Annotated in this window: 39 protein-coding genes, 1 tRNA gene and 2 pseudogenes (1 of these 42 running past the window's edge); 20 read left to right on the top strand and 22 right to left on the bottom strand. The window is 68.8% G+C overall.

Translation table 11 applies throughout. The features are described from left to right. From ACH4YL_RS34410 to ACH4YL_RS34400, 3 genes are all read right to left on the bottom strand, one after another. Positions 1–41, bottom strand: partial view of a hypothetical protein gene (locus ACH4YL_RS34410; protein WP_398511440.1) — the start only. 922 nt of this gene lie to the left of the window's left edge; only the first 41 of its 963 coding nucleotides appear in the window; it begins with the start codon at positions 39–41; its stop codon lies beyond the left edge, outside the window. Beyond that, the gene (locus ACH4YL_RS34405) at positions 26–6,853 is read right to left on the bottom strand and encodes a polymorphic toxin-type HINT domain-containing protein (protein ID WP_398511439.1); all 6,828 of its coding nucleotides are present in this window, start codon (positions 6,851–6,853) and stop codon (positions 26–28) included. Before ACH4YL_RS34405 ends, ACH4YL_RS34410 begins: the two co-directional genes overlap by 16 nt. Before the next feature lie 208 nt (positions 6,854–7,061). Next, entirely contained in the window at positions 7,062–10,712 is a 3,651-nt protein-coding gene (locus ACH4YL_RS34400; protein ID WP_398511438.1) for a LamG domain-containing protein, read from the bottom strand. Between the two features lie 504 nt (positions 10,713–11,216). On the opposite strand from ACH4YL_RS34400, the gene ACH4YL_RS34395 reads away from it, so the two are divergent. The 13 genes from ACH4YL_RS34395 (at position 11,217) to ACH4YL_RS34335 (ending at position 28,838) form a co-directional block, all read left to right on the top strand. Next, positions 11,217–12,377 (top strand): ROK family transcriptional regulator, encoded by a 1,161-nt coding sequence (locus ACH4YL_RS34395; protein ID WP_398511437.1) that lies wholly within the window; start codon positions 11,217–11,219, stop codon positions 12,375–12,377. A 49-nt stretch (positions 12,378–12,426) separates the two neighbouring features. Beyond that, a complete protein-coding gene (locus tag ACH4YL_RS34390) occupies positions 12,427–13,764 on the top strand; it encodes an ABC transporter substrate-binding protein (RefSeq protein WP_398511436.1) in 1,338 nt (445 codons plus the stop codon). Between the two features lie 17 nt (positions 13,765–13,781). Then, positions 13,782–14,723, top strand: coding sequence for a carbohydrate ABC transporter permease (locus ACH4YL_RS34385; RefSeq protein WP_398511435.1), 942 nt, complete (start codon positions 13,782–13,784; stop codon positions 14,721–14,723). 5 nt (positions 14,724–14,728) lie between these two features. Continuing rightward, complete coding sequence (locus ACH4YL_RS34380; RefSeq protein WP_398511434.1) at positions 14,729–15,622, top strand: carbohydrate ABC transporter permease; 894 nt, start codon at positions 14,729–14,731, stop codon at positions 15,620–15,622. Between the two features lie 7 nt (positions 15,623–15,629). Continuing rightward, complete coding sequence (locus ACH4YL_RS34375) at positions 15,630–16,895, top strand: 6-phospho-beta-glucosidase (protein WP_398511433.1); 1,266 nt, start codon at positions 15,630–15,632, stop codon at positions 16,893–16,895. After that, complete coding sequence (locus ACH4YL_RS34370) at positions 16,886–17,869, top strand: N-acetylglucosamine kinase (protein ID WP_398511432.1); 984 nt, start codon at positions 16,886–16,888, stop codon at positions 17,867–17,869. The genes ACH4YL_RS34375 and ACH4YL_RS34370 overlap by 10 nt, the downstream gene beginning before the upstream one ends. Positions 17,870–18,132: 263 nt before the next feature. After that, positions 18,133–19,563, top strand: a complete 1,431-nt coding sequence (locus tag ACH4YL_RS34365; RefSeq protein WP_398511431.1) for a hypothetical protein — start codon at positions 18,133–18,135, stop codon at positions 19,561–19,563. A gap of 11 nt (positions 19,564–19,574) precedes the next feature. Continuing rightward, positions 19,575–20,627, top strand: coding sequence for a glutamate ABC transporter substrate-binding protein (locus tag ACH4YL_RS34360; RefSeq protein WP_398511430.1), 1,053 nt, complete (start codon positions 19,575–19,577; stop codon positions 20,625–20,627). A 58-nt stretch (positions 20,628–20,685) separates the two neighbouring features. Further along, positions 20,686–22,026, top strand: a complete 1,341-nt coding sequence (locus tag ACH4YL_RS34355; protein WP_398511429.1) for a hypothetical protein — start codon at positions 20,686–20,688, stop codon at positions 22,024–22,026. Between the two features lie 50 nt (positions 22,027–22,076). After that, positions 22,077–24,623, top strand: a complete 2,547-nt coding sequence (locus ACH4YL_RS34350; protein ID WP_398511492.1) for a tetratricopeptide repeat protein — start codon at positions 22,077–22,079, stop codon at positions 24,621–24,623. A 3-nt stretch (positions 24,624–24,626) separates the two neighbouring features. Beyond that, the gene (locus ACH4YL_RS34345) at positions 24,627–26,018 is read left to right on the top strand and encodes a PP2C family serine/threonine-protein phosphatase (protein WP_398511428.1); all 1,392 of its coding nucleotides are present in this window, start codon (positions 24,627–24,629) and stop codon (positions 26,016–26,018) included. 111 nt (positions 26,019–26,129) lie between these two features. Further along, on the top strand, positions 26,130–27,488 hold the full coding sequence (locus tag ACH4YL_RS34340; RefSeq protein WP_398511427.1) for a VWA domain-containing protein: 1,359 nt from the start codon (positions 26,130–26,132) through the stop codon (positions 27,486–27,488). A gap of 93 nt (positions 27,489–27,581) precedes the next feature. Next, positions 27,582–28,838 (top strand): FHA domain-containing protein, encoded by a 1,257-nt coding sequence (locus ACH4YL_RS34335; RefSeq protein ID WP_398511426.1) that lies wholly within the window; start codon positions 27,582–27,584, stop codon positions 28,836–28,838. A gap of 67 nt (positions 28,839–28,905) precedes the next feature. Here ACH4YL_RS34335 and ACH4YL_RS34330 read toward each other — a convergent pair whose 3' ends face one another. Then, complete coding sequence (locus tag ACH4YL_RS34330) at positions 28,906–29,892, bottom strand: methyltransferase domain-containing protein (RefSeq protein ID WP_398511425.1); 987 nt, start codon at positions 29,890–29,892, stop codon at positions 28,906–28,908. Between the two features lie 130 nt (positions 29,893–30,022). Between ACH4YL_RS34330 and ACH4YL_RS34325 the strand changes: the two genes are divergently transcribed. Next, the gene (locus ACH4YL_RS34325) at positions 30,023–30,427 is read left to right on the top strand and encodes a globin (protein ID WP_398511424.1); all 405 of its coding nucleotides are present in this window, start codon (positions 30,023–30,025) and stop codon (positions 30,425–30,427) included. A gap of 21 nt (positions 30,428–30,448) precedes the next feature. On the opposite strand, the pseudogene ACH4YL_RS34320 reads toward ACH4YL_RS34325, so the two are convergent. The 11 genes and pseudogenes from ACH4YL_RS34320 to ACH4YL_RS34270 all read right to left on the bottom strand — a co-directional run. Further along, a pseudogene (locus ACH4YL_RS34320) lies at positions 30,449–30,975 on the bottom strand (SRPBCC family protein); the annotation flags it as partial. Between the two features lie 9 nt (positions 30,976–30,984). Further along, entirely contained in the window at positions 30,985–31,650 is a 666-nt protein-coding gene (locus ACH4YL_RS34315) for a hypothetical protein (RefSeq protein ID WP_398511423.1), read from the bottom strand. Then, positions 31,647–32,138: an acyl-CoA thioesterase gene (locus ACH4YL_RS34310; RefSeq protein ID WP_398511422.1), complete on the bottom strand. Its 492-nt coding sequence runs from the start codon at positions 32,136–32,138 to the stop codon at positions 31,647–31,649. The genes ACH4YL_RS34315 and ACH4YL_RS34310 overlap by 4 nt, the downstream gene beginning before the upstream one ends. Positions 32,139–32,147: 9 nt before the next feature. Continuing rightward, a complete protein-coding gene (gene ettA, locus ACH4YL_RS34305) occupies positions 32,148–33,812 on the bottom strand; it encodes an energy-dependent translational throttle protein EttA (RefSeq protein WP_398511421.1) in 1,665 nt (554 codons plus the stop codon). Between the two features lie 246 nt (positions 33,813–34,058). Beyond that, positions 34,059–34,313: a hypothetical protein gene (locus tag ACH4YL_RS34300; RefSeq protein ID WP_398511420.1), complete on the bottom strand. Its 255-nt coding sequence runs from the start codon at positions 34,311–34,313 to the stop codon at positions 34,059–34,061. 282 nt (positions 34,314–34,595) lie between these two features. After that, the gene (locus ACH4YL_RS34295) at positions 34,596–35,000 is read right to left on the bottom strand and encodes a DUF6221 family protein (RefSeq protein WP_398511419.1); all 405 of its coding nucleotides are present in this window, start codon (positions 34,998–35,000) and stop codon (positions 34,596–34,598) included. 324 nt (positions 35,001–35,324) lie between these two features. Further along, complete coding sequence (locus ACH4YL_RS34290) at positions 35,325–36,941, bottom strand: MFS transporter (RefSeq protein ID WP_398511491.1); 1,617 nt, start codon at positions 36,939–36,941, stop codon at positions 35,325–35,327. A 580-nt stretch (positions 36,942–37,521) separates the two neighbouring features. Beyond that, complete coding sequence (locus tag ACH4YL_RS34285) at positions 37,522–38,865, bottom strand: Cys-Gln thioester bond-forming surface protein (RefSeq protein WP_398511418.1); 1,344 nt, start codon at positions 38,863–38,865, stop codon at positions 37,522–37,524. Positions 38,866–39,172: 307 nt separating this feature from the next. Beyond that, positions 39,173–39,712 carry a single-stranded DNA-binding protein gene (locus ACH4YL_RS34280; RefSeq protein WP_398511417.1) on the bottom strand — a complete coding sequence of 180 codons (540 nt, stop codon included), beginning with the start codon at positions 39,710–39,712 and terminating at the stop codon, positions 39,173–39,175. Positions 39,713–39,805: 93 nt separating this feature from the next. Further along, positions 39,806–41,659: a GTP-binding protein gene (locus ACH4YL_RS34275; protein ID WP_398511490.1), complete on the bottom strand. Its 1,854-nt coding sequence runs from the start codon at positions 41,657–41,659 to the stop codon at positions 39,806–39,808. 140 nt (positions 41,660–41,799) lie between these two features. Beyond that, positions 41,800–43,401: a dynamin family protein gene (locus ACH4YL_RS34270; protein WP_398511489.1), complete on the bottom strand. Its 1,602-nt coding sequence runs from the start codon at positions 43,399–43,401 to the stop codon at positions 41,800–41,802. A gap of 309 nt (positions 43,402–43,710) precedes the next feature. Between ACH4YL_RS34270 and ACH4YL_RS34265 the strand changes: the two genes are divergently transcribed. Further along, positions 43,711–43,783, top strand: a tRNA-Arg gene (locus tag ACH4YL_RS34265). A gap of 238 nt (positions 43,784–44,021) precedes the next feature. On the opposite strand, the gene ACH4YL_RS34260 is transcribed toward ACH4YL_RS34265, so the two are convergent. After that, complete coding sequence (locus tag ACH4YL_RS34260; protein WP_398511416.1) at positions 44,022–44,999, bottom strand: DUF5937 family protein; 978 nt, start codon at positions 44,997–44,999, stop codon at positions 44,022–44,024. Between the two features lie 126 nt (positions 45,000–45,125). Between ACH4YL_RS34260 and ACH4YL_RS34255 the strand changes: the two genes are divergently transcribed. Both ACH4YL_RS34255 and ACH4YL_RS34250 read left to right on the top strand, forming a co-directional pair. Continuing rightward, positions 45,126–46,268: an MFS transporter gene (locus ACH4YL_RS34255; RefSeq protein WP_398511415.1), complete on the top strand. Its 1,143-nt coding sequence runs from the start codon at positions 45,126–45,128 to the stop codon at positions 46,266–46,268. 52 nt (positions 46,269–46,320) lie between these two features. Then, entirely contained in the window at positions 46,321–46,968 is a 648-nt protein-coding gene (locus ACH4YL_RS34250) for an isochorismatase family protein (RefSeq protein ID WP_398511414.1), read from the top strand. A 114-nt stretch (positions 46,969–47,082) separates the two neighbouring features. Here ACH4YL_RS34250 and ACH4YL_RS34245 read toward each other — a convergent pair whose 3' ends face one another. Both ACH4YL_RS34245 and ACH4YL_RS34240 read right to left on the bottom strand, forming a co-directional pair. Next, positions 47,083–48,546: an MFS transporter gene (locus ACH4YL_RS34245; RefSeq protein WP_398511413.1), complete on the bottom strand. Its 1,464-nt coding sequence runs from the start codon at positions 48,544–48,546 to the stop codon at positions 47,083–47,085. A gap of 324 nt (positions 48,547–48,870) precedes the next feature. Then, a complete protein-coding gene (locus ACH4YL_RS34240) occupies positions 48,871–50,877 on the bottom strand; it encodes a phosphocholine-specific phospholipase C (RefSeq protein WP_398511412.1) in 2,007 nt (668 codons plus the stop codon). A gap of 363 nt (positions 50,878–51,240) precedes the next feature. Here ACH4YL_RS34240 and ACH4YL_RS34235 point away from each other — a divergent pair, with 363 nt between their 5' ends. Next, positions 51,241–52,113 carry an LLM class flavin-dependent oxidoreductase gene (locus tag ACH4YL_RS34235; RefSeq protein ID WP_398511411.1) on the top strand — a complete coding sequence of 291 codons (873 nt, stop codon included), beginning with the start codon at positions 51,241–51,243 and terminating at the stop codon, positions 52,111–52,113. 95 nt (positions 52,114–52,208) lie between these two features. Here the strand turns inward: ACH4YL_RS34235 and ACH4YL_RS34230 are convergent, their stop codons facing one another. Continuing rightward, a complete protein-coding gene (locus tag ACH4YL_RS34230) occupies positions 52,209–53,201 on the bottom strand; it encodes a YbhN family protein (protein ID WP_398511410.1) in 993 nt (330 codons plus the stop codon). A gap of 235 nt (positions 53,202–53,436) precedes the next feature. Between ACH4YL_RS34230 and ACH4YL_RS34225 the strand changes: the two genes are divergently transcribed. Next, the gene (locus ACH4YL_RS34225) at positions 53,437–54,318 is read left to right on the top strand and encodes a class I SAM-dependent methyltransferase family protein (protein ID WP_398511409.1); all 882 of its coding nucleotides are present in this window, start codon (positions 53,437–53,439) and stop codon (positions 54,316–54,318) included. Between the two features lie 30 nt (positions 54,319–54,348). On the opposite strand, the gene ACH4YL_RS34220 is transcribed toward ACH4YL_RS34225, so the two are convergent. Continuing rightward, positions 54,349–54,819, bottom strand: coding sequence for a DUF1772 domain-containing protein (locus ACH4YL_RS34220; RefSeq protein ID WP_398511408.1), 471 nt, complete (start codon positions 54,817–54,819; stop codon positions 54,349–54,351). A gap of 136 nt (positions 54,820–54,955) precedes the next feature. Continuing rightward, the gene (locus tag ACH4YL_RS34215) at positions 54,956–56,554 is read right to left on the bottom strand and encodes a von Willebrand factor type A domain-containing protein (RefSeq protein WP_398511407.1); all 1,599 of its coding nucleotides are present in this window, start codon (positions 56,552–56,554) and stop codon (positions 54,956–54,958) included. A 359-nt stretch (positions 56,555–56,913) separates the two neighbouring features. Between ACH4YL_RS34215 and ACH4YL_RS34210 the strand changes: the two genes are divergently transcribed. Then, positions 56,914–57,552: a DNA-binding response regulator gene (locus ACH4YL_RS34210; protein WP_398511406.1), complete on the top strand. Its 639-nt coding sequence runs from the start codon at positions 56,914–56,916 to the stop codon at positions 57,550–57,552. A 19-nt stretch (positions 57,553–57,571) separates the two neighbouring features. Here ACH4YL_RS34210 and ACH4YL_RS34205 read toward each other — a convergent pair. Then, positions 57,572–57,671: pseudogene (locus ACH4YL_RS34205) on the bottom strand (IS481 family transposase); the annotation flags it as partial.

Here is a 57,671-nt window from a genome sequence, read left to right as displayed (position 1 = left end):
TATTTGGAGACAAGGAAACAAAGGGTCATGGGCGAAGCCATTTCAGTCCACCGAACTCATCTAGCTCGTACGAACCGCTCCGGAGCGTACTCCTGGTTGTCTGGAGCGACTCAACGGAAGGCCCGGCCTTGAAAAGGCCACCACCGTGTCCAGTCATATCTTGAGTTACAAACCTCTCCGACGCCGGCGCCTTCTTGTTCTCCCAAATCTTCGCCGCCCCTCGACCTGCCGACTTATTCTTGGTCTCCTTGTAACCGAGGCGCTCAAGAACCTGGTTGGACTGAGCCTTGGCTAGAATCGGCCCTTCACAGCTGCTGTTGTGAACGAGTACAGGTGTCTCGCCCGCCAGCACATAGTACGTGTGCAGGTCATCGACAGTGAGGTTGTAGGTGCGGGCGTGCTTGCTGTAAGCGCGGTTCGCCTGAACAATGGCGCGCGATCCATCGACCGTCAACAGCTCCACGCCCGGTCGAAGCTGACCGGCTTCTACCCACTTCCCCTCGGAAGGGGACCAGAACGGGTGCTCGTGGGTGGCTGTGAGCTTCTCAAGCCCCCGGTCTGTCTCGATGGTGAGTTCGTTGAAGTGCTTGTCGTCCTCGGTGACGATGAGGCGCGTGACCTTGCGTTTGCCGGTCTCGCCAGTCTCGGGATCGGTAGCCAGGACCTCGTCACCCAGCTTGACTTCCTCGATGTTCTTGGTCGATCCGTCGGCCATCAAGACGTCAGTGCCGGCCAGGAAGCACTTGAGACACGGTCGCCCCATCCGCACTCCATACGCTGCGGCGAGGAGTTCCGGAATCGCGTCGATAAATTCTTTGGTTGTTTCGTAGTCGTCGGCTTCATGCCCACAGCGTTCCCGATGAGCGATGCAGTAGGTCGCTGCAATTCTCTTGGCAGCCGCAACGTCACCGGTGTTCAGAAGGTGCCGATATGCCTCGCGGCATCCAGCGCGCCCGAAGCACGCCATCGCGGTTCTGTCACCGTCCCCGACACTGGACTGCCAGTAGTTTCCTCCGTCGACTCGGGTGTACTGCATCCACATTTGAGTCAGCTGCGACTTATCGTTGGTTCGCGGGAGGAGACTGAGGAGCGTGTCCTCAGCACTGCCGCCACTGGCAGTGCCGCCGGTGTCACCGCCGCCTCCTGAATCTGGCTCACTCAGGATGGTCTTTTCGACCCACTTCTTTTCCTCTGCGCAATGGTTGGTGCACCTGCTGCCAACGTCAGCGTTCATGAGGCCGGTAGGGTCGGAGAAGGTGGTCGGGTTGTTGTTGGCGTAGGCGTATCCGTTGAGCGACTGGTGCTGGTCGAGGACCAGAACCGGGTCGACACTGATGAACTGGCCGATGCCTGGGTCGTATTCGCGGGCACCGATGTGAGTGAGGCCGGTGGTGGTGTCGGCCGGCTTGCCGAGGAATGCCTTGTCGTCAGGCCACGCCGTGGGGTTCGTGCCGCGAGGTGCGCCGAACGGCGTCGCGTAGCGCTTCGTAACCGCCAGAGTGGTCGCGTCGATCGCCAGGCTGGAGGTGCCGTGGTGGTCGCCGGCAAGCAGGTTGAGCTTCGTGCCAGTAATCCCCACCGTTGCCGTGCGGACGGCGATGGTCTGGCCCGCCGCCGAGTAGTAGCGGGTACCAGAGAGCGTCTTGGTCGTGCCCTTCGTGGTGAGGCGGACCTCGTTGCCGCCGAGGTACAGGACCGTGTCACCGTCGCCGGTGGTGTTGCGGCGGATCAGGAGTTCGCCACTGGCGTCGTACAGATAACTCGTGCCCGTGGCAGGCTTGGTCTGAGCTGCGGGTTCGGCCGTGCCGACGAGCTTTCCTTCGGTGCTCCAGGTCAGGGTCTGCTGAGCCTGTGTACCGGGGCGGCTGACCGTGTTGCCCGTCTTGTCGTACGCGTAGCTGTTGGTCTTGGCACCCACGACCGTCTTGGCGAGCGGATGTGGCTGATTGTCGGCAGTGCCGTACGTGTAAGCAGCCGTGGTGTCGCCCGACGTCGTGTGCTGGGTCTCGGACGCGCGCTGGCCTGCTGCGGTGTACGTGTAGCTGGACCAGTACGGTGCCGCCCCACCCAGGTTGGCCGTCGTGCGACCGGTCGCCGCACAATCAGCCGTCTTCGGAGTCCATGCCTCAGTCAGTCGGCGGTGGCCGTCGTAGACGAAGCACTGTGAGTCCAACTTGCCAGTGCCGCCAAGGTCCGTCTTGTCGAAGATCGAGGTGACGTTCCCTGCATCGTCCTGACTGAAGTAAAGGTCCTGCAGCCGGTAGGCACGCTGGGGATCGTTGACCCAGGAGTGCGTGAGCCGACCCGTGCCGTCCTCGTACTCGTAGTCGAGGTTGATCACCTTCGAGATGTCGGTGCCGATCGCGAGCCGGTAGGTCTCACCAAGTGGCGAGTAGGAAGCACCCACTTGGTACCCACTAGTACCCGTCATGGTGCGCTGAAGGCCCACGCCCCTGAAGTCATAGCCGTAAGAGACGGATTCACTGGCGAGTCCCGCGACGGCAGGGTGGGCCGTGTGCTTGGGCGTGCCGTCGACGTAGTAGCTGCCTGAGAAGGACAAGGTCTGGGGGACGCCGGCGTCAACCAGCGGCTCCTTGGTCCTATCAGGAAGGATCAGCTGACTGCCAATGGCCTTGTACATCGCGTCATAGGCCGTGACCTTGCTGGTGTACGCCTTGCCAGTGGTACCAGCGCCGTCCACGTAGCGAACGGCGGTGTCCTGCTGCCCCTTCGCGAGTGTGTCGAAGGTCCAGGCCGCCAACTTCGTGGAGTCGGTCTTCGTACCGTCCCACAGGCCGGTCTTGCGGCCCAGGACGTCGTACTCGGAAACCAGGGACTTGTTGCGGGCGTCGATTGAGCTGACGGGCTGGTCGAGTTCGTCGTACGAGGTGGAACTGGTGCCCTTGTCCGGATCGGCGGCGCTGGTCTGCCGACCGAACAGGTCATAGCCGTATGTCCACTTGGCCTGGTCGGGTCCAGTGACGGACTTCTGCTGACCACCCGGTGTGTAGGTGTACGAGGTTTTGGTGAAATCGGTTCCGGTCGGCTCCGGCCCGCCGTACTCACGGCGTTCCGTGGTCTGGCCCAAGGCGTTGGTGACCTCGGCGGTGGCCTGGCCTCCGGCCGGGGCACTGGTGGTCACGGTGTCGCCGGCGTAGGTGGTGTTGATGGTCCAGCGGTCGGTGTTTCGAACCTTGGTAACCGCCGTCACGGCACGAGCCGCACCGTCGTACGTGGTGGTGGTCTGCAGGGGCGGCTGCCCGCCGTCAATCTCGACCAGCGTCCCCGACGGAGTGGTGTCGTGGTCCCAGATGTCGGCCTGGGAAATGGTCGCCAGGCCGCGCTCGTCGTACACGGTCTGGGCGACCGTCATACCGCCCGAGGGAGAGGCCGTCTGAACCTGCCGGAGGCGGAGCAAAGGGTCGTAGATCTCGTACGTGGTGTTGTAGCCCGAGCCGTCGCCCTTGAGGGTGTCCGTGGACACCCAGGGTAGAGCCGAATTGGTGAGGCTGTACTTGTAGACGTAATTGGCCGGGTTTTCGTCCGCCCGGAGGCTATTGGGCAGCCAGACCTCGGTGACTCGGCCGAGAGCGTCGTATTTGGACTCGGTCACCCTGCCGTTGGGGTCGGTGATCTTCTTGGCCGCCCCAGTGCCGAAGTCGAAGAGTGTGGTCGTGGTGTGGCCCTTGGCGTTGGCGGCCGTGGAGGAAGTCAGCGGCCCGGTGCCCGCCGGCGTGTACGTGCTGGTAGTGATGGCGGTGTCGTTGGCGTCCTTCACTGTCAGCGGGCGGCCGAGAGCGTCGTACGTGATCGTGCTCGTCTTCTGCCAGCTGGGCTGGTCATCGAGCCCGTAGCCCTTCGCACGGCCCGTCCAACGAGCCTCGCCCACCTGCGGTTCCTGCGAGGCCGACCACGTGGTGGAGTCGTAAGCCGTGGCGGTGTCGGAGATGACATCGCCGGGGCTGGTGGAGTCGATGGGCAGGTCCAGCATCGTGTCGGCAAGGCACGGACCGGCCGTGGTGCGAGAGCGAGAGACCAAGGAGTTGATGCCGACGGAGTTGTTCCGCGCGTACCAGGTGAGGGTGCACTTCTCGTCATTGGGCAGGCCGTCGTCGCCCTTGTCCTCGACTTGGTAGGCCATGCCGTAGGCGTCGTGCAGCGTCTCCGTCGTGTGGACTCGGTCCCTCGGGGTGCCGGCGCTGGTGATGTTGGTACGGGAGTGCGTTGCCCCCGTGCGGACGAAGTGAGCCTCGGTGTCGGCGTAGGACTTGTGCTGTGTCGCTGTCCGCTTGGACCAAGGGTCGTTGACGGTTCCGGAGACTTCCTGAGAGCCGTTGTAAGTGACCGATTCACGGGTGAAACCGGCGTACTGCTCGGTGTCGGTGAGTGCCGGGGCCTTGATACCGGTGACCGTGGCCGACTTGCGCTGGTCCGGGTCGGGAGTCTTCCCATCGCTGCCCACGACACGGTCGCCGTTCATGCCCCGCATGTAGACGGTGACGGTCTTGGACTGGGTCCTGTCAGGCAGGCCTGTGAGATGGGTGACCTTTTCGAAGCCTCGCCAGATCGACCAGGTGCGCTCCTTGGCAGGAGTCATCGGGTCGTCGTTGTAGTGCCAGGCTCCGCCACCCGCGTAGGAGTAGGTGTGCTGGACGGCTTCCGAGCCACTGTTCGGAGCAGTGGTGCGGACTGCCTCAACCGGATACTTGTGGAACCAGTCCAGCGTCGGTTCGCTGGCACCGTTGGGAGACCAGTAGACGGGGTAGCAACGGCGAGTGTTCGTGTCGGCCTTGGGCTTCGCCTGGCCTGCCAGACAATCAGCCTGCATGTAGTTGACGATCGTCTGGGCTCCGGCCTCGGACGTGATCGTGTACAGGCGTGGCTTGTTGAGGGGCAGGATGTTGTCGCTTGCGCCGTCGACGCGGTTGGGCCGGTACTCGTGGCCGAAGGTCACAGGCGGCAGAGTGATGGCGGTGCCACGCTGCCCGGTGTGGCGGATCTCGGTGAGCCACAGGGACTGGTCGGTCGAGTCACCGGTGTCGCCGGGGTCGAGGTAGGTCTGCTTCAACTGCCAGGAGTCCACCGGAGCGTACGCCGGGCTTGTAGCGGCAGCATTCCACGCCTGGGTGTTGATGCCGGTCATGCGCTTGCGAGTGTAGAAGCTGGGGCCGACGTTGCCGGTGCACTTCAGGTCGGCCTTGCACTCTGCGTCGAAGGGCACATCGGGCCAGTTGTCCCGGGTGTCCTCGGTCAGCGAGTCACAGCCTGTACCGGACGCCACGCAACGCTCGGCGTAGTCGAAGAGCACACGATTGGACCCGGCCGGGGACGCGAACAAGGTGTCCTTGCGCTGGCCGTAGCGGATCTCCTTGAGGATGCCGCCGCGTACGTATTCCGTGCCATTGGTGTCGTCGCCGAGCATGTCGTAGTGGTTGGGCTCGACCCCGTACCAGTAGGACGAGGCGTTGCCGTGGGTGTCCTCGACGTAGTCGAGGTTCCACCGCCAGGCCTGCTTTTCAGCGCGGCCGGCGAAGCTGCCGCTCTGGGTGTAGCCGGGCTCGCCCGAGTCGTCGCCGAAGACCGGGACGGTCCACACCGACTGGGTGGCCTCGGTGGTGGAGCCCGGCAGCTTGTTCAGGCCGAAGTGGTACTTGGTGCCGTCGCCGGTGATGACGGTCCAGTACTCCTTGTTGTCGTCCCCGTTGTCGGCGCCGTCGGCGTCGGAGCGGTGGATGACAGTGGAGGCGTCGTCGTTCTTGAGCCGCCACTGGCCGCTGGTGTCGTCCTTGACCAGCTCGGTGGCCTTGCCGTTCAAGACCAGGGACGCGTTCTCGTACTTCCAGCACAGGTCGAACTTGTCCGTCTGACCGTCGTCGTCACACGAACCGTACTTGCGCTCAACGTACGACGAGGTGATGTCGAAGCCCTCACCGATCGCCGTGCCCTGGTTGTTCGTGGACGCGGTGCGACCGTCGACGCTGCCGGAGTCGTACGAGATCTTCAGGTCAGGCTTCGGGCCTGCCGCGGCCGGGGGCGTGCGCAACGGATACGACCATGTGAAGGTGCCCGACGATCCACCGGCCTCCCAGGTCGATGAGGCTGCGAGCGGGGTGGCCTTGTAGTCGCCGGAGCCGGACTTGGTACCCGCCGCAAGGGCAAGCACCATCTCCTGACCGCCGGCCGTCGATGGGCTGAAGGCAACCTGCGTGAGCAGGCGCTGCTCGGAGCGTTCGTTGGTGAAGTTCAACGGGGTGCGCGTGCGGCACTTGGGCTGGTCAGGTGTGGTCAACGCGCAAGCCGGCAGTTGGAGCACTTGCAGGCGCCCAGCCCAGTCACCGCCGTAAGCCGAGGCAAACTTGCCGTAGCCGATGCCGAGTTGCGCACTGCCGCCACTAACCGGTCCCGTGGCGTTGAGTACTACGCCCTTCACTCCGAGACCGGCCGCCGCCTTCTGGTCCAGGACACGGACCTTCACTGAGCGGGCTTCGGCGGGCTGGGACTTGGCCCCCTTGGCGGTGACCGGCTGGCCGAGCGTGAGGGGCAGTGCGCCAGGTGCTGCAGTGGCTGTTCCCTTTGCCGGAAGCGTCAGTTCGGCAGCGCCGGCTGAGGGCCAGCTGACGTCTCTGCCACGGTCGGTCCCGGCCCGCTTAGCATCCCGGCGGTGCGCCTCGGCGGCACGTCGCAATGAGGCCACGGCCTGCTTGTCGGGCTTCGGAGAAACCGGTCGGACGTTGTCCTTACGGTGCGAGGGCGGCTTGGACACACCAAGGGGCTGCGCGTCGGCGACATAAGTGACGGGCGTCAACAGACCTGGCACCAGGATGAATCCGGTAAGCGTCGCGACGCGCTGCATCCAACGCTTGCTGCCCGGTCTCGCACGACCTGCGCGCCGAGGCGTCCCCTGCTGGTTCATTTCCGCTCCCATTGGCCGCGGTCTCGGCCGCGGCTCACCGCCCCGAATCCGACGGGGGTCGCCATCTGTGAAAGTTCTCGAATCCGCCGGTACTGCCCGGCGGGCCAGCCGAGCGGTGATCCACGCACCGCTCGGCGATGAAGCCTCGCTACGTACCGGCACCGATCGCGGAAGCGACCCCGTCCGCGGTCAGAGCACCACTCCAGATACGCAATTGATCAAGGCTTCCGGGGAAGTAGTGGCCAGTCGTCCCCGCCCGCGCACCCCTGCCCGCAGCGAGTTCACCCGTCCCCTGCACCGACGCGGTCAGACCTGCGTTGGGATTCGCGTTCTGTGGCGTGGCACCGATGTACAGCCGAAGCTTGCCGGGCGGGCTGTTCGGGTCGGCCGGGTCAGTCTGAGCGGCATCAAATACAGCCGTCACATCTGCTGGAACGTCGAATCCATCGGACAGGAGGCCTGCGTCCGCCTTTGCTTCCGCCGTCACCGTGCCCGTCCCGTCTACCGCCGTGCGCTCGAAACGCCATAGGTAGGAAGCGGTACCGTCGTCGTCCGGGTCGGTCTTGGTGAGCCACAGTGCCCAGGACGACTCGCCTGCGTTCTTCTGGCCCGCCACCATTCCGCGGTAACCGATGGGCTTGGCCTCCCATTTGGCGCGGTCGACCCGAACGCGTGCGGAGACACTGAAGGAGCCGGTCTCGTCCACAACCGGACCGGTAGTGGACGCGTACCCCTTCTCCCCATCCAGGAGCAAGGTGGTGCCCTCAGCTGCGCTTGCGCTCAGCTGGGCCCCTTCGACTGACAGCTTGAGACCGGACCGCTCGTATTCGGTTTGTTCCTGGATCTCGTTTCCAGTGGCCAATTCGGCATTCCAGTCCGCAACAAGCTCGGTCGCCGGCACGCCGCCCTCCTTCTGCTCTGACTCGTCCCGGATTTGGTTCGGGAGGAGAGCACGTTGCCACACCGTAATTTCGTCCAACTGACCGCGGAAATGCTGCTGGAAGGTGCCAGTGGCCTTCATCCGGCCGAACTGCAGGCCGCTGGTGGACTGCCAGGGTTCGTAGGCTGCCGCAGCGCCAGTGAGCCGCACGGGGCTGCCCTGCGGACGGCCGTTTACGAAGAGCTGGATGGTGTCATCCGTCTTGTCCTCGTTGTTCTGCCTGTCGAACACGCCAGCCAAGTGCGTCCACACCCCCACCGGGGGATTCGCCGCATCGCTGTACGAGACGACATGGGCTGTGCCGGACTTGTCCTGGGCTCCCCGGTTGAACGCCCACTTCTTGTCGTCGGAGTCGTAGTAGAGCGTGAACGCCGAGTCCTGTGTTCCCGGTGCGGAGAGCACGACCCGGTTAGATGTCGCATCTGACAAGAACGCCCAAGCAGAGACCGTGAAGGAATATCGGGTGTCAACTACCGGTGCCGTCCCGGTGGACGCGTACGCCTGCTGCTCGGCAGGGTCCGTACTGTTCAGCGCGAGCGAGTAGTCGGCCTGGCCTCCCCTGGCGCGACTGGACCATCTCGCACCGCCGGTCAGCGCAGCATTGTGGCGTGCGCCTTCCGTTCCGCTGTCCGACGACACGAAGCCGCTCCACAGCTCCGGGGTCTCGGCGAACCGCCAGCGGCCCACCTCGCCCGGACCCGGCTTCACCTTGAACTTGAACGCGGTGGTGTCGCCCCATCGTTCGCGCACGTCCTTGGCCTGCACGAACAACCGATCTTCTCCGGCGACCGTCGGGGTGAACGAGACCTCTTCCGCCTCGGCAACGCTGACTTCCTTGACTTCTGGCTGCGAAAGAGAGGAATAGCGGTAGCCAGTTACGTCAGTGTCAGCCGCATTGGGCTTGAACGTGAACGTTCCGGGCTCGCCTGGACCGCCCTCGCCCACGCACGTGGTGGTACAGCCTGTGTAGGGACTGCCCGGGATTACTTGCGGTAGCTTCGGGGCCAAGAAATCGGTCTTGAAGTAGCACCATGGCGTGTAGGCCGAAGCCATGCTCGAAGTCGTGCCTTCATGCGTCCAGTACGACTGCGTGCGCATCCTGACCCGATACAGGATGTTGTCCGCCCGGTACGTCGTCCTCACCGACTCCAACGTCCCGTCCGGGTCGAATCCGGTGCTGGGTGAGGTGGCTTCCCAGGTATGGATCCATGCCTTCGTTACCGGGTCCTGTCGCTCAGCGTCGAAATAGACCCGCAGAGATCCCTTGAACGCGGTGGACGTGGGCTGCACCAGCGCCTGGGCCCCGGCTTCGATCATGGGATCTGAACGCGTGACCGTCAGCGGGTCGTAGTCCGGGTTGCAGTGCCGGGAGGCTCCGTAACCGGGAATCACCCCGTACGGGCTGGGCAAGCCCGGCTTGGGCACATAATTGATCTGCAGCTCGGCATTGTCGTCGAACCGCTTCCACGCATCCGGATTCGTCTCGTCCTGCGCCCGCAGCATCAACGTCAGCCGCGAGAACTTCCCATCGGCGAACGACCGCACCGTAGACGTCAGGTTCTCGTCGCTCTCCGACGGGTTGTCGTTGAACTCCACCCAGCTGTCCGGCTGTTCGGGAGTGCAGTTGGTGCCCCGTCCCGCCGACACATTGACGTCGCCCATCTTGTCCAGATGTGCAGGCCCCGGCCAGCTGCTGCCCTCGGAGATGTTGTTCGTGCGCCACAGGTCCACCTGATGCGCACTGCAGGAGAACGACCAGGTCTCGTACGCCCGGAAGTCCGCGTCAACCACGTATTTGCCCGCCAGGTTGGTCGGGGCGAACTCGAAGTACATCCGGTTCGTGTGGTCCTTGTCGCAGTACCACGGGCCCACGCGGTGACAGCGGCCCACGCCCTCGTCGCCGTCGAAGTCCCAGAACCGGTCCCCGTCCGACGAGAGCACCGTGCGCTCCTGCAGTGCTGCGCCCATCGGCGGGTCGATGAAGACCGGGTAGACCGTCTCCTCACCCCGGAGCAGCTCCAGATCCGGCTTCACCGCAACCGCGCTGCCATCCACCTGCACCGGCAGTTCCGCGCTGGCGTCGCCCTCGCCCGGACGGTTCGGGTCCTCCGCCGGCTCCGGCTCCTCCGCAACGGCCGTCGAACGCATCAGCTGCGACTGGGCACCAGCATCGCCTGCCGAGTCCCACATGACCCCGGCCGGTCCCACGAAGGCCGCGTTGCCGTCCGCGTCGATTGCGCGCAAGCCGCCGCCCGCGCCCGCCGCGATGTTCAGCCCATCGCCCTTGGCCGTCAGTTTGATCTGCTCCAGCGCCGGATTGGCCGCCGCTTCCGCCGACTTGACCACCAGCACCTCGCGGTAGCCCTCGGCCGTCGCCGTAAGCTTCAGGTCCACGCCCTTGAAGACCTCGGGATACGTGGCGGTGGCTCCTGCGAGCTCCGGTTCCGGCAGGGATCCCGGCCAGTCCAGCGACAGCGAGCCGCGCTTGCTGCCCAGGCTGATCATGGGGTCGGTGTTGCCGCCGCCGGAGAATGCGAGGTCGACCACCGAGGACTTGGGGCCGACCGTGCCGTCGGCCCGGCGCTCCAGGGTGATGTCGATGCCGCGCCACGAGCCGTCCTTGGTCCGGGCTCGCTGCGGCCGCGTCGACTGCGTCAGTGTGAACGTGCCGTCCGGGTTCGCCATCGTGGTCGAGTACTCGGTGCGCTCTTCGACCACCTCGACGGGCTCACCGGACGCCGCCGCCCGCGCAGACTCAGAAGCCTGATCGGTGGCAGCCGGCATCTGCGCGGGCGATGCCGCGAACGCGGGCGCCGACGTCAAGCCGGCCAACAGCCCGCAGGCCAACGTCACGATCACCGAGCGTCTGCCGCCCAGAGCACGCCAAGACATAGCTCTCCCCACCCCAGGGCCTCCCCAGGCCCATCACAAAAGTGCTGATCACGTGAGGATCAGCCGGGGCACCATAAGCATGTCTACGTGTCCACGACAATCAAATTCGGCTGGCAGCTTCAGGTCAGGTAAGAGCCTGACCCCCTCATAGACCTGCGCAAACCGGCGAGAAACCCGCCAAGGGCCGCACGGGCACACCTCGGCCCGCACCGCCGCATGTAACGCTTTGGTTGCCTAGCCCGCGCCGCCCATTGACGCCCACCCGACCTGCGGCTTACTTTCCTCTCTACCGAATAGGAAACTTTCCTAACAGTCCATCCCCGAGGACACTCGTAGGGGACAGCGGACATCGGCAGCCGAAGGGCAGGTGCACCCCCCGTGGCCAGTACGACACCCGGTACTCCGGGAGCCGCACCCGGTACACCCGGTACTCCCGGGACCACACCCGGTACCCCCCGCGTCCTGCGCGCCATGAACGATCGCGCCGCGCTCGATCTGCTGCTGGCGCACGGGCCCCTGTCGCGCACCAAGATAGGGAAGCTGACCGGGCTCTCCAAGCCCACCGCCTCCCAGCTGCTCGCGCGGCTCGAGGCCGCCGGGCTTGTCGTCGCCACCGGGACCACCGAAGGGCGGCCGGGGCCCAACGCCCAGTTGTACACGGTCAATTCGCGGGCCGCCTTCGCCGCCGGGCTCGATGTCACGCCGCAGCGCATCCGTGCCGCCGTCGCCGATGTCACCGGGGCCACCGTCGGAGAGTTCGAGCTCCAGACGCCCGGGCGGCGTGCCGCGAGTGTCGTCAAACAGGTCACCGAGGCGCTCGACGGGGCCGTGAAGGCCGCCGGGCTCACCAGGAGCGATGTGCACCGGCTCGTCATCGGGACGCCGGGAGCCTTCGATCCGTCCACCGGGCGGCTGCGGTACGCCTCCCATCTGCCCGGGTGGCACGCACCGACCCTCCTCGACGAGCTCGCGGCCGTCCTGCCGATGCCCGTCGAGTACGAGAACGACGTCAACCTGGTCGCCGTTGCCGAGCAGCGTCTCGGTGCAGCGCATGGGCACGAGAACTTCATGCTGCTGTGGAACGAGGAGGGCCTCGGCGCCGCGCTCGTCATCGGTGGGCGGCTGCATCGCGGGTTCACCGGCGGTGCGGGCGAGGTCGGCTTTCTGCCCGTGCCCGGTACCCCGCTCGTACGGCAGGTGACCAAGGCGAACAGCGGCGGCTTCCAGGAGCTGGCGGGCGCGCAGGCGCTGCCCCGGCTGGCGCGGGAGCTCGGGATCGAGGATGTGCGGCACGGGCCCCACACCCAGGTCGCCACCGAGCTCGTGGCCCGGGCCACCGCCGCGGACGAAGGGCCGTACCGGCAGCTGCTCGACGCGTACGCGACCGGGCTCGCCACCGGTCTTGCCTCCATGGTCGCCGTCCTCGACCCCGAACTCGTCGTCCTGTCCGGCGAGGTCATCGCCGCCGGCGGCGAACCGCTGCGCGAACGCGTGCAGGCGGAGCTCACCGAACTCGCCGCGTCCAGGCCCCGCCTGGTACTCGGCGCCGTACGCGAACACCCCGTCCTGCGCGGTGCGTTGGAGAGCGCACTCGCCACCACCCGCGACGAGGTTTTCGACACCTCGCGATAAGTCACCACGAAAGCCCGAGCCCCTCGACCCGTCACAGGGAGACCCCGCCATGTCCACACGCACCCGGAAGACGGCCTCCGCGCTCGCCGCGACCGCCGCCATATCCCTGTTCGCCTCGGCCTGTACGGGATCGAGCGACAGCGCCGCCAACGACGACCCCAACGCCAAGACCACCATCACCTTCTGGCACGGCTGGTCCGCGCCCAGCGAGGTCAAGGCGATCCAGGAGAACGTCAAGCGCTTCGAGGCCGCGCACTCGAACATCAAGGTCAAGATCGTCGGCAATATGACCGACGACAAGATCAACCAGGCGCTGCGGGCAGGCGGGTCGAACGCGCCCGACGTGGTGTCGTCGTTCACCACCGACAGCGTGGGGAAGTTCTGCACCTCCGGGGCCTTCGTCGACCTGAAGCCCTTCCTGGACAAGTCGAAGATCGACCCGGCGAAGGTGTTCCACAAGCCGCTGCTGGACTACACGCAGTTCGACGGCAACCAGTGCTCCCTGCCGCTGCTCAATGACGCGTACGGGCTCTACTACAACAAGGACGCCTTCAAGGCCGCCGGGATCACCGCGCCGCCGAAGACCTGGAGCGAGTTCGAGAAGGTCGCCGAGAAGCTGACCAAGTCCAAGGGCGACAGCTACCAGCAGCTCGGCTTCATGCCCAACTACCACGGCTACGAGACGACTCCGATGCACTACGCGTCGCAGTGGTCCCCGACCTACTTCGACGCCGACGGCAAGTCGAACATCGTCAAGGACCCGGCGTTCTCGAAGATGCTGAACTTCCAGAAGGGTCTGGTCGACAAGCTCGGCGGCTTCGCCAAGCTGGAGAAGTACCGCAACACCTTCGGTGACGAGTGGGGCGCCAAGCACCCCTTCCACACCGGTCAGGTCGCCATGCAGATGGACGGCGAGTGGCGGCTCGGCATGGCCAAGGACGCGGGTGTGAAGTTCGAGATCGGCACCGCCCCGCTGCCCGTCGCCGACGACCAGGCCGCCGACTACGGCAAGGGCTACCTGTCCGGCACGATCATGGGCATCGCCTCCACCAGCAAGAAGCAGAACGCCGCGTGGGAGCTGGTGAAGTACATGACCACGGACACCGACGCGGTCGTCGCCTTCTCCAACGGCATCCACAACGTGCCGTCCACCATCGAGGCGCTCAAGTCGCCGAAGCTGGAGATCGACCCGGCGTTCAAGACCTTCATCGACATCGCGCAGCACCCGAAGTCCAGCACCACGCCGGCCAATGTCGACGGCGGCGCGTACCAGGTGACCTTCCAGGACTTCGGCTACCAGTACGAGGCGGGCAAGGTGAAGGACCTGAAGGCCGGTCTGGAGAAGACGGCCAAGCAGATCGACACCGATATCGCGAAGCAGAAGTAAGGCCCGGGTCGAAGACGGTGAGTACGCACACCCTGCGGTCGAAGCGCCGGCGTTCGGCGCTTCGTACCGCGGCCTTCATGTCGCCCTGGCTCATCGGGTTCAGCGTGTTCTTCGCGTATCCGCTGATCTCGACCGTGTACTTCTCGTTCATGAAGTACGACGGCTTCCGGCCGCCCACGCCCAACGGGCTGGACAACTGGACGTATGTCTTCAGCGAGTACCCGATGTTCTGGCCGGCCCTGCGCAACACCCTGTGGCTGGTGCTGGTGATGGTCAGCTGCCGGGTCGTCTTCGGCCTCGGCGTCGGCATGCTCATCACCAAGATCAGAACTGGTGCCGGGGTCTTCCGCACCCTGTTCTATCTGCCGTATCTCGCGCCGCCGGTCGCGGCCACGCTGGCCTTCGTCTTTCTGCTCAACCCCGGTACGGGACCGGTCAATTCGATCCTCGACTCGATCGGTCTGCCCACGCCCGGCTGGTTCACCGACCCCAGCTGGTCCAAGCCGGCGCTGACCGCGCTCGCGCTGTGGGGCATCGGCGATCTGATGGTGATCTTCATGGCGGCGCTGCTCGATGTGCCGAAGGAGCAGTACGAGGCGGCCGAGCTGGACGGCGCGAGCTCCTGGCAGCAGTTCCGCTTCGTCACCCTGCCGAACATCTCGCCCATCGTGATGTTCGCCGTGGTGACCGGAGTGATCCAGACGATGCAGTACTACACACAGCCACTGGTCGCGGGAAAGGTCGCGTCCGGGATCATCGGCGGCAGCGGACAGCAGTTCGAGCCCGGCTATCCCGAGAAGTCCACGCTGACGCTGCCGCAGCTGGTCTACAACATCGGCTTCCAGCGCTTCGACTACGGCGCGGCGGCGGTCATCGCGCTCGTCCTGTTCGTGCTCTCCATGGTCTTCACCGCCTTCCTGATGCGCAGGCGCGGTGGGCTCGTAACGGTGGGTGACTGACTGCCATGACCCAGATCCTCGACAAGCCCGTAGCCGCACAACAGCTGTTCGTGGAGGCCGAGCGGACCGCCCGCCGCAAGCAGCTGCTGCACTGGATCGCCGTGCACTCGCTGGGCATCGCGGCCGCGCTCTTCTTCGTGCTGCCGTTCGTCTTCGTGGTGCTCACCTCGCTGATGAGCGACCAGCAGGCGCTGACCCGCGAACTGATCCCGAAGACCTGGGAGTGGGGCAACTACTCCAAGGTGCTGGACACTCCGGGCTTTCTGACCTGGTGGAAGAACACCCTGCTGTACGCGGGTCTGGGGACCGTCCTCACGGTCGTGTCCTCGATCCCGGTGGCGTACGCGCTCGCCAAGTTCCGCTTCCGCGGCCAGCGGTTGGCCCTGATGCTGGTCATCTCGATGATGATGCTGCCGCCTCAGGTGGTCATCATTCCGATGTACCTGTTCTGGGCGAAGGAACTGGATCTGGCGGGCACGCTGTGGCCGCTGATCATCCCGATGGCCTTCGGCGACGCGTTCTCGATCTTCCTGCTGCGACAGTTCCTGCTCACCATCCCGAACGAGTATCTGGACGCGGCGAAGGTCGACGGCTGCAGTGAGTTCCGTACGCTGATCAAGGTTGTGCTGCCGATGGCCAAGCCCGGCATCGCGGCCGTGGCGCTGTTCCAGTTCTTCTACGCCTGGAACGACTACTTCGGGCCGCAGATCTACGCCTCCGAGAATCCGGCCGCCTGGACGCTGAGTTACGGACTCGAATCGTTCAAGGGTGCGCACCACACCGACTGGAATCTGACCATGGCCGCGACCGTGCTGGTCATGGCCCCTGTGATCCTCGTCTTCTTCTTCGCCCAAAAGGCATTTGTCGAGGGCGTCACACTGACCGGAGTGAAGGGCTGATGCACATATGAAGCTCGCAGTCGTGGGTGGCGGATCCACCTACACACCCGAGTTGATCGACGGCTTCGCCCGGCTGAGGGACATCCTCCCGATCACTGAACTGGTGCTCATCGACCCGGCGGCCGACCGGCTCGAGCTCGTCGGCGGACTGGCGCGGCGGATCTTCGCCAAGCAGGGCCACGACGGAAAAATCGTCACCACCTCCGACCTGGACGCCGGAGTCGCGGACGCCGACGCGGTGCTGCTGCAGCTGCGCGTCGGCGGGCAGGCGGCCCGCAACCAGGACGAGACCTGGCCGCTGGAGTGCGGCTGCGTCGGTCAGGAGACGACCGGCGCCGGCGGTCTCGCCAAGGCGCTGCGCACCGTCCCGGTCGTGCTCGACATCGCCGAGCGGGTCCGGCGTACGAACCCGAACGCCTGGATCATCGACTTCACCAACCCCGTCGGCATCGTGACCCGCGCGCTGCTGCAGGCCGGGCACAAGGCCGTCGGTCTGTGCAATGTCGCCATCGGGTTCCAGCGCAAGTTCGCGAGGTTCCTCGATGTCGCTCCGTCCGAGGTGCATCTCGACCATGTGGGCCTCAACCACCTCACCTGGGAGACGGGTGTGCGGATCGGCGGTCCGGACGGCGCGGACGTGCTGCCGAAGCTGCTGGCCGAGCACGGCGACGCGATCGCCGGTGACCTGCGGCTGCCGCGCGAGATCCTCGACCGGCTCGGCGTCGTGCCCTCGTACTATCTGCGCTACTTCTACGCCCACGACGAGGTCGTACGGGAGCTGAGGACCAAGCCGTCGCGGGCCGCCGAGGTCGCGGAGATGGAGAAGCAGCTGCTCGCGATGTACGGCGACCCGGCGCTGGACGAGAAGCCGGAGCTGCTCGCCAAGCGCGGCGGGGCCTTCTACTCGGAGGCGGCCGTGGATCTGGCGGCCTCGCTGCTCGGCGGTGGCGGCAGTTCGGTGCAGGTGGTGAACACGTACAACAACGGCACGCTGCCGTTCCTGCCGGACGACGCGGTGATCGAGGTGCAGGCGCGGGTCGACGGCAGCGGCACCACGCCGCTGGCCGTGCCCGAACTCGACCCGCTGTACGCCGGGTTGATCGCCCATGCGACGACGTACGAGGACCTGGCGCTGGAGGCTGCCCTGCGCGGCGGCCGTGACCGGGTGTTCAAGGCGCTGCTCGCAAATCCGCTGGTCGGGCAGTACGAGTACGCCGAGGCGCTGACGGACAAGCTGATCGCACACAACCAGGAGCATCTCGCGTGGGCGTGAATGCCGCAGTTCTCGCCATCGACGCGGGCAACAGCAAGACCGACGTGGCCTTTGTCGGCGGCGACGGGTCCGTGCTCGTGTCGGCTCGCGGGCCGGGCTTCCAGCCGCCGAAGGTCGGCATCGGGGCGGCACTCGACGTGCTCGCGTCGACGGTCGGCGAGGCGATGGCGAAGGCGCGGGCCGACGGAGGTCCGATCGACGGCGTCGACCATGTGTCGGCGTGTCTCGCCAACGCCGATCTTCCGGTGGAGGAGCGGGAGTTGACGGCCGCGCTGCACGCCCGGTCGTGGGGGCGTACGACGGAGGTGCGCAACGACACCTTCGCGATCCTGCGCGCCGGGGTCGACGAGCCGCGCGGCGTGGCCGTGGTGTGCGGCGCGGGCATCAACTGTGTGGGCATGCTGCCGGACGGCCGTACGGCCCGCTTCCCGGCGATCGGCAAGATCTCCGGCGACTGGGGCGGCGGCTCCGGGCTCGCCGAGGAGGCGCTGTGGTTCGCGGCGCGCGCGGAGGACGGGCGCGGCGGGGCGACGGCGCTGGCCGCCACGCTGCCCGCGCACTTCGGCCTGGACTCCATGTACGCGCTGATCGAGGCGCTGCATCTGGGCCACATTCCCGGTGCGCGCAAGCACGAGCTGACACCGGTCCTCTTCGCCACCAGCGCCGACGGCGACCCGGTGGCGCGCTCGCTGGTGCACCGGCTGGCCGAGGAGGTCGTCGCCATGTCCACGGTGGCGCTGGCCCGGCTCGATCTGCTCGACGAGGAGGTGCCGGTGCTGCTGGGCGGCAGCGTGCTTGCGGCACGGCACCCCGAACTGGACGAGCACATCGGCGAACTGCTGGCCGCGAAGGCGCCCAAGGCGGTGATCGAGGTGGTGACGGCACCGCCGGTGCTGGGGGCGGCGCTGCTGGGTCTCGACCACACGGGGGCGCCGCCGGAGGCCCGTGCGAAGCTGCGCGCGCACTACGCGTAGAGCAGCCGCAGCCACCCCGCGTCCCAGGAGCAGCCGCACCGCGGATCGTGGTGCGGCTGCTCCTCGTCGAGGGCTCTCGAGGGAACCGATCAAGGTCCTGAAGCGTATTCATGGTGGGGAGACGGACGCTGAATTGCTGCGGTGAGAACAAGATCCAGTCAATGATGCTGTGATTGTCAGTCACTGCGGCCATACTGCTCATCGGGGACTTCCCCCGACCCGCCGGGGGGCGGGCCGACGTCAGCGACCGAGGGGGAGGTCACGTGACATACCCGCCGAGTGCGCACACCGCGCCACCGCAGGCTCCTGCACCCGGGACCGTTCCCGGGTCGGCTCCGCCGACCGTGCCTGCGCCCGCACAGCCGCCGGGCGGGCCGACCGCGCACCGCGGCGCGCTGACCGAGGCCAAGAACCGGCTGCGGACGGCCGCGACGACCGAACCCGGACGGCTGCAGATCATCGGTGCCGTACTGGCCGCGCTGGTGGTCGCGTTCGGCGCGGTGACCGCCTTCGAGATCTCCGACCGGGCCGCCGCCGCCGACGACGTGGTGAGCCGCAGCCAGCCGCTGAGCGCGGACGCCGCGTCCGTCTACCGCTCGCTGGCCGACGCGGACACGGCGGCCTCCAGCGGTTTCCTCGCCGGGGCCGAGAAGGAACCCGTGGCGGTCCGCGAGCGGTACCAGAAGGACATCGCCCTCGCCTCCAGTCTGCTGATCAAGGCCGCGACGAACACCGACAGTTCGAGCGAGTCCGGACGCCAGATCGCGACGCTGAACGAGGAACTTCCCGTGTACGCGGGCCTGATCGAGACGGCCAGGGCCAACAACCGCCAGGGCCTCCCGCTCGGCGGCGCGTATCTGCGCTTCGCCAACGAGAAGATGACCAAGGTGCTGCTGCCCGCGGCGCAGAAGCTGTACGACGCGGAGACGGCCCGGCTCGACCAGGACGACGACGACGCCCGCTTCTGGCCGGTCTTCTCGCTCGCGGTCGGCGTGGTGGTGCTGGCCGGCCTGGTCTGGGTCCAGCGGCGCAACTACCGGCGTACGAACCGGGTGTTCAACCAAGGTCTGCTCGCGGCCACCGCCGCCTCGACCGTCGTCCTGCTGTGGCTGGCCGTCGGTCACTCGGTGGCCCGCGCCGAGCTGAACGACGCGAGGGTGCACGGCCAGAAGTCCCTCAAAATCCTCAACGACGCGCGGATCGACTCCCTGAAGGCCCGCGCCAATGAGAACCTCACCCTTGTCGCACGCGGCGCCGTCCTCACGGCCGACGGCAAGAGCGACAAGTACGAGACGGACTACACCGCCGGCATGGACCGGCTCGGCGACGGGCTGAGCGCGGCGCAGAAGCTCGCCGACGACAAGGAGGGCCGCGATCCGGTGGCGGCCGCCGCGACGAGCGTGTCCGAGTGGAAGAACCGGCACAAGAGCGCCAGCACGACCGACAAGTCCGGTGACTACGAAGGCGCGCTGGCCAAGGTCATCGGTCCGAAGGACTCCACCGGCGAGACCTTCGACCAGGTGGACGCGGCGCTGGCGAAGGCGCTGGCGCACGAGCAGACCGAGTTCACGCAGGCCGCCGAGGACGGACGGGGCGCGCTGAGCGGGCTGCCGATCGGCGCGGCGGTGCTGGCGGTGCTGGGTGCGGCGGGCGCCGTCCTGGGTGTCAACCGCAGGCTTTCGGAGTACCGGTGAGAGGGGGCGCGATGACGGACACAAGGACGAGGACCGGGACCGGGCTCAGAGACGGGTTCAGGACCAGGTTCAGGTTCCGCGGCTGGGGCGGAGTCGCCGGCATGGCCGCCGCCTGTGCGCTGACCGCCGCCGTCACGCTGCTTCCGCTGTCCCACGGCGGCGCGGACGTCATCGGCTCCGGCCAGTCGGGCGCGACCGCGTCCGTGGTGACGCCCGCGAAGGCGGACGACTGCACCGACCCGGAGGCGTCACTGCCCGTGTCGTCGGCGGACGGGCCGAACATCACGGCGATCAAGCAGCGCGGCAAGCTGATCGTCGGCGTCGACCAGAACAGCTACCGCTGGGGCTACCGCAATCCGGCGACCGGTGGCCTCGAAGGCTTCGACATCGACCTGGCCCGCGCCATCGCCGCCGACATCCTCGGCAAGCCCGACGCCATCATCTTCCGCGCCATCCCCACCAATCAGCGCATCCCGGCGCTGAACAACGGCACGGTCGACATCGTGGTGCGCACGATGACGATCAACTGCGCCCGGATCAAGCAGGTCGCGTTCTCCACCGCGTACTTCCAGTCCGGCCAGCAGGTGCTCGCCTCGAAGGCCTCGCCCATCACCGGCTACAACGCGTCGCTCGCCGGGAAGAAGGTCTGCTCGGCGGAGGGCTCGACGGCGTACGAGGCACTGGAGAAGAACTCCTTCGGAGCCAAGTTCAAGGACGCGCACGACGGGCAGCCGCAGGACGAGGACATCCTCACCGTGTCCAACCAGTTGGACTGTCTGGTCCGGCTCCAGTTGGGCCTGGTCGACGCGATCGTCACGGACAACGCGCTGGGCGCGGGCCAGGCGGCCCAGGACCCAGCCATCGAACTGAAAGGCGGCAAGCCCTTCACCACCGAGTACTACGGCGTGGCCACCAAGCTCGGCAAGGACGATCTGGTGCGCCGGGTGAACAAGGTCCTGGAGGAGTACCGCCGCAGCGCCTGGACCCAGGCGTACAACAAGTGGCTGGCGGCCGACCTGCCCGGGATAGCCGGGCCGCCGGCGCCGAAGTACCGGGCCGGCTGACCCACCTGCACTGCGAGTTGACCGACCGGCAGTACCAGTACGAGCGGAGAGGTGATCGATGGGCGTCGCGGGACCCTTCCCGAGCCCCGGGGCGAGGCCCCATGGGCCGGCGATGGACCGGGACGAGGTGGACCGTGCGCTGGCGCGACTGGGCGCCGAGCACGAAGCCATCGAGACCTCGTTGCTCGCCCTCCAGGACCACGCCGGCCGCAGACTGCTGGAGGGCGCCGAGCTGACCGGCGTCACCAAGGACCGCTGGGCCTCCACCGAGCAGGCGATCAGCCTGCTGTGGGGGTACTTCGACGCGTACTCCGCCGCGCTGAACGACATCCGCGAGGTGCGCGCGCGCCGCCGCTGGTCCAGCCGCGAGGACCTGGTGGAGCTGACCGAGCGGCTGCGCGGCCGCAGTGTGACCGTGGCCAACTCCACGGCCCAGGTCTCGCCGTCGATCACCGGACCGGCCAAGCTGTCCGAGCAGTTCACGCTCGAAGAGCTGGTCGCCAGGATGAACGAGCTGTACGCGGGCTCGCTGGACATGGTGGTGACGGCGGACGCGGTGTGGTCGGCGCTGCCCGCGCGGATAGATCTGCTCTCCGCCGAGTTGCAGCGCACCCGTTCGCTCGCGCACTCCGTGGGCGTACGGCCCGGTGAGCATCCGGCGGGCGACGAGCTGGAGTCCATCACGCACGAGCTGGCCACGCTGCGCGCGCAGGTGATCTCCGATCCGCTGGCCTTCTGGCGTCCCGCGCCCGGGAGTTCCGCGCCCGGCGGCGGCCGTCCCGACACCGATCGCTACGACCGGGCCGCGCGCGCCCTGGAGGACATTCGCGGCGAGATCGAGGCGGTCCTGCGGGTCCGGCAGGACTCGGAGGAGCGGCTGATCCGGCTGCGGGATGTGCTGAGCCGCGCCGACCGCACGCTGACCGAGGCCCGTTCGGCACGCGGCGAGGTGCTGGCGAAGATCGCCGCGTCGGAGGTGCCCGCGGTCAGCGGCCCGCCGACGGCGCTGCAGGAGCGGCTCGCCACCGCCGCGGAGTACCGCAGGCACTCCCAGTGGCACCGGCTTTCGCCGCTGCTGGAGTCCCTGGAGCGGGAGGCCGAGGACGAACTGCTGCGCGCCCGCGAGTCGTTGACGGCGGTCACCGCGCCGCTGGCGGTCCGGGCCGAGCTGCGCGGCAGGCTGGACGCGTACAAGGCGAAGATGGCCAGGCACGGCCTGGCTGAGGACCGGCTGCTGATCGAGCGGTACGACGCGGCCCGAAGGATGCTGTGGAGCGCGCCGTGCGATCTGCGCGTCGCCGAGAACGCGGTGCTGCGCTACCAGCAGGCCGCGGCGGAAGCACTGGCCAACCGAGAGTCCGGACCGTCCGGGCCCACTGACCGCAGGGGGGATTCGTGAGCGGGAACAAGAGCTGTCAGCGGCCCGGCTGTGAGGGCTCGTACGAGGACATGGGCGGCGGCGAGCTGTACTGCGACACATGCGGTCTCGCGCCCGTCGTCTCGTCGAACGGGATGGTGTCCTCACCGCCGACCGGCATCACCGGCGGCCGGGGCAGCAGTTCGGGGCGGAGCAGTTCGCGCTCGTCCCGTGCCTCCTCGCGTTCGTCGACCTCGCGCAGGTCCGTCTCCGGACGGCTGTCGCGTTCGCTGTCCGGATCCAGCACCTCGACCCGGTCCGTGTCGGTGCGCAGCTCCGGCGCGTCCACGGGCGCGTCCGGCCGCAACCGGCTCGGTGCGGGTCTGGTGACGGTGCCTGAGGTGCCGCGTCCCGAACCGCGTACCGCGGTGATGGAGAACCCCGAGGTCCCCGAGCGCAAGCGGTTCTGCTCGCGCTCCGACTGCGGTGCGCCGGTGGGCCGTTCGCGCGGCGAGCTGCCCGGGCGTACGGAAGGCTTCTGCACCAAGTGCGGCCACCCGTACTCGTTCGTGCCCAAGCTCGCCGAGGGCGACATCGTGCACGGGCAGTACGAGGTCGTCGGCTGTCTGGCGCACGGCGGACTGGGCTGGGTCTATCTGGCGGTGGACCGTGCGGTGTCCGACCGCTGGGTGGTGCTGAAGGGTCTGCTGGACACCGGCGACCAGGACGCCATGGCCGCGGCGATCTCCGAGCGCCGCTTCCTCGCCGAGATCGAGCACTCGAACATCGTCCGCATCTACAACTTCGTGGAACACCTCGACCAGCGGACCGGCTCCCTCGACGGCTACATCGTCATGGAGTACGTCGGCGGCAAGTCGCTCAAGGAGATCGCGAACGAGCGGCGCGATCCCGCGGGCAAGCGGGACCCGCTGCCGGTGGAACAGGCCTGCGCGTACGGCATCGAGGCGCTGGAGGCGCTCGGCCATCTGCACAGCAGAAACCTGCTGTACTGCGACTTCAAGGTCGACAACGCCATCCAGCAGCAGGACCAGCTCAAGCTCATCGACATGGGCGCGGTCCGCAGGATGGACGACGACGAGTCGGCGATCTACGGCACGGTCGGCTACCAGGCCCCGGAGGTCGCGGAGGCCGGCCCGTCGGTGGCCTCGGACCTCTACACGGTCGCGCGGACGCTGGCGGTGCTGACGTTCGACTTCCAGGGCTACACGAATGTGTTCGTGGACTCGCTGCCGGACCCGGAGCACATCAAGGTCTTCACGACGTACGAGTCGTTCTACCGGCTGCTGGTGCGCGCCACGGACCCGGATCCGGCGCGGCGGTTCGCCTCGGCGCAGGAGATGGCGGAGCAGCTGACGGGCGTGCTGCGGGAGGTCGTGGCGATTCAGACGGGCCGCCCGAGGCCGTCGCTGTCCACACTCTTCGGGACCGAACTGCGGGTCACGGACACGCAGTTGTTCGCGGAGCTGACGGGCGATGTGTCGGTGCTCGGCGGACGTGTGCCGAGTCCGCGCAACGGTGCGGGCGTGCCGGCCGCCGTGCTGGTTCCGGGAGCCGCGCTGGTGCCGGGCACCGCGCTGGTGCCGGGAGCGCGTGCGGGCGAGGGCGTGCCGGGCGCGGCAGTCGCCGGGATCGTGGGCGGCGGAGCCGGCCATGCCCACCCGCTCGCACCCCATCTCGCCGCGCTCGACACCCGCGCGACCTCGCTCGCGCTGCCCGTGCCGCGCGTCGACCCGAACGACCCGAACGCGGGCTTCCTCGCCGGGCTGATGGCCTCCGCGCCCGCCGAGCTCATCGCCGCACTGCACTCCGCGTCCTCGCCGTCGCCGGAAACCCGGCTGCGCGAGCTGCGGGCCCGGCTGGAGATGGGCGAACTGGACTCCGCGGTCAGGGCGCTGGAGACGCTGGAGAGCCGGCACCCCGACGACTGGCGGGTGGTCTGGTACCGCGGCCTGACCTCACTGGTGACCGGCGACCGCGAGGTGGCGGCGCTCTCCTTCGACGCGATCTACGACGCGTTCCCGGGCGAGCCCGCGCCCAAGCTGGCGCTGGGCGTCTGCGCCGAGGTCCTCGGCCAGTTGGACAACGCCGCGGAGTACTACCGCCTGGTGTGGACGACCGACCCGAGCTTCGTCAGCGCCGCGTTCGGCCTTGCCCGGGTGCAGCTCGCGGCGGGCGACCGCACCGGAGCCGTACGGACGCTGGAGTCGGTGCCGGAGGCGTCGATCCACTACACGGCCGCCCGGGTCGCCGCCGTGCGGGCGAGGCTGCGGCGACGCGCCGCGCAGGATGCGCTGCTGGGCGATCTGTCGGCGGCAGCGGCGCAGGTGGACGCGTTGAAGGAGTTCGGTCTGGACCCCGTGCGCCGGGAGCAGTTGTCCACAGAAGTACTCGGGACGGCGCTGGACTGGGTACTCTCCGGTAGTCCCGGAGCCCCGCCGTCCGTTCCGGCCGCGCCTGCCGCGTCGGCCGTGCTGCTCGGCAGCGAGCTGGACGAGCGCGGCCTGCGCTTCGGGCTGGAACGCTCCTACCGGGTGCTCGCCCGGCTCGCCCAGCGCGGCGAGGAGCGGATCGACCTGGTGGAGCGGGCCAACCGCTTCCGCCCCCGGACGTGGGTGTGATTGATGTCGTCGCAGATGCACGAACCGGCCGCCGGATCGGCATGCCCCAGCTGCGCGGAGCCGCTGGAGACGGGTGACCTCTTCTGCGGCGCCTGTGGGTACGACCTCTCGGCCGCACCCACGCCGCCGGACGACCACCCCACGATCGCGATCGGCACATCGGTCGACTGGCCGACGGCGACGGGCACGGACACGGCGGGCAGGCCTGCCCCGCTCCATCTGCCCGGCGACCTGCCGGGCACCGACTCGGGCGGCGGCCGGCTGTCGACGTCGGCGGTCCGCTTCGACGGCCCGGAACACGATGTGTCGCCCAACGCCCCGGCCGGATCCCCGGGCCCCTCCGGGGACTTCGAGCTGGCCGCGCCCGCCGCAGGCTCCGCCGTCGCCGCCGACCCCCGCGCCGTGGAGCCCGCCTCCGCCGATCCGCGCACGGACGGGTCCGGTGCGGCCGCCGGGGCCAAGCTCTGTGTCGCCTGCCGCGCCGGGCATGTCGACACCGACGGATACTGCGAGAACTGCGGGCACGCCCAGCCCCGCGAGCGCGATCACATGGAGCTGGAGCTCGGGTCCGTCGCCGCGGTCAGCGACCGTGGGCTGCGGCACCACCGTAACGAGGACTCGTTCGCGGTCTCCTCCACCGCTCTGCCCGACGGCTCACCCGCGGTCGTCGCCATCGTCTGCGACGGAGTCTCCTCGGCGACCCGTCCCGACGAGGCGTCTGAGGCCGCCGCCAGCGCCGCCAACGAGCTGCTCCTCGAGACGCTGCCCCGCGGCACACACCCGCAGCAGGCCATGCACGAGGCGATCGTCGCCGCATCCGAGGCGGTCAACTCCCTTGCCGCGGAAGCCGCCCAGAGCGAGGCGATGGAGCACGACCCGCACCGCCATCAGAACGCGCCCGCGTGCACGATCGTGGGCGCGGTGTCCGCCGCCGGCCTGCTGGTCGTCGGCTGGGTCGGCGACAGCCGTGCGTACTGGGTGCCCGACGACCGCAGCGGCCCGGCCGCGCGGCTCACCGAGGACGACTCCTGGGCCGCCCAGATGGTCGCGGCCGGCCTGATGAACGAGCAGGAGGCGTACGCCGACGAGCGCGCCCACGCCATCACGGGCTGGCTTGGAGCCGACGCGTACGAACTGGAGCCGCACACCGCGTCCTTCAAGCCGGACCGTTCCGGCGTGGTCGTGGTCTGCACGGACGGCCTGTGGAACTACGCGGAGGCCGCCGACGAGATGGCCAGGGCGATCCCGGCCGACGCGGCGGGCCGGCCGCTGCACAGCGCGCAGGTTCTGGTCGGGCACGCGCTCGACGGCGGGGGCCACGACAACGTAACAGTGGCCATCCTGCCGTTCGCCGTGCCGCAACAAGGGGCAGGATCGGCCTACAACAAGGCTTGAGCCCCGATTTGTCCGATCAGTCGTCGGACCTCTTCCTCAGTTCCTCAGTTCCTCAGTTCCTCCGTGACTTCTTACCGATTCTCCCGAGTGGAGCCCTCAAGGAGCCGATCAATGGCCGTTTTCTCCAAGTCACAGGTGCCGCAGTTCTCCGTCGAGGTGTACCAGAACGAATATCTGCCGGAGGGCGGTCGCGAGGTCAACGCGATCGTCACCGTCACCTCCACCGGAGGCGGCACCAGCGGGGGCGCTCCGCTCACCAGCGCCTCGCCGTCTCCGTCCGCCATACCCGGACAGCCGCCGACCGCCGCCGTGGTGATCATGGTCGACTGTTCCGGCTCGATGGACTATCCGCCGACCAAGATGCGCAATGCCCGGGACGCCACGGCCGCCGCGATCGATGTCCTGCGCGACGGCGTGGAGTTCGCCGTGATCTCCGGTACGCATCTGGCGAACGACGTCTTCCCCGGAGGCGGCCGGCTCGCGGTCGCCGACGCGTCCACCCGCGCCCAGGCCAAGGACTCCCTGCGGCGGCTCAGCGCGGGCGGCGGCACCGCCATCGGCACCTGGCTGCGTCTCGCCGACCGGCTGCTGGCCACCTCCGAGAGCGGCATCCGGCACGGCATCCTGCTGACCGACGGACGCAATGAGCACGAGTCGCCGGAGGACCTGAAGGCCGCACTCGACACCGGCGCGAGCCGCTTCACCTGTGATGCCCGCGGCGTCGGCACCGACTGGGAGGTGAAGGAGGTCACCGGCATCGCCTCCGCACTGCTCGGCACCGCGGACATCGTCGCCAACCCCTCCGAGCTGGCCGCCGACTTCACCGGGATGATGGAGAACGCGATGGGCAAGGAGGTCGCGGACGTGGCGCTGCGGCTGTGGACGCCCGTCGGCGTGGAGATCAAGTTCGTCAAGCAAGTGGCCCCGACCGTCGAGGAGCTGACCGGCCGGCGCACGGAGGCGGGGCCGCGGGCCGGTGACTATCCGACGGGCTCCTGGGGCGACGAGTCCCGCGACTACCACGTGTGCGTGCAGGTGCCGGAGGCCGGGATCGGCCAGGAAATGCTGGCGGCCCGCGCCTCGCTGATCATTCCGGCGGCGGACGGAGGCGCTCCGCAGGTGCTGTCGCAGGGCCTGATCCGGGCGGTGTGGACTGACGACATGGTCGCGTCCACCTCGATCAATCCTCAGGTCGCGCACTACACAGGTCAGGCGGAACTGGCACAAGTCATCCAACAGGGTCTGGACGACCGCAAGTCGGGCAACTTCGACGGTGCGACGGCCAAACTGGGACGTGCGGTGCAGCTCGCGGCGGCGTCCGGGAACGAAGACACTGCGAAACTGCTTTCGAAGGTGGTGGACGGGGTCGATGCGGCGACGGGTACTGTGCGACTGAAGGCGAAGGTCGCGGAGGCCGACGAGATGACCCTCGAAACGCGCTCCACGAAGACGGTTCGTGTGAAGAAGTAGCCGGCTGAACCGGCGAGGAACACCGAGCAGTACCGAAGCAATACCGAGTGAATACGGCCCTCGGGCCGGACGAGGAGAGGGGGAAGCGCCGACATGCCGACCTGCCCGAACGGACACCAGTCGGGTTCCGACGACTGGTGCGAGGTCTGTGGCCACCGCATGGCCGGTCCTGGCGCTCCTGCGGGGGCCGTCCCGCCGCCGCCTCCCCCGCCGCCCGCCTACGGCTATCCCGGCCCCGGCGACCCGAACGCCACGGCCCAGGCCGAGCTCTGCCCGCAGTGCCGCACCCCGCGCGAGGCCATGGCCCCGTTCTGCGAGGAGTGCCGGTACAACTTCCTGACGCACACGGCGACGTCCTACACGCCGGTGGCTCCGCCTCCGCAGCAGTCCTCGGGGCTGAACCTCCCGCCGGGCTTCACCTCCCAGCCGTCCCAGCCCGCGCCGCCGCCCGCGCCGTTTCCGCAGCAGCAGGCGCCGCAGCAGCCGGCTCCTCAGCAGCATGATCCGTACGACTACCAGGGCTCGCGGCCCTCGCAGATGAACCGGCCCGCGGAGCCCTTGAGCCCGTTCCAGCAGCAGCCGGGACCCCCGCACCCGCCCGCCTTCCAGCAGGGTCCCGCCCATCAGGGTCCGGGCCAGCAGGGTCCGGGCCAGCAGGGTCCGCCTCCTCCGCCGCCGTACCAGCAGCAGCAGTCGGCGCCGCCCGCGCCCGCTCAGCCGCAGCACACGGGCGGCGGTGACGACTGGATGCTGTCACCGCCCGCACAGCCGCAGGCGCCGCAGCAACCGCAGGCGCCGCAGCAGCCACAGCAACAGCAGCAGTTCCAGCAACAACAGTTCCAGCAACAGCAGTCGATGCCGCCGCAGTACGCCCAGCAGCCCGGCCCGCCGCAACAGCAGCAGCAGCAGCAGCAACCCCAGCAGCCTCAGTACCAGCAGGCGCCCCAGAGCTGGACCGCCGTCATCGCGCCCGACCGCGAGTACTTCCTAGCGATGATGCAGCGCAGCGGCCCGGACGCCAGCGGTCTCAATCTGCCCGCCTACTCCCCCGAGCAGCATCTTCCGCTCGTCGGCAACCAGATCAGCATCGGCCGCCGCCGCCACTCCACCGGCGAGTCCCCGGACATCGACCTGTCCGTGCCGCCGGAGGACCCGGGCGTCTCGCACCAGCACGCCGTGCTGGTGCAGCAGCCCGACGGCTCATGGGCGGTCGTCGACCAGAACTCCACGAACGGCACCACGGTCAACGGCGCGGAGGACCCGATCCAGCCGTATGTCCCGATCCCGCTGAACGACGGCGACCGGGTGCATGTCGGGGCCTGGACGACGATCACCATCCGGCGCGGCTGACCCGCCCCGGCCCGGCCCGCCCGGCACAACCGCTGGGGCCTGATCCGCCTGATCCAAAGGACAGGCCCTAGCCGGCCGAGCGGCCGAGCGGCCAGGCGTAGGGACCCTCCGGGTGGTCCAGCCAGGCCCACTGGTGACGCCCGCTGACCGTGATCCCGAATCGGTCGCGCTGCGGGCGTCGCTCGCGCTCCCACAGCGACATGGCCTCGTGCGGATCGAGGCTGCCCGCGGTCAGGGTCAGCAGAAAGCGGAACAGGTCGTTCTCGATCACGCGCCTCGGCAGCCCGCCGATATGCCCCTCCGGCGCGGCGTCGCCACCGCGCAACGGCACGAAATACGCGGACGTCCGCAGAAAATGCCCCTCCGCGCTGCGGCCGTGACTGTCCTCGCGTACCCGCAGCGCGATCAGCCCGGTGGAGAGCGGGGCCAGGATCCGCGCGTCCGGCCTGCACTGCGCCAGCCAGTCGAACGGCACGGACGGCAGCGTGCAGGTCGCGATGATCCGGTCGAAGGGTGCGCGTTCGAGGCAGCCGCGCGCGCCGTCGCCGGTGATCACGGTCGGGCGGTGGCCCGCGGCCGCCAGATGCACGCGCGCCGAGTCGGTGATCTCCGGGTCCACGTCGACGGTGGTCACCAGGTGATCTCCGAGGCGGTGCGCGAGCAGCGCCGCGTTGTAGCCGCTGCCCGCGCCGATCTCGAGGACCGCGTGCCCGTCCTGTACGTCCAGTTCCTGAAGCATCCGGGCCATCAGCGAGGGCTGGCTGCTGGACGAGATCAATTCGCCGTCGCGCACCCTGGTGGCGAGCGCGCCGTCGTAGTACGCCCCGCGCAACCACCGTTCACGCCGTACGGGATCGGGGTCCTCGCACCACAGCCGCTCGAAGCCGCCGGACCGGCTCACGAAGTAGTACGGCACGAACAGATGCCGCGGCACGGCTTCGAACGCCGCCCGCCAGGCCGGATCGGTCAGCCCGCCCTCGGCGACGATCAGCCGCACCAGCGACCGTCGCGCCTCGGCGGCGGGGTCGGCGAACCGTTCCAGTTGCGCACTCATGCATCCACTGTCCTGCGCGGCCGCCGTGTAGGCGAGCACCCGATCGGGCATGGTTGAGGCCCAATCCGGGCGGTTCCGGACAGGACCTAGGACCTGGGACCTCCTCCGCCGCGTCTGAGACGATGGAGAGGTGAAAGAGATTCCGCGCGGCACCCTCCAAGAGCAGACCTTCTACGAGCAGGTCGGCGGCGAGGAGACCTTCCGTCGGCTCGTCCACCGCTTCTACCAGGGCGTTGCCGAGGACCCGCTGCTGCGGCCGATGTACCCGGAGGAGGATCTCGGCCCGGCCGAGGAGCGACTCACGCTGTTCCTGATCCAGTACTGGGGCGGTCCGCGCACCTACAGCGACAACCGCGGTCACCCCCGGCTGCGGATGCGCCACGCGCCGTTCACCGTCGACCGGGCCGCGCACGACGCCTGGCTGACGCACATGCGCACGGCCGTCGAGGAGCTGGAGCTCGCGCCCGACCTGGAGCGGCAGCTGTGGGACTACCTCACGTACGCCGCCGCCTCCATGGTCAACACCGCGGACTAGCCGCCCGACCGGCCGCCCTCCCTAGCTGGGCACCAGCACTCCTCCGGTCCGGTAGGCGCGCGAGTCCATCGCGGGCTGGGTGCGCTCGCAGGCCTCGAAGTCCTGCACTTTGACCCGGTGGAACAGCTCCACGGACCGCGAGATGTCCGCGCCGGACTCGACGACCTCCGGCGCGCCCGCGCTGCCGTCGATGGTGAACCCCTGCGCGCCGTCGGCGAAGGACGCGCCGTGTCCGACGTATTACTGGGCGGCGTAACCGCGCGCTAACTCCGGGAGCACATAGGTCAGTTCGGGGTGGATCGTGGCGCAGTGACAGCACTCCATGAAGTTCTCGACGATCAGCTCCAGTTGGCCTTCACGTCGTGGCTGATGCGTCGGCCGAGTGCGAGACTTTCGGTGCGGTAGCGCTCGATGGCGGCGGCCTCGCTGAGCCGTTCGACGGCCGCGCCGAGCACGGTCTCCTCGAAGGACGGCGGTTCGTCGGCCAGGCACACCCAGGCGTAGCCGAGCCACTCGCGCAGGGTGACGGTGCGCAGCCCGTACGCGGTGGGCGCAGGTTAACCGGTTCGGGTGGGGATGACGCTCAGGCCGCCCAGACCATTGGTCCGTACGGCGATCGACCCGAAGGGTGTACGGAGTCTGAGCCACCCGCCGGTGGACAGCAGTGCCACCGGGACTCCCGGGCGCAGAAAGCCGAGCGACTGCGCGGCGTGTACGGCCCGCAGCGGAAGCGGTGTGCCGCCCACCGTGCGCGACCAGATCTCGCGTCCGATGCGGTCCCGTTCGGCCCGGGTGCGGTGCGCGGCGGGCAACTGCTCGTCGCGGGTACGGAACTCGGTGACGGCCGCGGCAACCGCGGCGCGCATCGCGGTCACCTCCGGGAGCCCGGACAGCTCCCGCCAGCCCCCGCGCGGCGGCAGCACGCCGGCCCACGGAGGACCGGTGACCGGCGCGGGCACCGTGAACTCCGCGCCGCCGATGCATTCGAGCAGCTCACCCGCGGAGACGGTGGCATCCAGCTCGACGCGGTCGCTGAGCCGTGCCGTACGGATCGCGAGCACCTCGAACGACGGCGGACGCCCGAAAACAGCGAGCGCGGCACCGCCGGCCTGAAGGCGGACGGCGGCGGCGCGGTCGTAGTGGATCAGCCGGGCGAGGAAGGCGGAGAGATCCTCCGCCTCCCTCGCGTCGGCGAAGTGCAGACTCTGCACGGGCACGCTCATGCCGCCAGCGCGTCCTCGTCGGAGTCGCGGTCGGCGTCGGCGTCGTCGTCGGAGTCCGGGTCGCCTTCCGTGCCGTCGTCCAGATACTTCAGGAGGAAGGACTTCTCCTCCGCGCTGATCCGGCGCGGACGCTCTGCGGCGAGGTCGTAGGGCACGACGACGGTCGCGGCCCTCACATAGACCAGCGAGGGCCCCTCCGCGTCCTTGACCTCGTACGCGATGGTCAGCGACGCCGCGCCGATCTTCGTCACCCACGACTCGATGATCACCGGCTCGTGCCGGTGGACCAGCGGCCGCTTGTACTCGATCTCGTGGCGCGCCACGACGGACCCGCCGGAGAACGACGGCGAACCGTCCCCGGGCGCCAGCCGGAACATGAAGTCAATGCGCGCCTCTTCCAGATACCGCAGGAAGACGACGTTGTTGACATGCCCGAAGGCGTCCATGTCCGACCAGCGAAGGGGACAGCGGTAGATGTGCCGGGCCATAGCTGAACCTCAGCCCCGGGTCAGCTTCTTGTACGTGGCACGGTGCGGACGGGCCGCGTCCGGGCCGAGGCGCTCGACCTTGTTCTTCTCGTACGACTCGAAGTTGCCCTCGAACCAGAACCACTTGGACTCACCCTCGTACGCGAGGATGTGCGTCGCGACCCTGTCCAGGAACCACCGGTCGTGGGAGACGACCACAGCCGCACCGGGGAACTCGAGCAGCGCGTTCTCCAGCGAGGAGAGCGTCTCGACGTCGAGGTCGTTGGTCGGCTCGTCGAGGAGCAGGAGGTTGCCGCCCTGCTTGAGGGTGAGCGCGAGGTTCAGCCGGTTGCGCTCACCGCCGGAGAGCACACCCGCGGGCTTCTGCTGGTCCGGGCCCTTGAAGCCGAACGCCGAGACATAGGCACGGGACGGCATCTCGACCTGGCCGACGTTGATGTAGTCGAGCTCGTCGGAGACCACGGCCCACAGGGTCTTCTTCGGGTCGATGTTGGCGCGGCTCTGGTCGACGTAGGAGATCTTGACGGTCTCGCCGACCTTGATCTCGCCGGAGTCCGGGTCCTCGAGGCCCTGGATCATCTTGAACAGCGTGGTCTTGCCCGCGCCGTTCGGCCCGATGACGCCGACGATGCCGTTGCGCGGCAGCGTGAAGCTCAGGTCGTCGATGAGGACCTTGTCGCCGAAAGCCTTGGAGAGGTTCTCCACCTCGACGACGACGCTGCCGAGCCGCGGGCCCGGCGGGATCTGGATCTCCTCGAAGTCCAGCTTCCGCATCTTGTCGGCCTCGGCGGCCATCTCCTCGTAACGGGCAAGACGGGCCTTCGACTTGGCCTGCCGCCCCTTCGCGTTGGAGCGGACCCACTCGAGCTCTTCCTTCAGACGCTTCTGACGCTTGGCGTCCTTCGCACCCTCGACCTTGAGACGGGAGGCCTTGTTCTCCAGGTAGGTGGAGTAGTTGCCCTCGTACGGGTGGGCGCGGCCGCGGTCGAGCTCGAGGATCCACTCGGCGACGTTGTCGAGGAAGTACCGGTCGTGGGTGATGGCGACGACGGTGCCGGGGTACTTGGCGAGGTGCGCCTCCAGCCACTGCACGGACTCGGCGTCCAGGTGGTTGGTGGGCTCGTCGAGGAGCAGCAGGTCGGGGGCCTCGAGCAGCAGCTTGCACAGGGCGACGCGGCGCTTCTCACCACCGGAGAGGGTGGTGACGGCCCAGTCTCCGGGCGGGCAGCCGAGCGCGTCCATGGCCTGCTCGAGCTGGGCGTCGAGGTCCCAGGCGTTGGCGTGGTCGAGCTCCTCCTGGAGCTTGCCCATCTCCTCCATCAGCGCGTCGGTGTAGTCGGTCGCCATCTGCTCGGCGATCTCGTTGAACCGGTCGAGCTTGCCCTTGATCGCGCGGACGCCGTCCTCGACGTTCTCCAGCACGGTCTTGGACTCGTCGAGCGGCGGCTCCTGGAGCAGGATGCCGACGGTGTAACCCGGCGAGAGGAAGGCGTCACCGTTGGAGGGCTGCTCCAGACCGGCCATGATCTTCAGCACGGTGGACTTACCGGCGCCGTTGGGGCCGACCACACCGATCTTCGCACCGGGCAGGAAGCTCAGCGTCACGTCATCGAGGATGACCTTGTCGCCGTGCGCCTTGCGCGTCTTGCGCATCGTGTAGATGTACTCAGCCAAGAGAAACCGTCCGGCAAGAAGTGGGTGGGCAGAGATACACCCCATCTTGCCTGACCGCCACCCCGCGAAGGAAACCAGTACTTCAGGGCGTCCGTGACCTGGACGTTCGTTGACCGCGGCCGTGGCTGATCTGTCACTGATTGTCGCCATCGGTCGCTGCCGAGCGGCCTCGCACGGCCCAGGGACGGCCCGGGAACCAGCTGACCCAGCAGCCGAGAGCCCGGACAAAAGGCGACGGCCCGGCGGTCACTCAAGCGGTTGGTTCTCAGTGAAGCGGACGGACCAGGCGTAGCCGCTCAAGCTGTCGTGCGGGACCCGCCGGACTTCACTGACCTGGCAACCGTCGTGGGCATACTTGCGGGCGAACCGGTCGAGGCGCTGCGCGTCGGTGAGATCCTCCATAGACAGCGGTGCGCCGACGACGAGGTCTTGGTGAAGGACTGTTTCCTGCGCGGCACCGTCCGAGCAGGCCGAGCAAAGGTGCGTTTTGGGTAGGGCCATACGCCCAGTGTCCTCCTACTGAGGATTCTTGCGGATCACGCACCCCCTCGCCTGCGACTTCACACGGCGGGCACGAGACGCTTAGACGGTCTAGACAACGACAAAGCCCCGGGCCGCTCGCCTGGGGCTTTCGTATGGAGCGGGTGACGGGAATCGAACCCGGCTCTGAGCTTGGGCATCACGGGTGACCTTGGGGCGAAAGGCCGCTGAACTGCGGCAACGTTTCCATCCGAGTGCAGGGTGGCCTGCCGTTTTGTCCGTGGTTAACCGCTGGGCACTGTCCTAGCTGGTGCGTATCTGGTGCGGCTGCCACTCCTTGCGGTAGTCCGGGTGGTCGGCGTAGGGAAGGGTCAAGTCCAAGAGGTCGGGACAGGGCCAGTCGTCGCCGTCGTACTGGCAGTCGTTGCGGTTGTCCCAGGGCAGCTCTGGGTCGCTGCTGCCGGCGCTGAGCGTGTGTCGGGCCAGGACACGGCGCTTGGCTTCAACCTCGCGGAGGACTCGGGCGGGATCGTGGAGAGCCACGTGTTGGGCAATGGCGGGATGGAACCCGGACAGGTCCATCTGACAGAAGTCCACGGTGTCACCTTGGGCCATCCACTGTCCGCAGTCGTCGCCGTCGCATCGGCAGGCAAGCGTGGCCTCCTCGTCCAGCCGTGCACGCAGGAACTCCACCGGGTCGTCGCTCATGGCCCCATCCTCGGTGACGTGCAGGACCGCTGACACCTGCTTTGTAGGTTCGATCGGGAGGCCTTGACGACGGAGCCGGTCGGCGCACTGATGCTGGGTAGGGACGCCGCGGTCCGCTGGTGCCCACCGTCGTTGATGTCAGCGGTGGATGTCAGGTGCTCCTGCTACCAGCCGTTGCCAAAGAGAGGCTGAAGTGAGGCCGCCACTCCGGATGTCACCGCCATGATGCCCCCGACTACCGTCACTGTGGGGTTGCACTCCGCTGCTGTGCAGCAGGGTGGTTGAGCACAGCTTTCTGCGTTCGTTCGGGGCCACCGTCAGCGGCTATGGCTCCGTTGACCGTGGTTGGGACGTCGGGATCCGGTGGGTGAAGAACATCGCGAGGAGAGCGGCGAGGGCAAGGATGGCGAGTGCGGCGCGCAGGCCGTCGAGTCTCGCCTCGGCGTTCGCGTCGAGCGTCGCCTGAGTCAACTCCGTGCTGGCGCCGGCCTCTTCGAGGGCGGTCTCGAGCTGGGCGTCCGACAGGAAGGGTGCACCGCTTTGGAGCTCAGCGGTCGCCTGGCTCTTGACGTCGGCCGGGACCGCTGGATTCTGCTCGACGCTGGTCAGGAACGAAGACGTGAGCGCGGCGATCATGATCGACCCGGCGAGTGCGGTCCCGATCGAGGCGCCGAGGTTGGTGACGGCGTTCTGGACGCCGCCGACCTCTCCGCTCTGTCGTTCCGGCACTGCGGACACGGTGACCGACCCGAGCTGGGACGCCAGCGCTCCCATGCCGAGCCCGATCAACAGGAGCGGGACGGTGACGATTTCCGCGCCGGCGTCCGCATCGAGCGCGGCCATCAGGGCGATCGCGCCCGCGAGCAGCGCGAGAACCCCGAGCCGCACCACGCGCCGCGGCGAGACGTCGGGGAGGAAGCGCGGGATCAGGACCGCGGCAGCCAGCAGCGTGATCGAGAGCGGCAGGAGGCGGACGCCGGTCTTGAGCGCGGACAGGCCCAGGGCGACCGACAGGTAGAGCGGTACGACGAAGAACACTCCCATCTGCACGAGGTACTGGAAGAAGAACATCGTCAGCCCGCCGGTGAGCTGTTTGTTCTCCAGCATGGCCGGGTCGATGAGCGGCTCCCTGCGCCGCTCCACCAGTCGGGCCTCCCAGCGGAGGAAGAGCCAGACCAGAAGCACCCCCGCCAGCATCAACCACACGACCAGGGAGACCCCGAGCCACGAAGGTGCGTCGGGCTTCGGCCTGAACCAGCCCCACTCGTCCGAGCGGAGCACGCCGTAGACGAACAACCCGAGCCCGAGCGCGGAGAGGACGGCGCCGACGAGATCGATGCGCGGACGTTCGTCGCTCACGGCGTCAGTGAAGCGACGGGCCAGCACCAGGATGCCGAGGACCACCAGGACCTCCCCGGCGAAGACCCACCGCCACGAGAAGTACGTCGTGGCGATACCCCCGATGAGCGGCCCGAGCGCGATCGCCACGGCCGCTGATGCCGCGATGAGTCCGTAGGCCGCGGGACGACGTTCCGTGGCGAAGTTGTCGGCCACGAGCGCCACGATCGCGGGGAGGATGAGCGCCGCTCCGGTGCCCTCGAGGAACGACCAGCCGAGCAGCAGCACGGGCAGGTTGGGCGCGAGCGCCGTCATGAGGGATCCGCTGCCGTAGATGCAGCAACCGATCATGAACGTGCGTTTGCGTCCGATCAGCGCCCCGACCTTGCCTCCGGGGATCATGAGCACCGCCATCACGAGGGTGTACGCCGTGATGGCTCCTTGGATGCCGCTCACGTCCGTGCCCACGTCTTCGGCCACGGTCGCGATCGAGACGTTCATGACAGAGCTGTCGAGCGCCATCAGGAACTGACCGGCAGCAAGCGTGAACAGGACGAGTCGCGCCGTTGCCGAACTCGGAGCAGTGCCTGTCCTGGGTGCCATGGCCGAATCGTCCCAGCCGCCCGGAGGGCGGATCCGCGACTCGCCATGGAGATCCACCGGTTGGCGGGCGTGAGGTCGGCGCAGCGGGTCCGCCAGATCGAGAGCTCCCCTGGGCTGCAATCTTGGGACTCTATCCAGATCGAGCGAGTGAAAGGGCTCGAACCGCGGCTCTGAGCTTGGGATAGCCACCCCGCTCAAGGCGGCGAACACCGGTTGATGCCGAAGCTGCTGTTCATCGTTCCGGCCACCGACTTCGCCCACGACGGCCCAGAGACGGCCCAAGCTGCCTGACACGGCCCCTCGTCGACGGGAAACCCGCTGGTGAGGGGCTGTTTCATGCCCTAGATCGGCAAGTAACACCCCATCTTGCCGTACGTCCATCCCCCGATGGAAACCGGTACTTCGACGGCCGGGGGCCTCGACCGCGCCCAGGACCCGGAACCTGCCCGGTACGGCGGCGGCCCCGGTCCGTTCCGCGTCCCGGGGCCGTCGTCGGCGCAGCGTCACCGTGCGCTCAGGAGTGCTCACTCCTGTGCGCGCACTCCTGCGTCTTCGTGCTCCTGCTCCTGCTCCTGCGTGCTCACTCCTCGGTGGAGGCCTTCTTCTTACGGAGGAAGAAGACCGCGCCGCCGCCGATCACGACCAGGGTGATCGCGATGCCCGCGATCATCGGGGTGGCGCTGGAGCTGCCGGTCGCGGCGAGGTCGCCCTCGAGGCCCGACGAGACGCCGCCGACCGAGGCCGGGCTGGGCTGAGAGGTCGGAGTGTCCGTGTCCGGGCCGGGGCTGCCGGTCGTCTTGCAGTCCAGGACACCCTTGAAGGTCTTCGTGAAGCCGCCCGGTCCGGTGATGGTGAAGTCGTACGCCTGGTCCTCGGCGACCGGGATGGTCACGGTCCTCGACGCGCCCGCCGGGATCGTGTGGTTGAAGCCGATGAGCTCGAAGGTGAACGGGGCGTCGCCCTTGTTCTCTGCGGTGATGTCGACGCCGCCCTTGGCGCAGTTTTTCTTCGCGGAGAGCGCCGGTATCGCGCCCGTCTGCGCCCAGGTGGCCGTGGCGCTCGCCGAGACGGTGGACTCGCTGGAGCCCGCCAGGATCTGGGTCTGGCTCTTGGTCACGCCGGCGAACGCCCGGCCCACCGGCACAGAGGTGGTCGCCTGCGCGGTCAGCGTGGCCGATCCGTCCGCGGCGCCGGCCGGGATGTCGAAGTACAGCTGCGCGCCGTTGACGACGGCGGTGAGGGGCTTGCCCTTCGCGTCGGTGATCTTGATCCCGCTCGCTGCCGCATCCGCCGGCGGGGCCACGGTGACCTGGCTCGCGTCCGTGCGGACGGTGACCGGGCCGAGGCGGCCGCCCGCCTTGCCGGAGACCGCGTTCGGCTCGAGGCTGAGCGAGGCCTTGGGCTCGGCGACGTCCTGGGCCTCCTTCTGCAGCCAGTCCGCGAGCTTCTCCGCCGCCGGGTCCAGGGCGTCGACGTCCGCGTTGTCGGAGTAGCGCCAGATGGCCACCTGGGTGCCGGCCGCCGCGGTCTTCTCGGAGAGCGGCCCGGCGCCCGCGGCCTTGGCCAGCGCGGCCAGGTCGTCGACCTGCGGGTAGGAGTGCTGCAGGATCCAGCGGATCTTGCCCGCGTTCTTGTTGCCCCCGAGCGACGTCTGGTTCCAGGGGGTCTCCAGGTACTTCGCCTGGTCCTGCGTCGGGTTGTGGATGTCGATGCAGTACGTCTTCAGCCGCCCGCCCCCATCGACGGTCATCTCGAACACACCGGCAGGTATTTCGTGGCTCTTGCCGTTCGTGCGGAGCACAGCCCGGTCAAAGGTCTTGAGCCCGTCGAGAGTCGCGACCGCGCCACCCTGGTGCTGAACGTCGTCGTCGGCGGCGGCCACGCCCGCGCCGACTATCGAGCCCGTCGCGACGAGGCCTGCCATCAAGGCCGCGGCAGCAAGTCGACGAGCAGTGCCCCGCCTGCGTACAACCGACGCAGAAAACTTGGCAAACACAGAATTCCCCTCCGGGCGAGACCTATTCGCGTGTGACGCGTGGGGGGAGTGCCTCGCCTGCAGACTCAAGTGCCCCGTGATACGCGGAAATCCTAGAGACGGCGGCACAGCCCAGTCCCCCGTCATACCGTCAGACAACCATTCCGACTCGGAATCGTTATCGCCGCCCCTCCAGCCACCCCCGCACCACCCCCGTTTCCCCGTTTCTGAATCGACAAATCTCCACAACTCCCGGTCAGAGCACGGGTGCCGTGACCTGCTGCGGAGCCGGCGGATGGGCCGGGCCGGAAACTCCGGCCGGGCCCTTGAGCCGTTCCGTCACATTCGGTGCCGCCTTCACCACGCGACGGAATGCCGATGTCCCGCGCGTCAGATCGTGGCCCACCGCGACAGCCTCGATGTCCACGAACGTCCTTCGCCTGACGTCGCGTTGACCGTCCCTTCGGCCGTCGCGCCGACCGTCCCGAAAGCCGTCCCCCTGACCGTCCATTTGGCCGTCCCTCTGCCCATCCGGAACCTCCTCCCGCACCCTCAACCGCCCGTGCACAAGAACCGGTTCACCCACGGAAACGGAACCCGCCAGATTTATGGCGAGAGTCCGCCAGGCAAAGACTGTGTAGAAGCTGGTGTGCCCGTCCGTCCAAGTCCCGCTCTGCCGGTCCCAACGCCTCGGCGTCACCGCGATACGGAATCGCGCGACTCCACCCGTCGCCGAATCCCGGTACTCCACATTCGTGGCGACATTTCCCACCACCGTCACCATCGTGTCGTTCATGACGACCATCTCCCCGTCCGGTTGCCGTGACCGGTCCTTGCCGACCGACCTCCATGCTGGACCGGACGGGAAGATCTCGCCGACGCCTGTGGACTAGCGCGGCACTGTGGAAAACCCCGTCACCCCGACGCCCCTCCCGGACGCCCGCGCACCCGACCGCGAGGCCCCGGAACCCACCCCCGGACCGCTGAGCCCCGCCTTCCCGGACACCGTCCCGAATCGCTCCCGTACCTCCCGGTACCGCATGAGCTCCCCCGCGATCGGATCGAGCACCCGCGCCCGCCCGCACCCCGCCGCGGCCTCCCGCAGCCGCCGCTGCGCGTCCTGCCCGTAACGCCGCGCCGGCCCCCGAGCAGCCGCCGCGCACGCCCACTCCACCAGCGGCCCGCCCACGATCCCGGCCACCATCAGCAGCGCCGGAACCAGCAGCCCTGGCTCAAGAACGCCGATGATCTGACCCACCAGCCAGAGCCCGCCGTAGATCTGAAGCAGCGTCATCGACGCCTGGGCCAGCACTGCCGCCGGCCACCACGCCGGCCGTAGCGGCTTCCCGCTGGTCGCCGCCGCCTCGCGCACCGCCAGTTCGTCCAGCGCCTCGGGCAGCCCGTCCGACCCGCGTACCGCCGCCTCGCGCACCGCCTGCGCCCAGGGCGCGGGCAGCCCGGCCGCCGCCTCGTCCGCGACCGTACGCACCGCCTGCTCGACCCGCTGCCGCGCCGTGAGCTCCTCCTCCACCGGAGCAGCGGCCTGTGGAGTCCGGCCCCCGGGCGTACGGGTGCGCTCGTACCACCGCCACAGCCGCAGCCACGGCGTCCCGCACGCCCTGCCCGCATGCCTGCGCCACTCGCGTTCCGCAGCCTCGCCTGCCGCCTTTGCGCCGACCGCCTCCGCGAGGCGGGCCGCGAAGTCCTCGCGGGCCCGCTCGTCGAGGCCGGTACGGCCGTCGGACAGGTACACCCGGCGGAGCTTCGCGGCCGCGGCGTCCACATCCGCGGAGAGCCGGCGCGCCGCTGCGGTCCGTTCCTGTACGAACGTCCCCAGCATCTCGCGCAGTTCGCCGACGCCTTCGCCGGTGAGCGCGGACAGCGCGAGCACCGTGGCGCCCGGCTCGCCGTGTTCGCCGAGCGCCATGCCGTCCTCGTCGAGAAGGCGACGCAGATCGTCGAGCACCTGGTCGGCCGCCTCGCCCGGCAGCCGGTCCACCTGGTTCAGCACCACGAAGGTGACCTCCGCGTGCCCGGCGAGCGGCCGCAGATACCGCTCGTGCAGGGCGGCGTCCGCGTACTTCTCCGGGTCGACGACCCAGATCACCGCGTCCACCAGCGCCAGCGCCCGGTCCACCTGCTCGCGGTGCTTGACCATGGCCGAGTCGTGGTCGGGAAGGTCGACAAGGACCAGCCCGAACAGCTCCTCGGCGCCGCCGGCGAGCGGTCTGCGCCGCAGCCGCGGCGGGATGGCGAGCCGGTCGAGCAGCCCGGCCGCGCCCTCGGACCACGTGCAGGCGATGGGCGCCGCCGTGGTGGGGCGGCGCAGCCCGGTCTCCGAGATCGGCACCTCGGCCAGTGCGTTGAACAGGGTCGATTTGCCGCTGCCCGTCGCGCCCGCGATCGCCACGACGGTGTGCCGCGAGGAGAGCCGCTGGCGTGCGGACGCCTCGTCGAGTACGCGTCCCGCCTCGGCGAGCGTGTTTCCGTCCAGCCGGGTGCGCGAGAGGCCGACGAGTTCGCGGAGGGCGTCGAGGCGTGACCGCAGTGGTCCTACGTATGCCCCGCCGATCGGCACATGATCGTCGGCCGGCTCGTCGTCGATCTGCTCCAGGTCGTTGGCGCGCCCGCCCGCGCGCCGGGCGATCAGCCCGTCGTCCCAGCGGTCGCCGGCGCCGTCCTCCTGTCCGTCCGTCGGCCTTTCGGCCTCGCCGGTCTCGCCGGTCTCGCCGGTCTCGCTCATCCCGCCGATCCCGCTGCTCTCGATGATCTCGTCGGTCGCACCGGTTCCGCTGGTCGCACCAGTTCCGTTGGTCTCGTCGTTGGTCTCGTCGCTGGTCTCGTCGGTCTCGTTCGCGTCGCCCGTGATGGCGGTCACCGCGGTCACCTCTCCTTCTGAAGTACGGACAGCGCGGCGATCAGTTCGGCCTGCGGTTCCGGGGTCACTTCGAGTGCGTCGAGCGGCGCGAGACGGCGGTCGCGTTCGCTGTTCAGCACGCCGTCGATGTGCGCGGTCAGCAGCTCGCTGCCGCCGTCGCGCAGCCGCAGCGCGCCCTGTGCGCCGATGCGCTCGGCGAGCCGTTCTCCGGCGCTGCGGGACCGCCGTCCGCCGAGCAGCGCGGCCGCGACCAGCGCGGCGACCGTCTCGGGGTCGGGCGCGACGTTCCGCTCCAGCCGGCGCACCTCCTCCTCGGCGAGCTCCTCCAGCTCCCGGCGCCAGCGGCGTACGGCGATCCCGATCCGCTCCGCCGCCTCCAGGTCGCGGCGTCCGCGTACGACGACTCCGCCCGCGGCCGGCTCCCGCCGCCATGCCTCCTGGACATGTTCGTCTGCCGCCGCAACGGCGCACTGCAGCAGTGCGCAGAGGCTGCCGACCAGTGAGTCCAGCAGTTCCGCCGCCGTACTGTCGCGAGGAAAGCCGCGCCACCGGGTCCGCGCGTCCCCGGCGAGCACCGCACCGGCCCGGAGCTGCCTGCTGACGCGCTCGCGCTCCTGCGCGTACGCCTCCTCGACCGCGCCCGTCAGCCGTACTGCCGCCGCGTACTGGCCGGCAACCGCGGCCGCGAGCTCCGGCATCCGCCGGCTGAGCGAGTCGATCACACCCGACGCCGTACGCCCCAGGGCCTGCTGCCTGGCGGCCGGATCCTGCACCCGGTGCGCCAGCCACGCGAACAGCGGCGCGACGGCCGTGGTGGGCAGCAGCCCGCGGCCGCCGCCGGCCGATTCGGGCAGCTCAGGGATGGTGAACCGGGGCACGTCGCCGAGCCCGGCCTTGGTCAGCAGGGCCGCGTACTGCCGCGAAACCTCCGTGATCACCGGGTGCGGAACCCGGTCGAGCACGGTGATCAGCGTGACGTCGTACTCCTTGGCGGTACGCAGCAGATGCCACGGCACGGCGTCGGCGTACCGCGACGCGGTCGTCACCATCACCCACACATCGGCCGCGCAGATCAACTCGGCGGCCAGCAGCCGGTTATCGACGACCAGCGAGTCGATGTCGGGCGCGTCCAGCAGGGCGAGCCCTCGGGGCAATGAGGAGGCTGTCTCGACGCGCAGCGAATTCGCCTCGTCCCCGTCCCGCGCGCTCGCCGCGTTGCCGTCCGCCTCGTCCTGCTGGGGCAGCCATACGCGGGTGAGCTGGGGCAGCACCCGCATCCCGGCGAACCACTCGTGATCGTCCGGGTGGCATACGAGGACGGGCGTACGGGTCGTGGGCCTGAGCACGCCGGCGTCGCTGACCCGCCGCCCCACAAGGGAGTTGACGAGGGTCGACTTCCCGGCCCCGGTGGATCCGCCGACGACCGCGAGCAGCGGTGCTTCGGGCTCTTTCAGCCGGGGCACGAGATAGTCATCGAGCTGTGTGAGGAGTTCGACGCGCGTCTGCCGGGCGCGCTCGGCGCCGGGAAGAGGAAGGGGGAGACGCACGGCGGCGACACGGTCGCGGAGGGCGGTTAGTGCGTCGATCAGCTGAGGCCGTGCATCCAAGGTCACCACATGCGAAGAATGCCTAATTTTGGCCGCTTTTTGAAGCGTATGGGCCCCACCTGCGCGCCGGTCGGACACTTGGGATACACGGGACGAGTGGGGCGCAGGCATAACGAGTGCACAACACCCGCGACGTGAGAGGTGAAAAGCGCTGCAGGAATCGCACCTGCCTGCGATTATCGGTTCGCTTCACCGAACCTCCACATCGTGCCACGGAGGTGAAGCAACCGGGTCAAGGCGATCGGAGCCCTATCCTTGTCCCGGCAAGGTCACGGACCCCCGGGCTCCGGCAGCCGCGGCCACCATCCGGCCCCCGTAGCTCAGTGGATAGAGCAGGCGCCTTCTAAGCGCTTGGCCGCAGGTTCGAGTCCTGCCGGGGGCGCACAGACCGCACGACCGACAGACCCTCCGCCCCGGAGGGTCTTTTTGCTGGTCAGGGGCACTGTAGCGAGACGGTGGTAGCGGACGCGTAAGCACCGGACCACCCTCCGTTGATCATGCGGGTGCGCTGGTCAGCCCTGCGCGCCATCAGGAACCCGGCTGCGTAGCTCTGATGGAGAGCACGGTTCGGCAGGACAGGACGGTCTCGGTGTCACCGCGGACGCGGACAGACCCACGGCTCATGAGGCCGCGCACAGCGAGTCGCCCAGCGTCGAGCGCTCGTAGAACACCTCGCGGCCGCTGCGGCGGCGGGTGACCAGGCCGCTGTCGCACAGGACCTTCAGGTGCTGGCTGATCGCGCCGGGTGCCAGGGACAGTCGGCGCGACAGGATGGTCGTGGTGGCCGCTTCCGTGAGGGTGCCGAGGATGCGGGCGCGGGTTTGGCCGATGAGGGCGTTGAGCGCGTCGGTGGTGGGAACGACCTCGTGGGACCAGACCGTGGCGACGCCTGGTACGGGGTAGACCAGGTTCGGCTGGTATGGCTCGGCCATCACCGTGGTGTCCGGCCAGTGGAAGACGCTCGGGATCAGGATCATCCCGTCGCCGTCGAGGGGGCCGCTGCGGCGCCAGGCTCGGGTCCGTACGCGCAGGCGGCCTTCCTTCCAGGTGATGTTCGGGTGCAGGTCGTTGAACATCGCGCCCGCGCCGTCGCGGGTCAATTGCCGGGATCGGCGCAGTACTTCGGACTCGAACAGCCCTCGGATCTGCGGCCAGAACGGGGCCAGTGCCGTTTCCCAGTACAGGTGCAGCTCGGCGGCCGCGCGGGCGACGCCGGCGGGTGGGTCGGCCAGGAACTCTCGCACGGCCGGACTGTCGGCGCCGGGAACCCTCGCCACTTCGAGGGCGGCTGTGTCCGGGTCCGCCGCGGCGACGAGCTCGAGTTCGGCGGTGAGGTCCGGCAGTGGGGTAGTCGGGGGCGGTGTCAGGAAGTCGACGATGTAGGGGCCGAGCGGGGCCAGTGCGAACAGCAGGCGCAGGTCCAGCCCGGCGAGGCGAGGGCGTACGGCTCGGATCCACGGCAGGTGCAGCGCGTGGCGGGCGGGGTCCTGAAGGAGGCGCACGCTTGCCGCCGCCTCGGACGCTGGTGAGAAAGCGAATCTCAGCCGGGCGAGGTCGGCAGGGGTGAAGTCGAACTCGGCGAACGAGGATTCAGGCACAGATGAAACATTTACGGGTTGCCGGATCGCGGGTCAAACATGATCTGCATGGCCGTCCTCTTGCCCCGCTTGTCCCGCCCTTCCGTTGCGCCCGCCGGTCCGATGTCGTTGCCTCGGCCCTTTTGGATGCTGTGGCTCGGCACTGTCGTCAACCGCTCAGGCGCGATGGTCCAGCCGTTCCTGTCGGTGTACTTGGTTCAGGTCCGGGGCTTCACGCTCGTGCAGGCCAGCACCGTCATGACGGCATTCGGTATCGGGTCGTTGCTCTCCCAGGTGCTTGCCGGCTGGCTGGCCGACCGCCTCGGCCGTCGTACGACTCTCACCGGCGGCATGCTCGCCACCTCGGCCGCGATGGTCGGCCTCGGAGCCGCGAGCGGATTCGTTGCCGTGGTGGGGACCGCGTTCCTCCTCGGGCTCACCATCGAGTCCTATCGGCCCGCTTCGCAGGCCATGGTCGCCGACCTCGTCTCGCCCAAGCTGCGCCCGAGAGCGTACGGGCTGCTCTTCTGGGGAGTGAATCTCGGCTATTCGGTCGCGATGGTCGCCGGCGGCTGGTTCGCCGATCACGGGGCTCGTGCGATGTTCGGCGTGAACGCGGCCGTCGCGGTGGCCTTTGCCGCCCTGGTGTGGGCCACCGTGCCCGAGTCGCGCCCGGCCGACCGTTCACTGCCCAGAGGGAGGCTTCGGGCGGTGCTGCGGGACCGGCTGATGCTCGCGGTCTGCGCCGTCGCCGCGGCGTACGGCGCGCTGTACGCCCAGGCGTTCACCACGCTCCCCCTTGCCATGGCCGAACAGGACATCACCCGTACGCAGTTCGGCCTGGCCATGGCACTCAACGGAGTCCTGATCATCGCTGTCCAGCCGCTGACCGGCAGATGGGTGGCACGGCAGGACCCCGGCCTCGTGCTTGCAGCCGGAACTGCCGTCGTGGCAACGGGTTTCGCGCTCACCGCGTTCGTGGACGACGTTCGTGGCCTCGTGCTCACCGTGGTGGTGTGGACCGCGGGCGAGATCGTCATCGCGGGGAGTCTTCCCACCATCGTGGCGGCACTGGCGCCCCAAGCACTGCAAGGCACGTACGCCGGCCTTTCCGGCATGAGCTGGTCTGCAGGCGCCGCCCTCGCGCCGGTGATCGGCGCGGCACTACTCCCCCTGGGGCCGCGGGCGCTGTGGACCGGCATCGGCCTCATCGGCGCCGTCTCCGCGCTGGGCGCACTGCTCATCGCAGGACGAGTCAGGAGGCGTATCGCGGCAGCAGACATCACCTGAGCCCAACAGAGCTCCGCAGCCCAGCAATCAACCATGAACGGGAGAAAAGACCATGCAGAACCGAATCCACGACACTCTCACCGCGGACAACGCCGCTCTCTTGCTGGTGGACCACCAGATCGGATTGTTCACCGGCGTCCGCGACATCGGTGTGGGCGAGCTCAAGCACAACGTCGTCTGCCTGACGAAGGCGGCGCTTCGCTTGAACATCCCTCTTGTTGTCACCACCACCGCAGCGGACAGCATGTGGGGACCCCTCATTCCGGAGCTGCAGGCCGAACTGCCGCAAGGGCTGAAGGTGATCGACCGCAGCACCGTCAACGCATGGCACGACAACCGAGTCCGTGAGGCCATCGAGGCGACCGGACGCGACAAGATTCTCATCGCCGGGATCTCACTCGAAGTCTGCGCGGCACTGCCCGCGATCGCCGCCACCGCCGCGGGCTACAGCGCCTACGTCGCCGCTGACGCCTCCGGAACCTTCTCCGCGACCAAGCGAGAGACCGGACTTCTGCGGCTGCAGCAAGCAGGTGTGATCGTGAGCGACTACGCCACCCTCGCCGTCGAGATGCTCGCCGACAACGCGCTCCCGATCGCGGCAGACGTGTACGCCGACCTCGACATGCCGTTCGCGCTCCTCGTCAGCCAGCTCGCGGCAGCCCACGGGTCAGGGGAGTCATCCGTTCCCTCGGGCGTCTGACTCGGCATCTGCTCTGCATCCACTCGGCATCTCACGGCCGAACCGGCGCACCGCGTGGGCAAGTCGCCCAGCCCTCGCCCTGAGGTCTCCTGAGGTCCTGAGGTCCTGACGCTTTCAGCAGCGACGGGTCTGGTACGGCACAGGGGCGGGCCCCGGTTCGGTCGGTGTCGGGCACCGGCGCACGGCGACGAGGAAGGTCAGCACGATTCCGCCTGCCGCGACGAAGAGCGCGGTGCTGATCCCGTCGGCGGTGGCGACTCGAAGCTGTTCACCGGAGAGGCCGTCGAGTCCGGCAGTCGCTACCAGGACCAGGATCGCAAGGCCGACGGCCGCGCCCGCGCCTGAACCGGTGGAGGCAATGCCGGAGGCGATGCCTTGCTGTCGGTCGGCGATTCCGGTCGCGGCGGCGATGAACATGGCCGTGAAGACCACCCCGTCGCCGATGCTGAGCGCCACAAGACCGGGGACGAGTTCGGTGTAGGTGCCGTTCGGCGAGATCGTCAGACCGAGTGCGACCGCACCGAGGGCACCGACGGCGAGCGCTGCGGACAAGGTGCGCCTGAGACCGAACCGCGTCACGAGCCGGCCCGCGGTTGTCGAACCGGCCACCACCACTGCCGTGGGGATGAGGAAGCCGACGCCGGTCTGCAAGGCGTCGTAGCCCAGGATCTCCTGGAAGTAGATGGACAGGAAGTAGAGCACTGAGCCGAAGGTCGCCATGAACATGAACGCGATGACGACGCCGGTGATCAGGTTGGGGTTGGCGAGCAGCCGGGGTGGCATGAGCGGGTCGTAGCTGCGCCGCTCGATGATGAAGAAGGCTCCGAGCAGCAGGAGGCCCGCCGCAGCGCTGATCAGGATGCCCGGCGAGAGCCAGCCCAATCCGGGGCCCTGCACGAGGGCGAACACGATGAGCGTGACACCGAGAGTGACGCTGAGCGCACCGGGCAGGTCGAACTTGCGGCCCTTTTCGCGTTCGCCGTCCCGTGGGATCAGGACGAAGGCAAGCAGCAGCGCGGGACCGGCCAGGACGACGTTGACGTAGAAGACAGCTTCCCAGCCGAACGCCTGCGTCAGGAGACCGCCGAGCAGCACCCCGATGACGAGCCCTGCCGCGCCCGACCCTCCCCAGACTCCCAATGCGCGGTTGCGGGCGGGGCCTTCGGCGAAGGTGGTGTTGATGAGCGCCAGGGTGGTGGGGAAGACAAGGGCTCCGCCGAGACCTTGGACTGCGCGGGCGACGAGAAGCATTCCGGCGCTGGTCGCGAGTCCTCCCACGAGCGCTGCCCCGGCATAGAGCGCGAGGCCGGTGGCCAGGATGCGACGGCGTCCCAGCAGGTCGGCGGCGCGCCCGCCGAACAGGAGGAAGCCGGCCGAGGCCACTGCGTAGGCGCTGATGACCGACTGGAGCGTCTGCGCGGAATAGCCGAGGTCGCGTGCGATGTCGGGGAGTGCCACGACCACGATGTACTGGTCGAGCGAGACGATCAGCATGGCGAAGGACAGGAGCACCAGCGTCGCTGTCTTACGGTTCCAACCGAGGCTGCCGGGCGCAGACGATGTCTTCCTGGGTCGCACGGCAGCACTCCTGATGATCGGTCAAGTCTGCGCTCACGGCCTGCCGGCAAAGGCCGTCTGTTCGGGGCGGGCCGCCTCTGATGCGGGGCGGGCCGCGTGATTCGGGGACCCCGTCTGGTTCGGGGGCCGTCTGGTTCAGCGCGGGCCGGCCGCGGGTCTCGCCGAGAAGGACGGTCGCCAAAACCCTATACAGCTCGGCCTCATCAACCCCGGCAACGACCCACGCTCGTCCCGACCGCGCGGCCCGGCCTTCGGCGGGTCGGCCCGTGGCGGCCGCGCGCCACGAGCCGACTTTCCTTGCCTTCGTCAGCGCCACTGGGGAGGTCAGCCGGAGATGCTGGCCGCGCCCGTCTCGATGTGGCCGATGAACCGCTGCGACCAGCCCGCGTCCGTGTTCACGGTGATGGTGAAGTCGTACCAGCCGTTGCAGATGGCGACGTTGTTGAAAAAGTCCTCCGCGCTTCCGCCGGCGGGCACCGGGTAGGTCCAGCTGCCCGAGCGGTAGTTGTTGGACTTGATCGTGAACGTCGCCGAACCGGCCGCGCTGTTCTTCATCCTGAACCAGATCGCCTGCTTGCCGGAGCCCTGCTCCACGGCGAAGCGGCTGCTGACTGCGGCGTCCTTGCCCGCCGTGGTGGCGTTGCCGATGAAGCGGCGCAGGAAGCGGTTGGGGCCGTAGACGCTGAAGTCGTACTTGCCGTCGCCGTTCCCGGTGCCGACGTTGAAGAAGTCCTCCTGGGTCTTGCCGGGGTCGACCGTGTACTGCCACGGGGTGCGGCTGCGGTGGGCGTTGGGATGGATGGAGAAGTGCGCGGACTGCCTGGCCGTCGTGCCCACGTTGTCCATCGTGAACCAGGTGAGGATCTTGCCGCTCGCGCCGAACTCCAGCCGGTCCAGCCAGGCGTTGGTCTGGTACGGCAGCGCCCTCGCGGGTTTCGTGCCGGACTCCTGGGCGGGCAGCGCGTTTGTCGTGGGCTTTGGGTCGGGCACACCGTTGCAGGCGGTGCCGATCACGGCGGTCCCGGGCAGCGCGGGCAGACCGAAGACCGGGGAGCCGAAGTTGAAGACGCTCGTCAGGTCGCCGCACACCTTGCGCCGCCACGCGCTGATGTTGGGGCTGGTGGCGGGCCTGCCGATGGCCGCCGACCACTTCTCCATGAAGCGGATGACCGAGGTGTGGTCGAAGACTTCGGAGTTCACCCAGCCGCCTCGGGTCCACGGGGACACCACGAGCATCGGGACGCGGAAGCCGAGGCCGACCGGCTTGCCGCCGATGACAAGTTCGTCCGCGGTGCCGCTCGGCGGAACCGGCGGCGGTACGTGGTCGAAGAAGCCGTCGTTCTCGTCGTAGTTGACGAACAGGACGGTGGAGTCGAACACGGCGCTGCTGGCGCTGAGCGCCTTGATCAACTGGTTGATGAAGTGGTGGCCGTCGCCGGGTGTGCTGCCGGAGGGGTGCTCGGAGAATGCCTGGTTGGTCACCACCCAGGACACCTGCGGCAGGGTCCCGTTGACCACGTCCGCCCTGATCGCGTCGATGATGGCGTCCTGCGTCGGCTTGGAGCCGGGCACGTCGGCTATGCCACGGTCGTACAGCGGGTTGCCGGGGCCGGCGTTCGTGAACTGCGTGAAGTACTCCAGCGCGTTGTCGCCGAAGTTGTCGTCCTTGCGGTTGTAGACCCTCCAGGTCACGCCGGCGTCCTGCAGGTTCTCGGCGTACGTCTGCCAGGTGCAGCCGTGCAGGTCGCCGCCGTTGTTGTGACTGGCGTCGATTTTCCCGCTCCAGAGGAAGGCACGGTTCGGGCCGGTGCCGGTGAGCGAGGAGCAGAAGTAGGAGTCGCAGATCGTGTACGCGTCCGCGAGCGCGTAGTAGAACGGGATGTCGGTGCGGTCCAGGTAACCCATGGTGTGCAGGCCGTTGGCGCCGTCCACCCAGTTGTCCAGGAGTCCGGTGTTCCACGCGTCGTGCTGGGTGGTCCAGTCGTGGCCCAGACCGGGGGCGCAGTGCGGCACCAGCTTGGTGTCGCCGCCCACTCCCTCCCGTAGGGAGTACGGGTACTGGCGCGCCGAGCCGTTGGGCTGGTTGAAGACCGAGTGGCCGCCGTTGAGCAGCATCGCGCTGCGGTCCGCGAAGCCGCGTACGCCCTTCAGCTTGCCGAAGTAGTGGTCGAAGCTGCGGTTTTCCTGCATCAGGACGACCACATGCTTGACGTCGGCGATGGTGCCGGTCGCTGCGGCGGCTTCCGACGCGGCTCCGAGCCCGATCGCGGGTCCAGCCACGGCTCCGGCCGCCGCTCCGGCGGCGACACCCAGAAACTTCCGACGTTCCACCTGATCACCTCTTGGGATTCAGGCGCTCGGACAGCGAGGGGGTGCGGACCGAGCGCGCGCATGGGGGGCAAGTGCGACGCCCGGTTCGCGGCAGGGAGCGAGGCCTTCGGGGTGCCGCTGTCCGGCGGGGAACAGCACCTCAGCGAATGGTCTCGATGCATGCCAATAGGCGGGCCACGGAAGATTGTTGATGTCCCCAACAGGCCCGTCAATCCTTCTGCACTGAACTGATGACGAACGTTCTCAGTCACCGCAATGAAGCAGTCGCAGACCATTGGCCTGAGTGCGGAGCCGACGAGGATTCCGTACGGAATCCGGCCACGCGCCGTTGCCCGTACGACCGTGAGTCGATAGGAAGGACCCATGACTGCTCTTGGCGCGGTGTTCCGGCCCCAGTTGCCCCCCGAAATGCTCCGTGACGTGGCCCGCGCCGCGGACGACGCGGGCCTTGAGGAGCTGTGGCTCTGGGAGGACTGCTTCTTCGAGAGCGGTATCGCCGCGGCGTCCGCGGCGCTCGCCTGGACCGAGCGACTGCGCGTAGGGGTCGGGCTGTTGCCGGTGCCGCTGCGGAATGTGGCGCTGACCTCGATGGAGGCCGCCACGCTGCACCGGCTGTTCCCGGAGCGGGTCGGCGTGTGTGTCGGGCACGGCGTACAGGACTGGATGGAGCAGGTGGGCGCGCGCGCCGAGTCGCCCATGACCTTGCTGCGCGAGCATCTCGCGGCGCTGCGCGCGCTGTTGCGCGGTGAGCGGGTCACGACGGACGGCCGGTATGTGAAGCTCGCCGACGTCGCGCTCGACTGGCCGCCGGCGTCGGCGCCCGCGGTGTTCGCCGGGGCGACCGGGCCGCGTTCGCTGCGGCTGTCCGGCGAGGCCGCGGACGGCTCCGTGCTCGTCGCCGGAACCTCGCCCGACGGCGTACGGGCGGCGCGGCGGCTCATCGACGAGGGGCGGGCGGCGGCCGGGCGCGCCGATCACCACCCGGTCGTCGTCTATCTCCACGCGGCGACCGGACCGGGTGCCGAGGCCAGGCTCAGGGCCGAGTTGGAGGTCTCGCAGGAGGCGGACATCGCCGGGCTCGGAGTGGCGGGAGACGCGGCGGCGGTGGCGAAGGCGGTTCAGCGGCTGTCGGACGCCGGTGCGGACACCGTCGTACTGCAGCCGACCGGCGACGAGCCGGATCCTGCGGGGTTCGTACGATTCGCGGCCGAGGAAGTCCGTCCACTGGTGCCGTAACGGCTGGCTCTGTAGCAGCTGGTTCCGTAGGCCTGGCCCACTAGCAACCCGTTCCGTAGCGGCTGGTTCCGTAGCGCCTGGGACAGTGAGGCGAGCTACAGCACCCGCCACCGCACCAGCGCCGCCAGCATCGCGACGCCCGGCAGCAACGGCAGCCACACCGTGAGGAAGCGGAAGCCGAGGACTGTCGCGGTCGCGACGACCAGCGGGGCTCCCACCATGACCAGCGCGACGGCCAGCGCCGGTTCCACCGAGCCAATGCCGCCCGGTGCCGGGATCATCCCGGCCACCGTGCTCGCCGCCAGATACGCGACCACGATGTAGTACCAGGGCACCGGCAGCCCCAGCGCGAGCGCGACGCAGACAAGCACCCCGCCCTGCAGGAGCGGGAAGGCCACCGCGCCACCCCACAGCGCCAGCGTCCGCGAGGGCTTCTTGTGCAGGGCGCGCGCGTCGGTCAGGGCGGTGCGCAGGAAGCTGCCGATGATCCGGCGCAGCCGCTCCGCGGCGAACAGCACGATCGCCACCACGGCGATCACCACCGCGGCGATGACGACCACGGTCAGGACCGCGCGCCCGGTCGGCGCCAGTTCGTCCAGCCGCAGCGCGCCGGGAAAGGCCAGCACCAGCGACACCAGCAGACCGATCCTGGCGATCGCCTCGACCAGCGAGTACAGGGCGAGAGCGGCCGTCGACCGCTCCAGCGGTATGCCGCAGCCGCGCAGGAAGCGGAGGGTGACCACATGCGCGCCGAGGCCCGCAGGGAGCAGGTGGTTGGCGGCGCCGGCCGCGAACTGGGAGGCGAGCAGCCGCGCGATGGGCAGCCGTTCCATGATCGTCCCCTGGCGTACGCAGGAAGCCGCCACCCAGCACAGTCCCGTGACGACGACGCCCATCAGCAGCCAGCCGGTGTCGGCGCCGCCGAGACGGCTCACGCCGTCGGCGACGAGCGACCAGTTGCCGACCGCCCAGAGTGCGACCAGGACGAAGGGAATGAGGCAGACGATCTGCCGTATCGGAAGCCGCCGCAAACGGTCCGTCTGCCGGTGGCGTTGCTGCGGCGCGGTGAGGGTCTCGGGAATGGCCACGTTCTCGGCCGTCCTTCTTCATCGGGCGCGTCATGCATCGTTCGCACCGGTCGCGGTGGGGCGGGGCTCTCCCGGAACCTGCCCTCCGTTCACGACATTTCGGTGTCCGAAACCCAACATCCGGCGGATACGTCGGTGGCGGATACAAGTCAGCGGTGTGTTGCCGACGTACTCATGGGCAGATCGAGTACGTGGGCGGATGTCGCCGGTCGGGCTCGGAGCCGACGCTGAGCCCATGACCAAGCCACTGACCAAGCCACTGACGAAGCGAGTCAACGACGTTCGATGGGCCGCCGTGCGCATGCTGCTCGGGACCGTCGGACGGCTCAGCGACGGAATCAGGATCGGGTACCGGCACGGCTTCGACAGCGGGTCGATGCTCGACTACGTGTACGTGAACAAGGCCCGCGGCCGCCTCGGCGTCGGGCGGATCATCGACCGGGTCTATCTGAACGCGGTCGGCTGGCGGGCGATCCGGGCACGGCGGGAGCTGCTGAAGGAGGTGCTCCGGGAGGAGATCGCGCAGCGCGGAGGTGCAGGCCGCGAAGGCGCGGGACACGGAGGTGCAGGCCGCGAAGCTTCGAGGCGCGGAGCTTCCGGCGAAGTGTTCGTCCTGGATGTGGCGTCCGGGCCGGGACGGTATCTCCAGGATCTGGTCGAGGAGTACGAGCCCGGCACCGTACGGGTGGAATGCCGCGACCTGGACCGCGCCGGGCTCGCGCAGGGCGAGGGGCTGGCCCTGGAGCGAGGGCTGAAGGGCATCGCGTACGCCCACGGAGACGCCCTCGATCCTCGTCCCGCAGACCGCGCGCCCGATGTCGTCGTCGTGTCCGGGCTCTACGAGTTGCTGCTGGACGACGCCGTCATCGCGGCGTCCGTCGAGCGGCTGCGGAGCATGCTCGCGCCGGGCGGGGTGCTGGTCTTCACCACGCAGACCCGCCACCCGCAGCTGGAGTTCATCGCCCAGGTGCTGCCGAACCGGGAGGGCGCGCTGTGGGTGATGAAGTGCCGACCCGTCGAGCTGGCGGAGGAGTGGGCGGCCAAGGCGGGGTTCACCGAGGTCGCCAGCCGACGGGAGGCGGTCGGGCTGTTCACCGTCACGACGGCGCGCGGCTAGCGCGGCGCGCCAGGACCCAGACGGCAGGCCCTAGAACGCCGCGGCGACGAGCAGTGCGAACGAGGCGATGGTGAACAGCGTGCGGATGAGGTGGAGCCGGTTCCAGCGGGGTTCGAAGGCGGCACGGACCTCACTGTCGGGCGGAGGCGGCGAGGCCTTCTCGGATGCGGCGAGCGCGTTGTTCAGCGGGACGTTGCCGGCCATGGTGATGAGGTGGTTGATCACGGCGCAGACGAGTCCCGCGATGATCAGCCAGCGCTGGGTGTCGGTGCGGCCGTCGACGGGGACGGCGAGCGCGGCCGCCGGGAACGCCATGATCGAGAAGAAGATCAGCAGGAAGAGCGGGCGTGGCACTACCTCGTTGATGCGGCGCATGGCCGGCACGAACTGGTCGTCGGAGAGCATGGCGAGGGCGGGCATGATGCCGGTCTGGAAGGTCAGCATGAAGCCCGCGTACAGACCGGTGGAGATGATGGCGAGAGCGAGGAGAGTGGTGGCCATGGCGCACATCATGGCTTGGCGAGCCGTCTGAAGCAGCGCCCTTGCGGTGATACGTGCGTGCGCGCCGCGGGGCGGGGTCGGGCGGTTGGTGTGCCCGGCCCGTGGGTGCGGGCCGGACACGGCGAGCCTCAGGCACTCAGTCCTTCAGGCGTTGCGCCCGAGTGATCGCGTCCGCTAGGTCCCGGACCGCGCTGTCCTCCGTCGAGCTCGCCAGTTTCCTCGCCCGCGCGGCGAGTTCGCCCAGTCCCGGTGCGCCCGGCATCGAGCCGCCGCGCAGGGACTCCGCGAAGTACGCCGCGACCGCGGTGACCTGGAGCCTCTTGGACGCGCCGTCCCACAGCGCGCCGCCGACCGCGGTCGTCTCGATCGAGCCCGTCTGCTCGTGCGGCGCCCGGGTCCTGGGGTCGAGCCAGCGGACCGTCGCCGTCGCGACATGGCCGCTCGCGCCCTCGCGGAGCCGTACGGCATACAGCGCCGTCACCGTATGACCCGGGCCGACCTCGCCGCCGTCCACACGGTCGTTGCGGAAGTCCTCGTCCGCGACGGCGCGGTTCTCGTATCCGATGAGCCGGAACTGCTTGACGGTCTCCGGGTCGAAGGCCACCTGCGCCTTGGCGTCCCGGGCGCGCAGTTCGACATGGCTGGGGAGTTGGTCGCAGAAGACCTTCCTGGCCTGCTCGCTGCTGGACACGTACGTGGTGTGGCCGTCGCCCTTGTCGGCGAGCCGTTCCATGAGCTCGTCGCCGTACTCGCTGCCGACGCCGACGCCGAACAGCGTGATGCCGTGCTCCCGGCGGGCGTCGTCGATCCGGTCGAGGATCGCGTCCGCCTCGGTCTCGCCGGTGTTGGCGAGCGCGTCGGAGAGCAGGACGACCCGGTTGGTGGCCCCGCGCCGGCGGCCTTCGACGGCCGTGTCGTAGCCGGTCCGCACGCCCGCCTCGACGTTGGTGGAGTCGGTCGGCTCCAGGCTGTCGACGACACCGTGGACGCGGTCGCGGTTGCCCTTGATCCGGGTCATCGGCAGCCGGGTCTCGGCCTCGTCGCTGAAGGTGACCAGCGCGATGGAGTCGTCGTCACGGAGCTGGTCGGTGAGGATGCCCAGCGACTCCTTGACCAGGTCGAGCCGGCCGGGCTCGGCCATGGAGCCGGAGATGTCGATGACGAAGGTGAGGGCGGCGGGCGGCCGTTCGCCCTTGCGGTCGGAGACACGGGTGGAGAGGCCGACGCGTACGAGGGACCAGTCCTCGCCACCGCCGGACTCGCCGCGGATCTCGCCCTCGGAGCTTTGCGGGCGCGCTCCGTCCACCGTCACCGAGAAGCCGTCGCCCTTCGGCCGCGGGTAGTCCTGCCGGAAGCTGTTGATGAACTCCTCGGGCCGGATGTCCTTGGCGTTCGGCTTCCGGCCGTCCTCGAGCGTGCGGCGGGCGTAGCCGTACGAGGCGGTGTCCACGTCGAGCGCGAAGGTCGAGAGGTAGTCGGCGGGCGGCTTGGACTCGTCGAACGCGTCGCCCTTCTCCCTCGATTCCGCGCTGCCGTCCGATTCCTGCGCGGGCGCGCCTCCGCCGCCGTCCGGTGCGATGGGAGCGGGCGCCTCGTTCGCCCCGTTGTCTTTCCGGCCGCCGTCGTAAGAGGTCCGGTCGGCCTGACCGCCGGTCCCGCAGCCGGCGGTCAGCAGCACGCCGCTCGCCAGCACTGCGGCCACCAGTCCCTTGTACGTCCTTGCGCGGAGTTTCATCCGGACCCCCCTGAGTCGTCAGCACTTGTGAATGTGACGTGCGAGGCGGTCCAAAGGAGCAGACGAAGGGGTTGCGGATGAATCTCAATGCGGCAACGGGCGGCGGCAGTTGCTCCGCCCGGAGCGGGGAAGGGTAGGGAGTGGCGAGGACTCGCCAGTCTCTGAGCTGGCCTTGTCACCATGTGAAGTCACATGCGTACATGGAGTGGCATGCGGTCCGGGGGGACGGATCGTGTGGTTGTGCGAAAACGGCGGGGGGATGATCTGCCATGGCAGTTGGGGTGCTTCCGGGCTCCGTGCTCGGTCGGAAGGTCTCGAGGTCTGTTCTGCGCGAGGCGCCAGGACAGCCGGTTCAAGGAGTGACGGACGTCAGAGCGGCCTTGACAGGCCTGGTCCGCTCGGCACGCCATGAGCTCCTCAGCTTCGACGACCCGGCCGGCGCGCTCGGCCGTGGCGTCCCGGAGCCCTTCCTCGAATTCGCGGACGCGTGCGTGCGTAGAGCAGCCGAGCGGACTCCGGCCGTGCGGCGGATCGCGCCCCGGCACGGGCTGACCCATCTGCGCGCGCCGTGGAAGTGTCCCGGCGCGGCCCGGGTGACGGACTCCATCCCGTTCAAGATGGTCGTCGCCGACCGCACGGTCGCAGCCGTCCCCCTCGATCTCGAACTGCACTACAACGGCGTGCTGATGATCCGCGATCCCGTCGTCGTCGAGACTCTCGTCCGTATACACCGCACATGGTGGGACACCGGCGACGACCTGACGCCGCCGACGCGTGCGGGCGAGGTACCGGCACCGGCACCTGCACATGTGCAGCCCGACCATCTGCAGCCTGTGCTCCAGGCCCTGGTTGCGGGGCTCACGGACGAGGCGGCCGCAGCCCGGCTCGGCATGTCCTCGCGCACCTACAGCAGACGCGTCGGTGAGCTGCTGGCCGCTCTCGGCACGACTAGCCGCTTCCGGGCGGGTGCGGAAGCGGCTCGTCGGGGCTGGTTGTAGCGCCGAGGGGCGGCAGGGTCTAGGTGTATTGCCCTGGAGCGTTGTTCACGCGGGTGATGGGTGGTTTGCCTTCGAGTGCGGTGTGGCTGCGGTGGTGGTTGTAGGTGTGGAGGAAGTCT

This window comes from Streptomyces sp. NPDC020681 (assembly GCF_044334895.1).
Taxonomy (GTDB): Bacteria; Actinomycetota; Actinomycetes; order Streptomycetales; family Streptomycetaceae; genus Streptomyces.
Note: the sequence above shows the minus strand (reverse complement) of the source record. Positions and strands in the feature narration are given on the sequence as shown.

What these genes read in the sequence shown, in the direction of transcription:
- ACH4YL_RS34405 (WP_398511439.1), bottom strand. Translation starts at nt 6,853, where the DNA reads ATGCAGCGCGTCGCGACGCTTACCGGATTCATCCTGGTGCCAGGTCTG.
- ACH4YL_RS34395 (WP_398511437.1), top strand. Translation starts at nt 11,217, where the DNA reads ATGAACGATCGCGCCGCGCTCGATCTGCTGCTGGCGCACGGGCCCCTG.
- ACH4YL_RS34390 (WP_398511436.1), top strand. Translation starts at nt 12,427, where the DNA reads ATGTCCACACGCACCCGGAAGACGGCCTCCGCGCTCGCCGCGACCGCC.
- ACH4YL_RS34380 (WP_398511434.1), top strand. Translation starts at nt 14,729, where the DNA reads ATGACCCAGATCCTCGACAAGCCCGTAGCCGCACAACAGCTGTTCGTG.
- ACH4YL_RS34375 (WP_398511433.1), top strand. Translation starts at nt 15,630, where the DNA reads ATGAAGCTCGCAGTCGTGGGTGGCGGATCCACCTACACACCCGAGTTG.
- ACH4YL_RS34360 (WP_398511430.1), top strand. Translation starts at nt 19,575, where the DNA reads ATGACGGACACAAGGACGAGGACCGGGACCGGGCTCAGAGACGGGTTC.
- ACH4YL_RS34355 (WP_398511429.1), top strand. Translation starts at nt 20,686, where the DNA reads ATGGGCGTCGCGGGACCCTTCCCGAGCCCCGGGGCGAGGCCCCATGGG.
- ACH4YL_RS34350 (WP_398511492.1), top strand. Translation starts at nt 22,077, where the DNA reads ATGGGCGGCGGCGAGCTGTACTGCGACACATGCGGTCTCGCGCCCGTC.
- ACH4YL_RS34345 (WP_398511428.1), top strand. Translation starts at nt 24,627, where the DNA reads ATGTCGTCGCAGATGCACGAACCGGCCGCCGGATCGGCATGCCCCAGC.
- ACH4YL_RS34340 (WP_398511427.1), top strand. Translation starts at nt 26,130, where the DNA reads ATGGCCGTTTTCTCCAAGTCACAGGTGCCGCAGTTCTCCGTCGAGGTG.
- ACH4YL_RS34335 (WP_398511426.1), top strand. Translation starts at nt 27,582, where the DNA reads ATGCCGACCTGCCCGAACGGACACCAGTCGGGTTCCGACGACTGGTGC.
- ACH4YL_RS34330 (WP_398511425.1), bottom strand. Translation starts at nt 29,892, where the DNA reads ATGAGTGCGCAACTGGAACGGTTCGCCGACCCCGCCGCCGAGGCGCGA.
- ACH4YL_RS34315 (WP_398511423.1), bottom strand. Translation starts at nt 31,650, where the DNA reads ATGAGCGTGCCCGTGCAGAGTCTGCACTTCGCCGACGCGAGGGAGGCG.
- ACH4YL_RS34310 (WP_398511422.1), bottom strand. Translation starts at nt 32,138, where the DNA reads ATGGCCCGGCACATCTACCGCTGTCCCCTTCGCTGGTCGGACATGGAC.
- ACH4YL_RS34300 (WP_398511420.1), bottom strand. Translation starts at nt 34,313, where the DNA reads ATGGCCCTACCCAAAACGCACCTTTGCTCGGCCTGCTCGGACGGTGCC.
- ACH4YL_RS34295 (WP_398511419.1), bottom strand. Translation starts at nt 35,000, where the DNA reads ATGAGCGACGACCCGGTGGAGTTCCTGCGTGCACGGCTGGACGAGGAG.
- ACH4YL_RS34290 (WP_398511491.1), bottom strand. Translation starts at nt 36,941, where the DNA reads ATGGCACCCAGGACAGGCACTGCTCCGAGTTCGGCAACGGCGCGACTC.
- ACH4YL_RS34285 (WP_398511418.1), bottom strand. Translation starts at nt 38,865, where the DNA reads ATGGCAGGCCTCGTCGCGACGGGCTCGATAGTCGGCGCGGGCGTGGCC.
- ACH4YL_RS34280 (WP_398511417.1), bottom strand. Translation starts at nt 39,712, where the DNA reads ATGAACGACACGATGGTGACGGTGGTGGGAAATGTCGCCACGAATGTG.
- ACH4YL_RS34275 (WP_398511490.1), bottom strand. Translation starts at nt 41,659, where the DNA reads ATGAGCGAGACCGGCGAGACCGGCGAGACCGGCGAGGCCGAAAGGCCG.
- ACH4YL_RS34255 (WP_398511415.1), top strand. Translation starts at nt 45,126, where the DNA reads ATGCTGTGGCTCGGCACTGTCGTCAACCGCTCAGGCGCGATGGTCCAG.
- ACH4YL_RS34250 (WP_398511414.1), top strand. Translation starts at nt 46,321, where the DNA reads ATGCAGAACCGAATCCACGACACTCTCACCGCGGACAACGCCGCTCTC.
- ACH4YL_RS34235 (WP_398511411.1), top strand. Translation starts at nt 51,241, where the DNA reads ATGACTGCTCTTGGCGCGGTGTTCCGGCCCCAGTTGCCCCCCGAAATG.
- ACH4YL_RS34225 (WP_398511409.1), top strand. Translation starts at nt 53,437, where the DNA reads ATGACCAAGCCACTGACCAAGCCACTGACGAAGCGAGTCAACGACGTT.
- ACH4YL_RS34220 (WP_398511408.1), bottom strand. Translation starts at nt 54,819, where the DNA reads ATGGCCACCACTCTCCTCGCTCTCGCCATCATCTCCACCGGTCTGTAC.
- ACH4YL_RS34215 (WP_398511407.1), bottom strand. Translation starts at nt 56,554, where the DNA reads ATGAAACTCCGCGCAAGGACGTACAAGGGACTGGTGGCCGCAGTGCTG.